Annotated in this window: 53 protein-coding genes; 21 read left to right on the forward strand and 32 right to left on the reverse strand. The window is 64.3% G+C overall.

The window, feature by feature from the left end:
- The first annotated feature begins 306 nt into the window (after nt 1–306).
- The 10 genes from ACO6VM_RS01695 (at nt 307) to ACO6VM_RS01740 (ending at nt 9,724) form a co-directional block, all read left to right on the forward strand.
- Nucleotides 307–786, forward strand: a complete 480-nt coding sequence (locus tag ACO6VM_RS01695; RefSeq protein ID WP_110992203.1) for a glycine zipper domain-containing protein — start codon at nt 307–309, stop codon at nt 784–786.
- Nucleotides 787–1,163: 377 nt separating this feature from the next.
- Nucleotides 1,164–2,189 (forward strand): methyl-accepting chemotaxis protein, encoded by a 1,026-nt coding sequence (locus ACO6VM_RS01700; RefSeq protein ID WP_422402671.1) that lies wholly within the window; start codon nt 1,164–1,166, stop codon nt 2,187–2,189.
- 20 nt (nt 2,190–2,209) lie between these two features.
- A complete protein-coding gene (locus tag ACO6VM_RS01705; RefSeq protein WP_401057525.1) occupies nt 2,210–2,575 on the forward strand; it encodes a response regulator in 366 nt (121 codons plus the stop codon).
- A complete protein-coding gene (locus tag ACO6VM_RS01710) occupies nt 2,575–2,907 on the forward strand; it encodes an STAS domain-containing protein (protein ID WP_401057524.1) in 333 nt (110 codons plus the stop codon). The genes ACO6VM_RS01705 and ACO6VM_RS01710 overlap by 1 nt, the downstream gene beginning before the upstream one ends.
- Before the next feature lie 4 nt (nt 2,908–2,911).
- Entirely contained in the window at nt 2,912–4,900 is a 1,989-nt protein-coding gene (locus ACO6VM_RS01715) for a chemotaxis protein CheA (RefSeq protein ID WP_422402672.1), read from the forward strand.
- Entirely contained in the window at nt 4,891–6,513 is a 1,623-nt protein-coding gene (locus tag ACO6VM_RS01720) for a methyl-accepting chemotaxis protein (protein WP_401057522.1), read from the forward strand. Before ACO6VM_RS01715 ends, ACO6VM_RS01720 begins: the two co-directional genes overlap by 10 nt.
- Before the next feature lie 13 nt (nt 6,514–6,526).
- Nucleotides 6,527–7,039: a chemotaxis protein CheW gene (locus ACO6VM_RS01725; RefSeq protein ID WP_401057521.1), complete on the forward strand. Its 513-nt coding sequence runs from the start codon at nt 6,527–6,529 to the stop codon at nt 7,037–7,039.
- A 5-nt stretch (nt 7,040–7,044) separates the two neighbouring features.
- A complete protein-coding gene (locus ACO6VM_RS01730; protein WP_401057520.1) occupies nt 7,045–7,845 on the forward strand; it encodes a CheR family methyltransferase in 801 nt (266 codons plus the stop codon).
- Nucleotides 7,842–8,915 (forward strand): protein-glutamate methylesterase/protein-glutamine glutaminase, encoded by a 1,074-nt coding sequence (locus tag ACO6VM_RS01735; protein WP_422402673.1) that lies wholly within the window; start codon nt 7,842–7,844, stop codon nt 8,913–8,915. Before ACO6VM_RS01730 ends, ACO6VM_RS01735 begins: the two co-directional genes overlap by 4 nt.
- A 155-nt stretch (nt 8,916–9,070) precedes the next feature.
- Nucleotides 9,071–9,724, forward strand: coding sequence for a response regulator (locus ACO6VM_RS01740; RefSeq protein ID WP_401057518.1), 654 nt, complete (start codon nt 9,071–9,073; stop codon nt 9,722–9,724).
- Here the strand turns inward: ACO6VM_RS01740 and ACO6VM_RS01745 are convergent.
- Nucleotides 9,714–10,148, reverse strand: a complete 435-nt coding sequence (locus ACO6VM_RS01745) for an acyl-CoA thioesterase (protein WP_401057517.1) — start codon at nt 10,146–10,148, stop codon at nt 9,714–9,716. The genes ACO6VM_RS01740 and ACO6VM_RS01745 overlap by 11 nt on opposite strands.
- A 126-nt stretch (nt 10,149–10,274) precedes the next feature.
- On the opposite strand from ACO6VM_RS01745, the gene ACO6VM_RS01750 reads away from it, so the two are divergent.
- Both ACO6VM_RS01750 and ACO6VM_RS01755 read left to right on the forward strand, forming a co-directional pair.
- The gene (locus ACO6VM_RS01750) at nt 10,275–10,718 is read left to right on the forward strand and encodes a hypothetical protein (RefSeq protein WP_401057516.1); all 444 of its coding nucleotides are present in this window, start codon (nt 10,275–10,277) and stop codon (nt 10,716–10,718) included.
- Complete coding sequence (locus tag ACO6VM_RS01755; protein WP_347148977.1) at nt 10,718–10,990, forward strand: type II toxin-antitoxin system RelE/ParE family toxin; 273 nt, start codon at nt 10,718–10,720, stop codon at nt 10,988–10,990. Before ACO6VM_RS01750 ends, ACO6VM_RS01755 begins: the two co-directional genes overlap by 1 nt.
- A 58-nt stretch (nt 10,991–11,048) precedes the next feature.
- Here ACO6VM_RS01755 and ACO6VM_RS01760 read toward each other — a convergent pair whose 3' ends face one another.
- Together ACO6VM_RS01760 and hslO are read right to left on the reverse strand one after the other, a co-directional pair.
- The gene (locus tag ACO6VM_RS01760; RefSeq protein ID WP_422402674.1) at nt 11,049–12,590 is read right to left on the reverse strand and encodes a phosphoenolpyruvate carboxykinase; all 1,542 of its coding nucleotides are present in this window, start codon (nt 12,588–12,590) and stop codon (nt 11,049–11,051) included.
- A 179-nt stretch (nt 12,591–12,769) separates the two neighbouring features.
- Nucleotides 12,770–13,672, reverse strand: a complete 903-nt coding sequence (gene hslO, locus ACO6VM_RS01765; protein WP_401057513.1) for an Hsp33 family molecular chaperone HslO — start codon at nt 13,670–13,672, stop codon at nt 12,770–12,772.
- 107 nt (nt 13,673–13,779) lie between these two features.
- Between hslO and ACO6VM_RS01770 the strand changes: the two genes are divergently transcribed.
- Nucleotides 13,780–14,580 carry a phosphatase PAP2 family protein gene (locus ACO6VM_RS01770; protein WP_401057512.1) on the forward strand — a complete coding sequence of 267 codons (801 nt, stop codon included), beginning with the start codon at nt 13,780–13,782 and terminating at the stop codon, nt 14,578–14,580.
- 147 nt (nt 14,581–14,727) lie between these two features.
- On the opposite strand, the gene ACO6VM_RS01775 is transcribed toward ACO6VM_RS01770, so the two are convergent.
- On the reverse strand, nt 14,728–15,129 hold the full coding sequence (locus ACO6VM_RS01775) for an RNA-binding S4 domain-containing protein (protein WP_401057511.1): 402 nt from the start codon (nt 15,127–15,129) through the stop codon (nt 14,728–14,730).
- 109 nt (nt 15,130–15,238) lie between these two features.
- Between ACO6VM_RS01775 and ACO6VM_RS01780 the strand changes: the two genes are divergently transcribed.
- Nucleotides 15,239–15,721, forward strand: a complete 483-nt coding sequence (locus ACO6VM_RS01780; protein ID WP_110992193.1) for an ATP-dependent zinc protease — start codon at nt 15,239–15,241, stop codon at nt 15,719–15,721.
- Entirely contained in the window at nt 15,718–16,623 is a 906-nt protein-coding gene (gene rimK, locus ACO6VM_RS01785) for a 30S ribosomal protein S6--L-glutamate ligase (RefSeq protein ID WP_110992192.1), read from the forward strand. The genes ACO6VM_RS01780 and rimK overlap by 4 nt, the downstream gene beginning before the upstream one ends.
- Before the next feature lie 132 nt (nt 16,624–16,755).
- Here the strand turns inward: rimK and ACO6VM_RS01790 are convergent, their stop codons facing one another.
- Nucleotides 16,756–18,069, reverse strand: coding sequence for an ATP-binding protein (locus tag ACO6VM_RS01790; protein ID WP_279846170.1), 1,314 nt, complete (start codon nt 18,067–18,069; stop codon nt 16,756–16,758).
- A 106-nt stretch (nt 18,070–18,175) separates the two neighbouring features.
- Entirely contained in the window at nt 18,176–18,916 is a 741-nt protein-coding gene (ompR, locus tag ACO6VM_RS01795) for a two-component system response regulator OmpR (RefSeq protein WP_110992190.1), read from the reverse strand.
- 229 nt (nt 18,917–19,145) lie between these two features.
- On the opposite strand from ompR, the gene ACO6VM_RS01800 reads away from it, so the two are divergent.
- From ACO6VM_RS01800 to ACO6VM_RS01815, 4 genes are all read left to right on the forward strand, one after another.
- Nucleotides 19,146–21,473, forward strand: a complete 2,328-nt coding sequence (locus ACO6VM_RS01800) for a Tex family protein (RefSeq protein ID WP_422402675.1) — start codon at nt 19,146–19,148, stop codon at nt 21,471–21,473.
- On the forward strand, nt 21,473–21,856 hold the full coding sequence (locus tag ACO6VM_RS01805; protein ID WP_125857104.1) for a PaaI family thioesterase: 384 nt from the start codon (nt 21,473–21,475) through the stop codon (nt 21,854–21,856). Before ACO6VM_RS01800 ends, ACO6VM_RS01805 begins: the two co-directional genes overlap by 1 nt.
- Nucleotides 21,857–22,180: 324 nt before the next feature.
- Nucleotides 22,181–23,758: a glutamate--cysteine ligase gene (gene gshA, locus ACO6VM_RS01810; protein WP_401057509.1), complete on the forward strand. Its 1,578-nt coding sequence runs from the start codon at nt 22,181–22,183 to the stop codon at nt 23,756–23,758.
- Nucleotides 23,758–24,390, forward strand: a complete 633-nt coding sequence (locus ACO6VM_RS01815) for a TetR/AcrR family transcriptional regulator (RefSeq protein ID WP_401057508.1) — start codon at nt 23,758–23,760, stop codon at nt 24,388–24,390. The genes gshA and ACO6VM_RS01815 overlap by 1 nt, the downstream gene beginning before the upstream one ends.
- Before the next feature lie 119 nt (nt 24,391–24,509).
- Here ACO6VM_RS01815 and ACO6VM_RS01820 read toward each other — a convergent pair whose 3' ends face one another.
- The 17 genes from ACO6VM_RS01820 to ACO6VM_RS01900 all read right to left on the reverse strand — a co-directional run bounded on the left by ACO6VM_RS01820 (nt 24,510) and on the right by ACO6VM_RS01900 (nt 41,443).
- Nucleotides 24,510–24,725: a TOBE domain-containing protein gene (locus ACO6VM_RS01820; protein ID WP_101322556.1), complete on the reverse strand. Its 216-nt coding sequence runs from the start codon at nt 24,723–24,725 to the stop codon at nt 24,510–24,512.
- Nucleotides 24,726–24,754: 29 nt separating this feature from the next.
- Nucleotides 24,755–25,567 (reverse strand): aliphatic sulfonates ABC transporter ATP-binding protein, encoded by an 813-nt coding sequence (gene ssuB / locus ACO6VM_RS01825; RefSeq protein WP_125857101.1) that lies wholly within the window; start codon nt 25,565–25,567, stop codon nt 24,755–24,757.
- The gene (ssuC, locus tag ACO6VM_RS01830; protein ID WP_401057507.1) at nt 25,567–26,364 is read right to left on the reverse strand and encodes an aliphatic sulfonate ABC transporter permease SsuC; all 798 of its coding nucleotides are present in this window, start codon (nt 26,362–26,364) and stop codon (nt 25,567–25,569) included. Before ssuC ends, ssuB begins: the two co-directional genes overlap by 1 nt.
- Nucleotides 26,365–26,374: 10 nt before the next feature.
- A complete protein-coding gene (ssuD, locus tag ACO6VM_RS01835; RefSeq protein WP_401057506.1) occupies nt 26,375–27,523 on the reverse strand; it encodes an FMNH2-dependent alkanesulfonate monooxygenase in 1,149 nt (382 codons plus the stop codon).
- A gap of 60 nt (nt 27,524–27,583) precedes the next feature.
- Complete coding sequence (locus tag ACO6VM_RS01840; protein ID WP_422402676.1) at nt 27,584–28,549, reverse strand: sulfonate ABC transporter substrate-binding protein; 966 nt, start codon at nt 28,547–28,549, stop codon at nt 27,584–27,586.
- 95 nt (nt 28,550–28,644) lie between these two features.
- Nucleotides 28,645–29,238 (reverse strand): NADPH-dependent FMN reductase, encoded by a 594-nt coding sequence (ssuE, locus tag ACO6VM_RS01845; RefSeq protein ID WP_125462205.1) that lies wholly within the window; start codon nt 29,236–29,238, stop codon nt 28,645–28,647.
- A 293-nt stretch (nt 29,239–29,531) separates the two neighbouring features.
- Complete coding sequence (locus tag ACO6VM_RS01850; protein WP_110992180.1) at nt 29,532–29,933, reverse strand: ExbD/TolR family protein; 402 nt, start codon at nt 29,931–29,933, stop codon at nt 29,532–29,534.
- 1 nt (nt 29,934) lies between these two features.
- Nucleotides 29,935–30,657 (reverse strand): MotA/TolQ/ExbB proton channel family protein, encoded by a 723-nt coding sequence (locus tag ACO6VM_RS01855; protein WP_110992179.1) that lies wholly within the window; start codon nt 30,655–30,657, stop codon nt 29,935–29,937.
- A 30-nt stretch (nt 30,658–30,687) separates the two neighbouring features.
- On the reverse strand, nt 30,688–31,485 hold the full coding sequence (locus tag ACO6VM_RS01860) for an energy transducer TonB (protein WP_110992178.1): 798 nt from the start codon (nt 31,483–31,485) through the stop codon (nt 30,688–30,690).
- A gap of 369 nt (nt 31,486–31,854) precedes the next feature.
- On the reverse strand, nt 31,855–32,844 hold the full coding sequence (locus tag ACO6VM_RS01865) for a sulfate/molybdate ABC transporter ATP-binding protein (RefSeq protein WP_110992176.1): 990 nt from the start codon (nt 32,842–32,844) through the stop codon (nt 31,855–31,857).
- A 3-nt stretch (nt 32,845–32,847) separates the two neighbouring features.
- The gene (cysW, locus tag ACO6VM_RS01870) at nt 32,848–33,720 is read right to left on the reverse strand and encodes a sulfate ABC transporter permease subunit CysW (protein WP_153785618.1); all 873 of its coding nucleotides are present in this window, start codon (nt 33,718–33,720) and stop codon (nt 32,848–32,850) included.
- Nucleotides 33,721–33,733: 13 nt separating this feature from the next.
- Entirely contained in the window at nt 33,734–34,552 is an 819-nt protein-coding gene (cysT, locus tag ACO6VM_RS01875) for a sulfate ABC transporter permease subunit CysT (protein ID WP_110992174.1), read from the reverse strand.
- A gap of 198 nt (nt 34,553–34,750) precedes the next feature.
- Nucleotides 34,751–35,758, reverse strand: coding sequence for a sulfate ABC transporter substrate-binding protein (locus ACO6VM_RS01880; protein ID WP_125462203.1), 1,008 nt, complete (start codon nt 35,756–35,758; stop codon nt 34,751–34,753).
- A 48-nt stretch (nt 35,759–35,806) separates the two neighbouring features.
- The gene (gene oscA, locus ACO6VM_RS01885) at nt 35,807–35,989 is read right to left on the reverse strand and encodes a sulfur starvation response protein OscA (RefSeq protein ID WP_016712582.1); all 183 of its coding nucleotides are present in this window, start codon (nt 35,987–35,989) and stop codon (nt 35,807–35,809) included.
- 242 nt (nt 35,990–36,231) lie between these two features.
- On the reverse strand, nt 36,232–39,294 hold the full coding sequence (locus tag ACO6VM_RS01890) for an efflux RND transporter permease subunit (protein ID WP_422402677.1): 3,063 nt from the start codon (nt 39,292–39,294) through the stop codon (nt 36,232–36,234).
- Complete coding sequence (locus ACO6VM_RS01895; protein WP_422402678.1) at nt 39,291–40,358, reverse strand: efflux RND transporter periplasmic adaptor subunit; 1,068 nt, start codon at nt 40,356–40,358, stop codon at nt 39,291–39,293. Before ACO6VM_RS01895 ends, ACO6VM_RS01890 begins: the two co-directional genes overlap by 4 nt.
- Nucleotides 40,355–41,443 (reverse strand): efflux RND transporter periplasmic adaptor subunit, encoded by a 1,089-nt coding sequence (locus ACO6VM_RS01900; RefSeq protein ID WP_422402679.1) that lies wholly within the window; start codon nt 41,441–41,443, stop codon nt 40,355–40,357. Before ACO6VM_RS01900 ends, ACO6VM_RS01895 begins: the two co-directional genes overlap by 4 nt.
- A 343-nt stretch (nt 41,444–41,786) precedes the next feature.
- Here ACO6VM_RS01900 and ACO6VM_RS01905 point away from each other — a divergent pair, with 343 nt between their 5' ends.
- Nucleotides 41,787–42,242, forward strand: a complete 456-nt coding sequence (locus tag ACO6VM_RS01905; RefSeq protein ID WP_390966371.1) for an REP-associated tyrosine transposase — start codon at nt 41,787–41,789, stop codon at nt 42,240–42,242.
- Between the two features lie 102 nt (nt 42,243–42,344).
- On the opposite strand, the gene ACO6VM_RS01910 is transcribed toward ACO6VM_RS01905, so the two are convergent.
- The 7 genes from ACO6VM_RS01910 to ACO6VM_RS01940 form a co-directional block, all read right to left on the reverse strand.
- Nucleotides 42,345–43,238, reverse strand: coding sequence for an ABC transporter permease subunit (locus ACO6VM_RS01910; protein ID WP_401057498.1), 894 nt, complete (start codon nt 43,236–43,238; stop codon nt 42,345–42,347).
- Nucleotides 43,235–44,155, reverse strand: coding sequence for an ABC transporter permease subunit (locus ACO6VM_RS01915; protein WP_167409790.1), 921 nt, complete (start codon nt 44,153–44,155; stop codon nt 43,235–43,237). The genes ACO6VM_RS01910 and ACO6VM_RS01915 overlap by 4 nt, the downstream gene beginning before the upstream one ends.
- Nucleotides 44,152–45,294 carry an ABC transporter ATP-binding protein gene (locus tag ACO6VM_RS01920; protein ID WP_401057497.1) on the reverse strand — a complete coding sequence of 381 codons (1,143 nt, stop codon included), beginning with the start codon at nt 45,292–45,294 and terminating at the stop codon, nt 44,152–44,154. Before ACO6VM_RS01920 ends, ACO6VM_RS01915 begins: the two co-directional genes overlap by 4 nt.
- Before the next feature lie 75 nt (nt 45,295–45,369).
- Nucleotides 45,370–46,464 (reverse strand): polyamine ABC transporter substrate-binding protein, encoded by a 1,095-nt coding sequence (locus ACO6VM_RS01925; protein ID WP_258644126.1) that lies wholly within the window; start codon nt 46,462–46,464, stop codon nt 45,370–45,372.
- Nucleotides 46,465–46,624: 160 nt separating this feature from the next.
- On the reverse strand, nt 46,625–47,722 hold the full coding sequence (locus tag ACO6VM_RS01930; protein WP_258644125.1) for a polyamine ABC transporter substrate-binding protein: 1,098 nt from the start codon (nt 47,720–47,722) through the stop codon (nt 46,625–46,627).
- 169 nt (nt 47,723–47,891) lie between these two features.
- A complete protein-coding gene (locus ACO6VM_RS01935; RefSeq protein ID WP_390966375.1) occupies nt 47,892–49,253 on the reverse strand; it encodes an aspartate aminotransferase family protein in 1,362 nt (453 codons plus the stop codon).
- Between the two features lie 48 nt (nt 49,254–49,301).
- Entirely contained in the window at nt 49,302–50,660 is a 1,359-nt protein-coding gene (locus ACO6VM_RS01940; protein ID WP_258644123.1) for a glutamine synthetase family protein, read from the reverse strand.
- A gap of 667 nt (nt 50,661–51,327) precedes the next feature.
- On the opposite strand from ACO6VM_RS01940, the gene ACO6VM_RS01945 reads away from it, so the two are divergent.
- On the forward strand, nt 51,328–52,704 hold the full coding sequence (locus tag ACO6VM_RS01945; protein WP_110992163.1) for a glutamine synthetase family protein: 1,377 nt from the start codon (nt 51,328–51,330) through the stop codon (nt 52,702–52,704).
- 196 nt (nt 52,705–52,900) lie between these two features.
- On the opposite strand, the gene argA is transcribed toward ACO6VM_RS01945, so the two are convergent.
- Nucleotides 52,901–54,199: an amino-acid N-acetyltransferase gene (gene argA, locus ACO6VM_RS01950; protein WP_125462190.1), complete on the reverse strand. Its 1,299-nt coding sequence runs from the start codon at nt 54,197–54,199 to the stop codon at nt 52,901–52,903.
- A 125-nt stretch (nt 54,200–54,324) separates the two neighbouring features.
- The gene (argE, locus tag ACO6VM_RS01955) at nt 54,325–55,467 is read right to left on the reverse strand and encodes an acetylornithine deacetylase (protein WP_401057496.1); all 1,143 of its coding nucleotides are present in this window, start codon (nt 55,465–55,467) and stop codon (nt 54,325–54,327) included.
- Nucleotides 55,468–55,667 lie beyond the last annotated feature (200 nt).

Genomic DNA, 55,667 nt, shown 5'->3' on the forward strand with positions numbered 1-55,667 from the left:
GCCCCGCGATAGGGCCTGCCGCCGAAACGGGGATGCCAGGCAGGGCCTATCGCGGGGCAAGCCCGCTCCCACGCAGCACTCTGCGCAGCCTCTCTTCACCCAGGCGTCACCCACAAAAAAAGCCCTGTCCGCAATGGATCAGGGCTTTGTCATAAAGGCCTCAGACCGCCGAAAATCAGGAAAGTTTCATACATAATTCAATAACTTAGAGAATTGTGTACAACTCGTGCTACTCGTCGGATTTCCATTGCCAGCCGCTTCGCCGAGCCTCAAATTCCGCCTCGTCATCCCTCTGAGGCTCTCTTGATGAAGAAGTACTCCTCGATTCTGTTGTTGTCTTTCAGCTTGCTCAGCGGCGTGGCCATGGCAGGCGGCACCACCGAGGCCGGCATTGGCGGCGCATTGGGTGGGGTACTGGGCTCCGTGGTGGGCAACTCCATTGGTGGTAGCACCGGCGGCGCCATCGGTGCCGGCCTGGGCGGCGCTGCCGGCGGTGCCCTGGGTGCCGACAAGCGCCAGCGTGGCGAAGCGGCCATCGGTGGCGCACTGGGCGCAGCGGGCGGCAACGTGGTCGGTCGCTCCATGGGCGGCACCACCGGCAGCTACATCGGTGCGGCAGCCGGCGGCGGCGCCGGTGGCGCGCTGGGTAACTACATGGGCAACAAGGCCGACGAAGACGAGCGCCGCGATTCGCGTCGCTATCGCCGCGACTACGATGATCGCCGTTACTACGATCGCGGCCACCATTACGGCCACCGCAAGCACAAGCGCCACTGGCGCGACTGATCGACCGACTCGCCTGCGGCCCTTGCCGCAGGCGAGTTCGCGGCAACACAAGGCACAGTGCTATTACACCTTTGCCTTAAGCCATACTCCTACCCCTAGACGCAGCCCCATCCCCATTCCGGCACTGATGCATTCGCCCGCACTCGGCAGCCCATGGCGCTCCACGCGGTTGAATTTGACTATTCAATCAAAAAAAGCCGCAGGCAAAGCCCTGATCTGATCCGTGACCCACAAGTCGGATTAAGGGCTGTCCCGATTTTGACGTCAAAACCCAATCCGTACCATTTGCGCTCGTAACCTGAATAAAGGCGCGCAGCGGAATGCGGATGTATCTCGTCATATGGATCGGCACAGCAGCGTGCGCTATTGCACTCCTGATGGGCATTACCTGGCTTGGCCTGCTCGCCGCCGTTGCCATCGTCCTCGCCACCGTGTTGCTGCGCCCACGTACGGCAGCTGTCGACGCCCCCGCCACACCCGCCGCGCCCCCGACCGAAGACCACGATCATGCGCTCGCCCGCCTGCTGCCCCAGGCCGCGCCCGCCTGGTTCGACGGCCTGCAGCAAAGCCGCGCGCTGGTCGCCAGCAACATCGGCGGGCTGTTGGAGCGTTTCGCCGCCATCCATCAGCGCCTCGGGCTGTCGCTCGAAGCAGCCGAACACGCCGTCCAACAGGAAGGCGTGGGCAACAGCCTGCGCCAGAGCACCGAACAACTGCAGCAGGTGACCGACGCCTTCAGCCAGCGTGGCCAACGCCAGAACGCCGTGCTGCAAAGCATCAGCCACCTGGACAGCTACACCGGCCAGTTGCAGGCGATGGCTCGCCACGTCCAGGAGATCGCCAGCCAGACCAACCTGCTGGCCCTCAACGCCGCCATCGAAGCCGCCCGCGCAGGCGAAAACGGCCGAGGCTTCTCGGTAGTGGCCGACGAGGTGCGCAAACTGTCGCAGCTGTCCGCCAGCACCGGGCAGTCGATGGACCTGAAAGTCGGCGAAATCAACCATGCAATCCAGGCCAGCATCGAGTCGGCGCAAGCGCTCAATGACCAGGACCAGGCCGACCTGGCGCGCCTTCAGCATCTGCTCAGCGGCGTGATCGACGGCCTGGGCGGCAACCTCACGGCGCTCGACCATACCTCCAGGGCCCTGCAACAGGACGCCCGCACGACCCAGCAGGACATCCAGGCAATCCTCGTCAACCTGCAGTTCCAGGACCGCGTCGACCAGGTGCTCGACCATGTCGAAATCGACCTGCACGCGCTGCTGGCAGCCATCGCCAACGCCCCGCACACACTCGACGACATCGATGGCTGGCTGCGCCGCCAGCGCGAGCGCTTCACCACCCGCGAAGAACGCAGTGCCCAGAGCCCGCAGGCCGATAGCGCCGAACTCACCTTTTTCTAACAGCCTCAGGACACTCCACCATGGCCAAGACCATTCTGATCGTCGACGACTCGGCATCCATGCGCCAACTGGTGCGTATCAGCCTCGCAGGCACCGGCCATACGATCATCGAGGCGTGTGACGGGAAGGACGCACTGGCCAAGCTGACCGGACAGAAGGTCAACCTGATCATCAGCGACGTGAACATGCCCAACCTGGACGGTATCGGCCTGGTCAAGGCACTCAAGGCGCGTAACGAGTACCGCTTCACGCCCATCATGATGCTCACCACCGAAAGCGAGCAGAGCAAGAAGGCCGAAGGCCAGGCAGCGGGGGCCAAAGCCTGGATGGTCAAGCCGTTTCAGCCACAGCAGTTGCTGGCGGCCGTGGAAAAGCTGGTCGGCTGATGGCCCGCCTGAGCCTGCATCGCGCCGACGCCGAACGCCCTGCACGGTTGTGCATGGAGGGCGACCTGACGATTTTCGAGGCGCGCGACACCCATGCCGCGCTGCTCGAACTGCTGGTCGCCCACCCGGCGCCCTGGGTCCTCGACCTGAGCGCCCTGGGCGAACTCGACAGCGCCGGGCTGCAACTGCTGCTGGCGCTGGCCAAGAGCCTGGGCGGCGACAGCGGCAGCCTGCCGGTCGTAGCGCTGACTCCCGCACTCGCCGCGCTGTTCGATCTGCTGCGCCCGCAAGGGCTGTTGATCACCTCCCCCCACCCCGCCAGCGCAGGATGACCCCATGCTCGATGCCGAACAGTGGCAGCAGTTACTCCAGGGCTTTCTGGAAGAGGCCAATGACCTGCTCAGGGAAGCCGAAGACTGCCTGCTGGTGCTGGAGCGCAGCCCCGCCGACAGCGAGGCGATCAACGCCCTGTTCCGCGCGGTCCATACCCTGAAGGGCTCGGCGGGCATCTTCTCGCTCGAACCGCTGGTGGCACTGGCCCACCACCTGGAAAACCGGCTGATGCAGGTGCGCGACGGCCAGTGCGCGCTCGACGACCGCCTGACCTCGCTGATGCTGCAGTGCATGGACGAGCTCAACGTCATGCTGCGCAACATCGACCCCCACTCAGGCACGCTGCCCGCCCACAGCCCCCGTCAGGTCGAACTGCTGGCGGCGTTGGAGACAATCGACGAATCTGCGAAGCAGCCGGCCGCCGAGCTGCCCGTCTGGCAGCTGTCATTGCGCCTGGACGCCGAACTGCTGCGCAACGGTTTCGACCCCTGCGCCTTCATCCGCTACCTGGCCCGGCTGGGCGAGATCCGCGCCCTGCGCACGCTGACGCAGGCACTGCCCTGCTTGCAGCAGATGGACCCGGAGCAGTGCTATCTCGGCTTCGAGATCACCCTGGTCAGCGAGGCCAGCCGGGAAACCATTGAAGACGTCTTCAGCCTCGCGGACGGCTTCTACAACCTGCAGCTGGACTGCACGACGCCCGCGCAGTCGGCAGCGGAACCCGCCGCTGCACGCCTGCCCGCGCAAACGTTGGCGCCTGCGCCGGTCGCGGAAGAACCGCGCGCCGTGCAAGGCACCAGCACCCTGGTCAAGGTCGCCGCGCACAAGCTGGACGAACTGATCAACCTGGTCGGCGAGCTGGTCATCAGCACTGCCGGGGCCCAGATGCACGCCATGCGCAGCGGCGACGGCGACTGCATCGAGCGGGTCCAGGCCGTGCACCAGCACGTCGAGCAGATTCGCGAACGCGCACTGAAGCTGCGCATGGTCGAGATCGGCGAAACCTTCAATCGCTTTCACCGTGTGGTGCGCGACGTCAGCCTGACGCTGAACAAACAGATCCAGCTGCACCTGCGCGGCGGCGACACCGAGCTGGACAAGACCCTGATCGACCGCATCGCCGACCCGTTGATCCACCTGGTGCGCAACGCCATCGACCACGGCATCGAGGCCGCCGACGAGCGCCTGGCCGCCGGCAAGCCAGCCCAGGGCAACCTGAGCCTGGCCGCCGGGCACGACTCGGGGATGATCGTGCTGGAGATCGAGGACGACGGTCGCGGTCTGGACACTGCGCGCATCCGCGACAAGGCGATCGCCCGCGGCATGCTCGATGCCGACAGCCAGCTGCCGGACAGTGACATCCACATGCTCATCTTCGAGCCCGGCTTTTCCACCGCCGAGCAAGTCTCCAACCTGTCCGGACGCGGGGTCGGCATGGATGTGGTGCGCAGCGCCATCGACGAACTGCGCGGCACCATCGAGATCGACTCCACCCCAGGGCAGGGCTGCATCTTCCGCATCCGCCTGCCGCTGACCCTGGCGATCATCGACGGCTTTCTGGTCGGCGCCGGGGCAGAGAGCTTCGTCATTCCGCTGGACATGGTCACCGAATGCATGGAGGCGCCGGCCGAGGGCAACGGCCCCCTCAACCTGCGCGGCAAGCCGCTGCCGTGCATCGACCTGGCCACGCATTTCGACCTCGGCCAACCGCCGGCCAGCCGCCGCAACATCGTGGTGGTCAGCCAGGGCAGGCAGCAGGTCGGGCTGATCGTCGACCACCTGTTCGGCGAGCTGCAGACCGTGATCAAGCCACTGGGGCAATTGTTTCGCCATCTCAACGGCATCAGTGGCTCGACCATCCTGGGCTCTGGCCAGGTCGCCCTGATTCTCGACGTCGCCAGCCTGTTCCGCGACCTGCAACAACGCAGCGAACCCAAGCATCGCCCCTCTGCGGCGATACCTTCCCTTTCCGGAGAGCAGATATGCAGTTGATCAGCAACATGAAGATCGGAGCCCGCCTGACCCTGGGCTTCATCGTGGTAGTGGCGCTGACAGCCATCATCGGCGTCATCGGCATTCGCAACCTCGATCAGGTCGACCAGCTCTCGGACCGCATGTACGACGTCGACATCCAGGGCCTGAGCACGCTGCAGAACGCCAACATCCAGCTGGTCACGGTGGGCCGCGCGGTGCGCCAGAGCCTGCTGGCCGTCACCCGCGAAGAACGCGACCTGGCCGCCGCCGATGCGCGCAACGCCCTGGGCAAGACGCGCGACCTGCTGGAGCAGGCCAAGACCTTCCACCTCACCACGCAAGGCAAGGCCGACATCGAGCATATCGCCACGCGCCTGCAGGACTACGCCAGCGCCGCCAATCTGTTGCTGGCCACCCACCAGCAGTCAGACCAGCTGCAGACCTCGAGCGCGGCCCTGGAGCTGCTGCCGCGCATCATTGCCGGGGCCAGCGAACTGGACAAGCTGATGGGCGCCGCCAGCCAGAACAAACAGGACCGTGCCGGTGAAGCCAACAGCGACATCACCGCGATCGCCGACCGTTCGCGCCTGCAGATGATCATCCTGGTAGCGGCCGCTACCCTGGCCGGCCTGCTGATCGGCATCCTCGTCACCCGCAGCATCACCCGCCCGCTCAGCGGCGCGGTACAGGCGGCCGACCGCATGGCGGCGGGCGACCTGAGCCAGGACCTGGTGGTGGACCGTCGCGACGAAACCGGGCAACTGCTGGGCTCGATGCAGAACATGACCGTACGCCTGCGCAGCATCCTGGGTGACGTGCGCAGCGCAGCCGATGCGCTGTCGTCGGCCTCCGCCGAAGTCAGCTCGACCTCCCAGTCGCTCAGCCAGGCCGCCAGTGAGCAGGCCGCCAGCGTCGAAGAAACCAGCGCCTCGATCGAACAGATGTCCGCCTCCATCGCGCAGAACACCGAAAGCGCCAAACTGACTGACAGCATCGCCGGCAAGGCCGCCAGCGATGCCGGCCAGGGCGGCAGTGCGGTCGGCGACACCGTGCTGGCGATGAAACAGATCGCCGACAAGATCGGCATCATCGACGACATTGCCTACCAGACCAACCTGCTGGCGCTCAACGCAGCCATCGAGGCGGCGCGCGCGGGCGAGCACGGCAAGGGCTTCGCGGTAGTCGCCGCCGAGGTGCGCAAGCTGGCCGAACGCAGCCAGGTCGCGGCCCAGGAAATTGGCCAGGTGGCGTCGAGCAGCGTGCAACTGGCGGAAAAAGCCGGGGTACTGCTGGGCGAGATCGTCCCTGACATCCAGCGCACGTCGGACCTGGTGCAGGAAATCACCGCGGCCTCGCAGGAGCAGAGCAGCGCCGCCGGCCAGATCAACATCGCCATGGGCCAGATGAACCAGATCACCCAGCAGAACGCGTCGGCCTCCGAAGAGCTGGCAGCCACTGCCGAGGAAATGAACGCCCAGGCTGGTCAACTGCAGGAACTGATCGCCTTCTTCCGCTTCGAACAAGGTGGCCTGACCCGCATCCCGCGGCCAGTGGACAGCCTGCCGAGCGAACACCTGCAAGCGGTGCGCAAGGTTTCCCTGGACGACAGCCAGTTCGTCAATTTCAGCTGATCGAGGCGCGCCCATGACCGCTATGCAAGCCTCCCTTGGCAGCCTGCCCGAAACGCAGAGCATCCAGCACCTGAGCTTTCGCGTTCGCCAGGCAGGCTATGCCCTGCCGATCGATCTGGTGCGCGAGATCATCGAGTACGCAGAGGTCACCCGGGTGCCGATGATGCCGGACTACATTCACGGCGTGATCAACCTGCGCGGCAACGTCGTACCGGTCCTCGACCTGGCCGCACGCTTCGGCCTGAGCCGCACCGAGCCGGGCAAACGCACCTGCATCGTGATCACCGAGCTGGCCCTGGAAGAAGCCAGCCAGCGGCTGGGCCTGGTGGTCGATGCCGTGGATGCCGTGCACGACATCGACCCGCGCCAGGTGCTGCCGCCACCGCCGTTCGGTACGCAGATCCGCGCCGACTTCATTGCCGGCATGGCCCAGCAGGATCACGGTTTCCTGATCATCCTGAACCTGCTCCAGGTGCTGTCGACCCAGGACCTGCTCAGCCTGGCCCAGGCCAGGGCGGCCGACTGACGACCATGCTCAACCTTCCCAAGCTCGGCGAGGCCCAGTTCCGGCAATTGCAGCGCCTGATGCAGGACGCCTCGGGCATCCACCTGGCCAACAACAAACGCACGCTGGTGGCAGGGCGCCTGATGCGCCGCCTGCGGCACTTCCAGTTCGCCGACTACGACCAGTACCTGGCCCTGATCGCCGACCCTGCGCATCAGCGTGAACGGCGCCTGGTGGTCGACCTGCTCACCACCAACGAGACCTACTTTTTCCGCGAACATCCGCACTTCGACTTTCTCGGGCAATGGCTGGAGCGCCAGCGCGCTCCGCTGCGGATGTGGAGCGCGGCCTGCTCTTCGGGCGAGGAGCCGTACAGCATGGCCATGGTCGCGGCAGAGCACGCCAGCGGCGAATGGGCCGTGGTGGCAAGCGACCTCAGCCAGAGCATGCTGGCGCTGGCCGAGCGCGGCATCTACAACATGGACCAGAGCCGCTACTTCCCCCAGGGCTGGCTGCGGCGCCACTGCCAGTGCGGTGTCGGCGAGATGCAGGGGCGCCTGCGCATCCAGGCCAACCTGCGTGCGCGCGTGCTGTTTCGCGAGATCAACGTGAACAGGCCGCTGCCTGAAGACCTGGGCACCTTCGACGTGATTTTCCTGCGCAACCTGCTGATCTACTTCGAGCCGGCGCAAAAGCAGGAAATCGTCCGGCGCCTGGTCGCCCAGCTGCGGGTGGGCGGTCTGTTGTTCATCGGTCATGCCGAGAGCATTCACGGCTTCGAACTGCCCCTGCGTCTGACACAACCTTCGGTGTTCGAACGGGTATGAGCGCGCACGCCAAGGAGCCGATCCGGGTGTTCATCGTCGATGACTCGGCGCTGGTGCGTCAGGTGCTGACGCAACTGCTGGAGAAGCACACCCACATCCGCGTCATCGGCATGGCCGCCGACCCGCTCTACGCCATCGAGAAGCTGCGCAAGGCGTGGCCCGACGTGCTGATTCTCGACCTGGAGATGCCCCGCATGGACGGACTGACCTTCCTGCGTCAGGTCATGGCCGAACGCGCAACCCCGACGATCATCTGCTCGAGCCTGACCGAACCCGGCACGGCATGTGTGGAACAGGCGCTCAAGGCCGGCGCAGCGGGTGTTTTCACCAAGGCCAAGCTGGGGCTGCGCAAGGGCCTGGAGGCCCTTGAGGACGAGCTGGTGCGCAGCGTAGAGCATGCCGCGCGACAAGCGCCGGTGCGTCTGCCTGCCGGCAAGCCGGTGGAGGAGAAAAAAACTGTCGCCGTCGCGACGTGCGGCCTCAAAAGTCCGGAGCGAATCGTTACACTTGGCTGCTCGACGGGCGGTACCCTGGCGCTGGAGTACATCCTCAGGCGCCTGCCGGAAAACTGCCCCGGCATCGTGATCGTCCAGCACATGCCCGAGAAATTCACCGCCGATTTCGCTCGCAGGCTCAACAGTCTATGCCAGATCGAAGTACGCGAGGCCAGGCACCTGGACCGCGTACACAGCGGGTTGGCACTGCTCGCGCCAGGCGGCCTGCACATGCAGCTCAAGCGCAGTGGCGCACATTTTCTGGTCGAAGTGCTCGACGGCCCGGCGGTCAACCGCCACAAGCCGTCGGTCGACGTTCTGTTTCGTTCCGCCGCACGTCACGCAGGTAACCAAGCGCTGGGCGTCATCATGACCGGCATGGGTGATGACGGCGCGCGCGGCCTGCTCGCCATGCGTGAACAAGGCGCCTGCACGGTCGCACAGGACGAAGCCAGCTGCGTCGTGTTCGGCATGCCCAAAGAAGCCATCAGGATCGGCGCTGCACAGCACATTGAGCTGTTGCAGCGCTTGCCTGCGTTGATCTGCCATTTTGCTGACCCCGCCAATCAGCAATGAAGGAAGTCGCGCCGTACTGCTCAAACAAACGATTCGTGCCGCACGCACTCGTCGACATCGCAAGCAAGCATGCGGACAACAGGTGGATGTCCGCAGCGTATGCGGCAAGCCGTTGCCACTACGCTTCCACAATTTTGCAAGACAGGTTACAGCCTATGCGTTGCCGTGTACTCCTTGCTGACGACTCGCCACTGTTCAGAGCCGGCTTGCGAGCGTTGCTGGAGCAAAAAAAAGAATATGTCGTCGTTGGCGAAGCAGGTGACAGCCTGGGCACGGTGGCCCTGGCCGAACAGTTCAAGCCGGAGCTCATACTGCTGGATGTCGAGCTGGCCTCGAACAACGAACAGACGCTGCACGAGCTTGCCCTGCGCGCCCCGGAAAGCGCGGTACTGATGCTGTCTGCACGCTCGGAGCTGGACTTCGTCATGAAGTGCCTGCGCCAGGGCGCCCAGGGCTTTCTGCTCAAGAGCGCCACCGTTCTCGAGCTGGAGCTGGCGCTGCAGTCGTTGCAGGCCGGCGGGCAATACCTGTGTTCGGCGGTACTGCCGCTGGTCATCGGGCAGGCGGTCAAGCAAAGCAAGCATCGCAAGCTCAGCAACCCGACCATGCAACTGACCGCCCGTCAGCTGGAAATCCTGCGCCTGATCGCCCGTGGTGAAACCACCCGGTCGATTGCCGACGGCCTCGGGCTGAGCATCAAGACAGTGGAAGCGCACCGTTCGCAGATCATGCATCGCCTGCAGATCCGCGACGTTCCGGGGCTGGTGCTGTTCGCCGTGCGCGAAGGGATCATCTGCCTCAACGATTGAGCGACAGCCCGGCGAGGATCAATTGCAGCGTCTCTGGCAATGCGGCCGGGCGCCCCGAAGCACGCTCGATGAACACCTGCACCAAGCTACCTGCCGCGCAGGCTTCGGCCTCGCCGGGGCGGAACAGCGCCAGGCGATATTCCACCGTGCTGCCCGCAAGACGCGTGATGCCCAGGCCCACTTCGAGCACGTCGGGGAAGCCGGGCAGCGCGAAGAAGTCTGCCGCCGAACTGACCACGAAACCGGCCAGTTCGCCGTCACGCAGGTCCAGTTCGGCCTGTTCGACGAGGAAGGCCTGAATGGCCGTCTCGAAGAAGCCGTGCACGGTGGAACCGGCGAGGTGGCCGTTGAGGTCGTTGTCCTGGGGGCGAGTGAGGATCGGGTGGAAATGGGAGAAGGCGGTGCGTTGAGGGGATTCGGTCATGGGTTGTCCTGTGTTGTCTTTTGCACATCAGGGAAGCTTCCCACACGGACTTGGGAACGCCTATAGTCGCAATCAACAATAGATTGCATAGCATGGTCCATCTTCATGAAACCGAGACACTCGCCCGTGCCTACCCAACAGCTGGATCACACCAACCTCAGCCGCATGGCCGTCAATGGGCGCATCAACGCCACCCATATCGTCGGGCAGCCTGGCGGGTGGGCCATTCAGGTCGACATCAACGACCAGGAGCACGTGCTTACTGCGCAGCGTAGCGGCAATGTAAGGCTGTTCAAGAAGTTCGAAACACTTGTCAGCTACCTGCATGAGTTGGGCATCGACCATTTTCAGGTCGATACCTCAACCTACGATCCACAACAAACCAGTACCTATCAACGACCGGATCGCGCGCAAGCACTCAAACGCGCCCATGAGGCCGCCGCTTACGATGCCTGGTTCGTCGAGCAGGTCGAAGCAAGCCTGCGCGATCCCTCGCCCGCTATGGATGATGCCGAGGTAGAAAGATTCTTTGCCGCCCGCCGCGCTGAGTTGCGGGCCAAAAAAGGCTGATGCGCCTTACCTGGTCGTCCATGGCTTACAAGGATCGCTTGCGGATCCTTGAGCTTATCGCCGAGGACAATCCGATTGCAGCCGAAGTGCTGGATGAAACATTCAGGGATAAGGCCAGACGCGCCGCACAGTACCCAGCGCTATACAAGCCCGGGCGCCTTCCCGGAACACGAGAAATCGTCGTGCACCCGAACTATGTAATGGTCTACCGAACCCTGGTGGATCAGATCGAGATCATCCGGATTCTGCACGCTCGACAACAATGGCCCTGAGGGCAGAAACAAAAAAGCCGCCCCGAAGGGCGGCTTTCTCATTCGAACCGGCATCTGCTTACAGCTGCGGGCCAGCGCCTTTGATGGCGTCGGAAACTTCGAACTTCTTGAAGTTTTCGATGAACAGCTTGGCCAGGCCCTTGGCGGCTTCGTCGTAGGCAGCCTTGTCAGCCCAGGTGTTGCGCGGGTTGAGCAGCTCGGTCTCGACGCCCGGAACGACCTTCGGTACGTCCAGGTTGATGATGTCCAGGTGCTCGGTTTCGGCACCGACCAGAGCACCGCTCTGGATGGCAGCGATCACGCCACGGGTGGTCGGGATGCTGAAGCGCTTGCCAACGCCGTAGCCACCGCCGGTCCAGCCGGTGTTGACCAGGTAGACCTTGGAGCCGAACGCCTTGATGCGCTTGATCAGCAGCTCGGCGTAAACGCCAGCCGGGCGTGGGAAGAACGGCGCGCCGAAGCAGGTGGAGAAAGTCGACTTGATGCCGCCGCCCGAACCCATTTCGGTGGAACCGACCAGCGCGGTGTAGCCGGACAGGAAGTGGTAGGCCGCCTGCTCGTTGTTCAGGATCGACACTGGCGGCAGTACGCCGGTCAGGTCGCAGGTCAGGAAGATGACCGCGTTCGGCTCGCCGCCCAGGTTCTCTGCCGAGACCTTCTCGACGTGCGCCAGCGGGTAGGCGGCACGGCTGTTCTGGGTCAGGCTCACGTCGGCGTAGTCGGCGTGCTTGTTGGCGTCGATCACGACGTTTTCCAGCACCGCGCCGTGCTTGATGGCTTTCCAGATGACCGGCTCGTTCTTCTCGGAGAGGTCGATGCACTTGGCATAGCAACCGCCTTCGATGTTGAAGACCACGCCCTCACCCCAACCGTGCTCGTCGTCACCGATCAGGTAACGGCTTTCGTCGGCCGACAGGGTGGTCTTGCCGGTGCCGGACAGGCCGAAGAACAGGGTGACGTCACCCTCTTCGCCGATGTTGGCGGCGCAGTGCATCGGCAGCACGTCGGCGGCCGGCAGCAGGAAGTTCTGCACCGAGAACATGGCTTTCTTCATTTCACCGGCGTAACGCATGCCGGCGATCAGCACCTTCTTCTGGGCGAAGTTGATGATCACGCAACCGTCGGAGTTGGTGCCGTCACGCTCAGGCACGCACTCGAAGTTGGCGACGTTGAGGATCTGCCACTCACCGCGACTAGCCGGGTTGTACTGCTCAGGGTTGATGAACAGGCAACGGCCGAACAGGTTCTGCCAGGCGGTCTGGGTGGTCATCTTGACCGGCAGGTAGTGCTCGGCTGCGGCACCTACGTGAACGTAGGAAACGAAGTGATCCTGGGCGTTGTTGAACGCCTCCACGCGGTCCCACAGGGCATCGAACTTGTCGGCCGGGAACTTGCGGTTGATCGGGCCCCAGCCAATCTGGTCCTGGGTGGAAGGTTCTTCGACGATGAAACGGTCAGCCGGCGAACGGCCGGTGCGATGACCGGTTTCCACCACCAGCGCGCCAGTATCGGCCAGCACGCCTTCACCGCGGGACAGCGCTTCTTTTACCAGCTCATCGACGCTCAGGTCGGTGTACACGGTGTTGTTGGCTTGCGTCATGAGATACCCCATCCGGCCCGAGGCCGAGTGCTCCAAACGTTTTGTAGTTGTCTCGAAAAAACTACTACAGCGAAAAAAGTGGCCGGATTATGCCAGAAACGCCCAAAAAAAGTAGGCCCCTCCTGTCAGAACTGCGCTTTTGCGCAATTCGACAGGAGAAAGTCCTGTAGTTAACCGTTTCAGTGGTGAGTTTCTGATGGTGCGTCGGTGCCACCACCGGCAAACAATTGCTCCACATCGCTTGCATCGAAGAAATAGCGCTCATTGCAGAACTGGCAATCGATCTCGACCTGGCCGCCGGATTCGGCCACCAGCGCCTTGGCATCGGGCTCGCCGAGGCTGATCAGGGCGTTGCCGGAACGCTCGCGCGAGCAGCTGCAGCGGAAGCGTAGCGGCTGGATATCGAACAGGCGAACCGCGTCCTCGTGGTAGAGGCGGTGCAGCACGGTTTCGTTGTCCAGGCCGATCAGCTCTTCGGTCTTCACGGTGCTGGCCAGCGCCTTCACGTGGGCCCAGCTTTCGGCGCGCTCCTCGCTGTCCTTGTGGATCTCGGCCGGCAGTTGCTGCACCAGCAGGCCACGGGCGCGCACGCCATCGGCGGCCAGGGAGATGCTGGTATTCACCTGCTGCGACATGACGAAGTAGTTGGTGAAGCACTCCGACAGGTCCTTGCCATCCAGCTCGACGGTGCCCTGGTAGCGCTGGCCGTTGACCGGAATGATGGTCAGCACCAGGTGGCCGCCGGGCATCAGGTCGGCAAGGCTCGCATCCTCCTTGATCTGCTCGGCTTCATAGCGCGCCAGCCCGCGGATTTCGTGCTCGCTGGTGTATTCGATGGCCAGCAGCGGCACCGGCCCCTGGGACTGAGCCTGGAGCACCAGCAGCCCATCGAACTTGAATGTGCCCACCAGCAGTGCAGCGGCGCCCATCAGCTCGCCCAGCAAATGCCGGACCGGGCGCGGGTAATCGTGCTTGGCCAGCACCTCGGCGTAGCTGCGTTCCAGCGCGACCATCTCGCCGCGCACGTCGCGGTCGTCGAACAGGAAGCGTTGGGTGAAATCTGTATCTGGCAAGTCGCTCATGGTTGTCTGGCTATCTGAAAATGATGACAAAATAATTGCAGGAGACTGAAAGGTCCGTCATAGAGCGCTCACAAGGCGCTAATTCCCGCTGGAGATCGAGGTATTTTATGGATAATCGACCACTGTTCCAAGCAAGGTGGTCCTGGGGACCCTTGGCAGCCTGCACGCTGGTGCCCATCGCACTACTGTGTTTCTGGTTATGGCCCGTTGGCCAGAACCTGTGCCTGACTTTCGACGAGTGGCTGTTCCACAGCCTCAACGCCCCACTGGCCGACCATGTGCTCTGGCGCTCCATCTGGGCCGTCGGCAGCCTTCGCCCGTTCGACCTCCTGGTCGGGGTGATCATGCTGTCGCTGCTGATCCGCGGCGACTGGGTATTCAAGGCAGTTCAGGTGCGCCAGGCGTTTTTCGGCTTCCTGGTGACCCTTTTACTCTTAGTGGTGATTCGTGCGCTGTTTTCCAAGTGGGTCGGTGCAATGGGTTGGCAACACAAGAGCCCGTCGATGGTCATCGACAACGCCGTTCACCTGAGCGACCTCTACCCGAACCTGGAAGCCAAGTGGGAGCTCAAGGACCGTTCCGGCCAGAGCTTCCCGGGTGACCATGCCTCGGTGCTGCTGGTCTGGGCGCTGTTCATGAGCCTGTTCAGCCGCCGGCTGGTACAGCACCTGGTGATCTGGGCGCTGGCCTGCCTGTTCATGCTGCCGCGCCTGGTGGCCGGCGCGCACTGGGGCCAGGACGACTACATCGGCGGCCTGCTGATGGCGGTGCTGGCCCTGGGCTGGAGCTGCCACACGCCGCTGGCGGCCAACGCCAGCCGGGCGCTGGTGCGCTGGACAGCGCCGCTGTTCGACCTGCTGGGCAGGTTGCCGTTGGTCGGGCGAATGAGCGTGATGCGCGCCGCCTGACCACCCGCATCGGGGGGGGGGGGGGGGGGGGGGGGGAGGGGGGGGGGGGGGGGTGGGGCGGGGGGGAGGGGGGGGGGGGAGACCGCCGCTCCCACGTACCCAGCGTGGGAGCGGCGGTGCGCCGATGCGACTTGCCCCGCGATTGCATCACTCGAAACTGCCATGCAGCTGGTGAATCTGCCGACGCTGCTTCTTGTTCGGCCGCCCGTCGGTGGTCACGCCCATCGCCCCTGCCTTGCGCAGCTCGGCTGCCTGCTCGCGGCGCTTCACGCTCTCCGGAGTTTCTTCATACAGCGCCTGCGCCTCCGGCGCGCCACGGCGCACCGCCGACAACGCCTTGACCACCACGGTGCGCTCGTCGAAGCCGGTGCGCAGCAGGAATTCGTCGCCCACCCGTGGCTCCTTGCCCGGCTTGCAACGCTCGCCCCGGCAGTGCACCTTGCCGCTTTCGATGGCCGCCTTGGCCAGCGCACGGGTCTTGTAGAAGCGCGCCGCCCACAGCCATTTGTCCAGGCGGACCTTGTCATCGTCTTCGGGCTTTTGTGCCATGGTTTTTCCTCGAATTCTGTCTTTCACGGAACTGTACTACCGTGACTGACGGATGCAAAAAGTCCGTGCCGTCATTACAGTTCACCACCTTATCCGCAGGGCACGCTCCGTGAAGACATTTGACCACCTGACTGTGATCGGCCTGCGCGAGTGGGTCGCCCTGCCCGACCTCGGCCTGGCCGGCCTGCGCGCCAAGATCGACACCGGCGCCAGCACCTCGAGCCTGCACGCCACCGACGTCGAACCCTTCGAGCGCGATGGCCAGCCCTGGGTGCGTTTCACCGCGCACCTGGGCTCGGTGGTGCAACTGCGCCACCGGCGCTGCGAGGCGCCGCTGGTGACCATGAAAAGCATCAAGAGCTCCAACGGCCAGGCCCAGGCCCGCTACGTGATCCGCACCACCCTGGCGCTTGGCGACCGGGTCTGGGAAGTGGAGTTCACCCTGGCCTGCCGCAAGAACATGCGTTATCGGCTGCTGCTGGGCTCCAAAGCGCTCATCCACGGCCAGTTGGTCGTCAACCCCGGCCTCAAGTACGTCCAGGACAAACCGGCCTTCCCGGCCACCCTTTCCCCTGTCACAGGTGCTGCATGAAGATCGCTGTGCTGTCGCGCAATCCGCGTCTGTATTCCACCCGCCGCCTGGTCGAGGCCGGTACCCAGCGGGGCCATGAAGTGGTGGTGGTCGACACGCTCCGGGCCTACATGAACATTGCCAGCCACAAGCCGCAGATCCATTACCGCGGCAAGCCGCTGGAAGGCTTCGATGCGGTAATCCCGCGCATCGGTGCCTCGGTCACTTTCTACGGCTGCGCGGTGCTGCGCCAGTTCGAGATGATGGGCGTCTACCCGCTCAACGAATCGGTGGCCATCGCCCGCTCGCGGGACAAGCTGCGCTCGCTGCAGCTGCTGTCACGCCGCGGCATCGGCCTGCCGATCACCGGCTTCGCCCACTCGCCGGACGACATTCCTGACCTGATCCAGATGGTCAACGGCGCACCGCTGGTGATCAAGGTGCTCGAAGGCACCCAGGGCATCGGCGTGGTGCTGTGCGAAACCACCAAGGCCGCCGAGTCGGTGATCGAGGCGTTCATGGGCCTGAAGCAGAACATCATGGTCCAGGAATACATCAAGGAGGCCGGCGGCGCCGACATCCGCTGCTTCGTGGTCGGCGACAAGGTGATCGCCTCGATGAAGCGCCAGGCCAAGCCCGGTGAATTCCGTTCCAACCTGCACCGCGGTGGCGTGGCCAGCCTGATCAAGATCACCCCCGAGGAGCGCATGACGGCGATCCGCGCGGCCAAGGTGATGGGGCTGAGCGTGGCGGGTGTGGATATCCTGCGCTCCAACCACGGGCCGCTGGTGATGGAGGTGAATTCCTCACCGGGCCTGGAGGGGATCGAGGTGACCACCGGCAAGGATGTGGCCGGGATGATCATCGAGCACCTGGAGAAGAATGGCGGGCCGAATCAGACCCGGACCAAAGGCAAAGGCTGAAATCAATCGCGGGGCAAGCCCGCTCCCACGTCCACAACACAGGGGAGGGGGTTTCCCCCCGTGCACTCCGACAGGGAAAACACCCCCCCCCCACCCAACCAGGTGGGGAGCTCCTCCCCCCCCGCGATGCATTCAGACCGCGTTACGCGGTAACAGCAACCCCAGCGGCAGTCTCACCCGCGCCTCGATCCCGCCACCGGACCGGTTGCGCAACTCGACATTGCCACCGTGCTGCGCGGCGATCCGCTTGACGATCGCCAGCCCCAGCCCGGTGCCCTTGCCACCCCGCGCCCGGTCGCCACGGATGAACGGGTTGAAGATGGTCTCCAGCTCCGATTCATCGATGCCCGTGCCACGGTCCAGCACACTGAGCACCACGTACGGCGCGCTCTGGTCACCCGACACATAGGCCGCCACCTCCACGCCCTTGCCGGCGTGGTGCAAGGCGTTGCCAATCAGGTTGCCGAGCATGCGCTTGAGCGACACTCGGCGCAGCGCGAACGGCGGGATCGGCTCCAGGCACAGGCGCACGCGCTCCTTGGGCTGGTTGTACGGCGCCACCACTTCACGGATCAGCTCGTTGAAGTCGACCTCCTCCACCGGCTCGTCGCGCCCGTCACGGATGAACGCCAGGAACTGGTCGAGGATCGCATCCATGTCTTCGATGTCGCGGACCATGTCGTCGCTGAGGTCGCTGTCGTTGTCCATCAGCGACAACGACAGGCGCAGCCGGGTCAAGGGCGTGCGCAAGTCATGGGATACACCGGCCAGCATCAACTCGCGCTCACGCCCAGCCTGTTCGACGTCCTCGGCCATCTGGTTGAACGCCTTGTACACCTCGGTCATCTCGCTGGGGGTGTCGCTGACCGGCAGGCGCACGCTGCGCCCCTGGCCCAGTTGGCGGGCGGCGAACACCAGGCGCTTGAGCGGCTGGTTGAGCTGGCGCACGAAGATCCACGCCGAAGCGGTGGACAACAGGCCAATGGCCAGGAACCAGCCCAGCACGTTCCAGATCTTCTGCCCGCGCAACGGGTGCGGGTACAGCGGCACCTTGAGCCAGCCCGGGCCCAGGCTCGGCGCATTCACCCACAGCGCCGGTGGCGCGTGGATACGCAGGCGCACCTCGGTGTCATCACCCAGTTCGGCCTGCATCTGGCGCTGGTAGATCTCGCTGTACGGCCAGTGCTGCTCGCCTTCCGGCACGCCGGAACCGGTCACCCGGATCAGCCCGGCAGCCTCGGCGATCTTGTCACGGTTCTCTTCATCCGCCGCCCAGTAGGCGCGCAGGGTCAGGGCCACGCCATGGCTGTACTGGCGATCGACCAGCACGTCCTCGTTCATCAGCAGGTACACCAAGGTCAGCGCCTTGGAGAACAGCACGACGATCAGCACCAGCCACAGGGTGCGGGCGAAGAAACTTTGCGGGAACCAGAGAGGGGTTTTCATCGATCACTACTAATCAGCAAAGGCAACGTGGAAAAGCCGCGCGCCACAGACGAAAACAGGGCGGCTCCTGCGAGCCGCCCTGCACCGTCGCAACGAGCCGGCTGGCTCATTTGCCGGCGTTTCCGTCCGGCACGAAGACGTAGCCCACGCCCCACACGGTCTGGATGTAACGCGGCTTGGACGGGTCGGGTTCGATCATCCGGCGCAGGCGCGAGATCTGCACGTCGATGGAGCGCTCCAGCGCATCCCACTCGCGGCCACGGGCCAGGTTCATCAGTTTGTCGCGGGTCAGCGGCTCGCGGGCATGCATCACCAGGGCCTTGAGCACGGCGAATTCGCCGGTGGTAAGCATGTGCGTTTCGTCGCCACGCTTGAGTTCGCGGGTGGCCAGCGACAGTTCGTAGTCACCGAAGGTGACGGTCTCTTCCTCGCTGCCCGGCGCGCCCGGCACCGTCGGCGACTGGCGACGCAGCACGGCCTTGACCCGGGCCACCAGCTCGTCGGGGTTGAAGGGCTTGGCCAGGTAGTCGTCGGCGCCCAGCTCCAGCCCTTTGATGCGGCTGAGCTCGTCGCCCTTGGCGGTGAGCATGATGATCGGGATCTGGTTGTTCGACGCGCGCAGGCGCTTGCACGCGGACAGGCCGTCTTCGCCCGGCAGCATCAGGTCGAGCACCACCAGGTTGAACACCTCACGGGCCAGCAGGCGGTCCATCTGTTCGACGTTGGGCACGGTGCGCACACGGAAGCCCTTGCTGGTGAAAAAACGGTCCAGCAGGCTGCTCAGGCCTGGGTCGTCGTCGACGATGAGAATCTTGTCGCCATCTGCGGCGTTTGCGGTGCTGGTCATGAATTGCTCCTCTGAGATCGCCGCGCATTATGGCGTAGCCATTGCAGCGCGTGCCGTGTGCATTGTTAGCAGATTTTTCCCATGGTGCCACTTCCATGCCGCAGCCCCATGGCCCGGCGCCATCACCGCAAGCCCGGCACGATGGGTATAATGCGCGCCTTTCACCCAGCGCCGCCGGGCCTGAACAGCCACCCGCGGCCTTGCATTCACTATTTGTCAGGTGGTTCTCATGGACAGCATCAACAGCCGTATCGCCGAGGAACTGGGCGTGCGCCCACAACAGGTCGAAGCGGCCGTGGGCCTGTTGGACGAAGGCTCGACCGTGCCCTTCATCGCCCGTTACCGCAAGGAAGTGACCGGCAGCCTGGACGACACCCAGCTGCGCCACCTGGAAGAGCGCCTGCGCTACCTGCGCGAACTCGACGACCGGCGCGCCAGCATCCTCGCCAGCATCGAGGAGCAGGGCAAACTGACCCCGGAACTGGCCCGCGAAATCAAGCTCGCCGACACCAAGACCCGCCTCGAAGACCTCTACCTCCCCTACAAGCAGAAGCGTCGCACCAAGGGCCAGATCGCCCTGGAAGCCGGCCTCGGCGAGCTGGCCGACGGCCTGTTCAACGACCCGCAACTGAATCCGGAAAGCGAAGCGGCGCGCTTCGTCGACGCCGAAAAAGGCGTGGCCGACGTCAAGGCAGCGCTCGAAGGCGCCAAGTACATCCTCATGGAGCGCTTCGCCGAAGACGCCGCCCTGCTGGAAAAACTGCGCAACTTCCTCAAGCAGGAAGCCGTGCTCAGCGCCCGCCTGGTGGCCGGCAAGGAAGAGGAAGGCGCCAAGTTCCGCGATTACTTCGCCCATGACGAACTGCTGCGCACCGCCCCGTCGCACCGCGCCCTGGCGATCTTCCGCGGGCGCAACGAGGGCGTGCTGAGCGCCTCGCTGAAAGTCGGCGAAGAGCTGCCCGGCACCCTGCACCCGTGCGAAGTGATGATCAGCAGCCACGTCGGTATCGAAAACCGCAACCGCCCGGCCGACAAGTGGCTGGGCGAAGTGGTGCGCTGGACCTGGAAGGTCAAGCTGTACACCCACCTGGAAACCGACCTGTTCGGCGAGCTGCGCGACAACGCCGAAGGCGAGGCGATCAACGTGTTCGCCCACAACCTGCACGACCTGCTGCTGGCCGCCCCGGCCGGCCCGCGCGCCACCCTGGGCTTCGACCCGGGCCTGCGCACCGGCTGCAAGATTGCCGTGGTCGACGCCACCGGCAAGCTGCTGGACTACACCACGGTGTACCCACACGCGCCGAAGAACGACTGGGACCGCACCATCTCGATCATGGCCGCCCTGTGCGCCAAGCACTCGGTAGAGCTGGTCGCCATCGGCAACGGCACCGCCAGCCGCGAAAGTGACAAGCTGGTAGCCGAGCTGGTCAAAAAATACCCAGCATTGAAGATCACCAAGATCATGGTCTCCGAAGCCGGCGCATCGGTGTATTCGGCTTCGGAGCTGGCCGCCCGCGAGTTCCCGGACCTGGACGTATCGATCCGTGGCGCTGTGTCTATCGCCCGCCGCCTGCAGGACCCACTGGCGGAACTGGTGAAGATCGACCCGAAATCCATCGGTGTCGGCCAGTACCAGCACGACGTATCGCAGCTGAAACTGGCCCGTGGCCTGGACGCCGTGGTCGAGGACTGCGTGAACGCTGTGGGCGTGGACGTCAACACCGCTTCGGTGGCCTTGCTGACGCGCATCTCCGGCCTCAACGCAACGCTTGCGCAGAATATCGTTTCCCACCGCGACGCCAACGGCCCGTTCGCCACCCGCGCCGCGCTGAAAAAGGTCAGCCGCCTCGGTGAAAAGACCTTCGAACAGGCCGCCGGCTTCCTGCGTGTGATGAACGGCGACAACCCGCTGGACGCCTCCGCCGTGCACCCCGAGGCCTACCCGCTGGTGCAGCGCATCGCCGCCGGCACCGAGCGCGACATCCGCTCGCTGATCGGCGACAGCGGCTTCCTCAAGCGCCTGGACCCGAAGAAGTTCACCGACGAAACCTTCGGCCTGCCGACCGTTACCGACATCCTGCAGGAGTTGGACAAGCCCGGCCGCGACCCACGCCCCGAGTTCAAGACCGCCACCTTCCAGGACGGCGTCGAGGACCTCAAGGACCTGGAGCCGGGCATGATCCTCGAAGGCGTGGTGACCAACGTCACCAACTTCGGTGCCTTCGTCGACATCGGCGTGCACCAGGACGGCCTGGTGCACATCTCGGCGCTGTCCGAGAAGTTCATCAAGGACCCGCGTGAAGCAGTCAAGGCCGGCGACGTGGTCAAGGTCAAGGTCATGGAAGTGGACATTCCGCGCAAGCGGGTCGGCCTGTCCATGCGCATGAGCGACACCCCGGGCGAGAAGGTCGAAGGCAACCGTGGCGGTAACCGTGGCGGCAATGGCGGCAACCGCCAGCAGCAGGCACCGCGCCCGCGTGAAACCACTGCCGCCGCACCGGCCAACAACGCCATGGCCTCGCTGTTCGCCAACGCCAAGCAGTTGAAGAAGAAGTGATGGACGTCCCGAAAGAGTACGTCGAAAGCGCCTTCAGCCAGCTGCTGGGCTGCCGCCTGCAACGCCTGGACAGCGGCGTTGCCGAGGTAGCCCTGGCGCTCGAGCCGCAGTTGCGCAACCGTGGCCAGAAGCTGCACGGCGGGGCGATCTTCAGCCTGGTCGATATCGCCATGGGCCTGGCCTGTTCGGCCAGCCATGGTTTCGACCAGCAGAGCGTGACCATCGAGTGCAAGATCAACTACATGCGCGCCGTCAGCGAGGGTGAGGTGCTGTGCACCGCCCGCGTGCTGCATGCCGGGCGACGCACGCTGGTGGTCGACGCCGACGTGCTCCAGGGCGACAAGTTGGTGGCCAAGGCGCAGGGAACCTTCGCGGTTCTCTAGCTGATGTAGCATCATCTGCGGTATTTTCGGCGTAATGCTGTAAGCCATCGCGGGGGGGAGGCAACCCCCCCCCAAAAAGAGAAAAGGAGAGGGGGGGGGTGTAACACTATCATCTGCGGTATTTTCGGCGTAATGCTGTAAGCCATCGCGGGACAAGCCCGCTCCCACGCCAGATATTGAAGGCGTGGGAGCGGGCTTGCCCCGCGATCAGGCTGTGCCGGAACCGCGCAACCAGGCGACAACGCCAGTTCCTTTCCCAACTACCCTTGTAGACCGTCATACCTACCCCCATATTGGGGCGACTGACGCGTGAAGGAATCCATCTTGAGCGACCTCCTCAACCGCCGCCTGAGCCTGCTCGGCGACAACCTCGACCTGCTCAAGCAGTGCCTGCACGGCATTGAGCGCGAATGCCTGCGCGTGACCGAAGACGGTCGCCTGGCCCAGACCCCGCACCCCGAAGCCTTGGGTTCGGCGCTGACCAACGAGCAGATCACCACCGACTATTCCGAGTCGCTGCTGGAGTTCATCACCCCAGCCCTGGCCGACCCGGCCAAGGTGCTCGAAAGCCTCGAACAGACCCACCGCTTCGTCTACAGCAAGCTGGGCCACGAGTTGCTGTGGAGCCCGTCGATGCCCTGCGCGCTGCCGGCCGAGGAGGACATCCCGATCGCCGAGTACGGCACCTCGAACATCGGCAAGCTCAAGCACGTGTACCGCAAGGGCCTGGCCCTGCGTTACGGCCGCACCATGCAGTGCATCGCCGGCATCCACTACAACTTCTCGCTGCCTGAAGCACTGTGGCCATTGCTGCGCGCCGAAGAAGGCAGCGCAGAGGACGACCGCGACTACCAGTCCGCGGCCTACATCGCGCTGATCCGCAATTTCCGCCGCTACAGCTGGCTGCTGATGTACCTGTTCGGCGCCTCGCCGACGCTGGACAAAGGCTTCCTGCGCGGCCGCCCGCACCAGCTCGAAGAGCTCGACGCCAACACCCTCTACCTGCCCTACGCCACCAGCCTGCGCATGAGCGACCTGGGTTACCAGAGCAACGCCCAGGCGGGCCTGACGCCCTGCTACAACAACCTCGACAGCTACACCGACAGCCTGCGCAAGGCGGTCGGCACGCCCTACCCGCCCTACGTCGAGGTCGGCACGCACAAGGATGGCGAGTGGGTGCAGCTCAACACCAACATCCTGCAGATCGAGAACGAGTATTACTCGAACATCCGCCCCAAGCGCGTGACCTACACCGGCGAGCGGCCGATCCAGGCCCTGATCTCCCGTGGCGTGCAGTACGTCGAAGTGCGTTGCCTGGACATCAACCCGTTCCTGCCGGTGGGCATCGACCTCACCGAAGCGCGCTTCCTCGACGCCTTCCTGCTGCTCTGTGCGCTGGACGACAGCCCGCAGCTGGACAACGGCGAATGCGGCCAGTGCACCAGCAACTTCCTGACCGTGGTCAAGGAAGGCCGTCGCCCGGGCCTTGCGCTGCAGCGTAACGGCCAGCCGATCGCGCTCAAGGACTGGGCCAGCGAGCTCATCAGCCGTATCGGCCAGATGGCCGAGCTGCTCGACCGTGCCCAAGGCGGCAACGAGCACGCCAAGGCCCTGCAAGCCCAACAGGCCAAGGTCGATGACCCTGAACTGACCCCGTCGGCCCAGGTACTGGCGCGCATGACCGAACACGATGAAAGCTTCATCGAGTTCTCCCTGCGCCAGAGCCGCGTGCACGCCGAGACGTTCCGCGAGCAGCCACTGACCACCGAACAGCAACAGGCCTTCGAAACCCTCGCCCGCAACTCCCTGGCCGAACAATCGCGCCTGGAGCAGCAGGAAGTCGGCGACTTCGACCTGTTCGTCGGCGCCTACCAGGCCAGCATCCTGGCCATCAGCAACTGATGAACCGCACCGCCACCCCGCGCAAACCGCGCGCCAGCAGCCAGGCCAGGATCGAAGCGATCCTGGCAGCTGCGCGCGAGCTGCTGGCCGGGCAAGGGGTGGCGGGGTTGTCGATCTACAACGTCGCCGAGCGGGCGCAGATCCCGCCGTCGTCGGTGTACCACTTCTTCGCCAGCGTACCGGCCTTGCTCGAAGCGCTGACCGCCGATGTGCACCGGGCCTTTCGCGAAGCCTTGAGCGCACCGATCGACAGCGCGGCGTTCAGCACCTGGCACGGCCTGTCACGGTTGATCGAGCAGCGCATGCTCGACATCTACAACGAGGACGCCGCAGCGCGGCAACTGATCCTGGCCCAGCATGGCCTGAGCGAAGTGGTCCAGGCTGACCGCCAGCACGACCTGGAACTGGGCGAGTTGATGCACCAGCTGTTCGACCGGCATTTCCAGTTGCCGGCGATGCCGCAGGATGTGCATGTGTTCGCCTTGGCGATGGAGCTGAGCGATCGGGTGTATGCCCGCTCAATGCAGCTGCACGAGCAGATCACCCCGCGCATGGCGGAAGAAGGGATGCGGGTGTTCGAGGCGTATCTGGGGCTGTACCTGCCGCCGTTTCTGGCCAAGCGCCCCCTCTGACACAACGCGATCGTGGGAGCGGGCTTGCCCCGCGATGGCGTCAAGTCAGGCCACGTAGATGTGTCGACTGACGCCATCGCGGGGCAAGCCCGCTCCCACGCTTCGCAGGACACCGGAAATCAGAGTTTGGCGATGGACACCTCGGTCGATTTCACAAACGCGATCACTTCACTGCCCACCTGCAGCTCCAGCTCCTTCACGGAACGGGTGGTGATCACCGAAGTCACCACGCCAGAGGCGGTCTGCACGTCGATTTCCGACAGTACCGGGCCTTCGAGGATTTCCTTCACGGTGCCTTTGAACTGGTTGCGAACGTTGATGGCTTTGATGGTCATGGCTGATTTCCTTTGATTGGCTTCGGGGTTCAATGCGCCCAACGCAGTTGCGTGGGCAAAGGGGCTACAGGTTCCGGCTCGGGCGGGGTGCCCGGGGCGGACAGAACACGGTCCAGCACTTCACTTTCCAGGCTTGCCAGGCGGTGCGAACCACGCGCCCGGGGGCGCGGCAGGTCGACCAGCAGGTCGAGGCCGACGGCGCCGTCCTCGATCAGGATCACCCGGTCAGCCACGGCGACGGCTTCGCTGACGTCGTGGGTGACCAGCAGCACGGTGAAACCGTGCTGACGCCACAGGCGTTCGATCAGTTGCTGCATCTCGATACGGGTCAATGCGTCCAGCGCGCCCAGCGGCTCGTCCAGCAGCAGCAGGCGCGGCTGATGGATCAACGCCCGGGCCAGGGCCACCCGTTGCTTCTGGCCGCCGGACAAGGCCGCCGGCCACTCATTGGCGCGGTCAGCCAGGCCGACCGCCTCCAGGGCATCCAGCGCCCGTTGGCGCCAGTCGCCGGACAGGCCCAGGCCGACGTTGTCGATCACCTTCTTCCACGGCAGCAGGCGGGCGTCCTGGAACATCAGCCGGGTGTCCTCCCGGGCCTCGGCCAGCGGCGCGGCACCGGCCAGCAATTCGCCGGCGCTGGGGTTGTCGAGCCCGGCCAGCAGGCGCAGCAAGGTGCTCTTGCCGCAGCCGCTGCGGCCGACGATGGCGACGAACTGGCCGGCCGGAATGTGCAGGTCGATGCCCTTCAACACTTCGCGCTGGCCAAAGGTCTTGCGCAGGCCGTTGGCGGCCAGCGGGATGCCACGCAGCAGGCGTGGCGGCTGCTCTTTGAGCACGGTCATCACGCACCCTCCTTCTTGGCGACCTGATAGGCCGGGTGCCAGCGCAACCACACGCGCTCCAGGCCACGGGCCGCCAGGTCGGCGAGCTTGCCGAGCACGGCGTACAGCACGATCGCCAGCACCACCACGTCGGTCTGCAGGAACTCACGGGCGTTCATCGCCAGGTAACCGATGCCGGCGTTGGCCGAAATGGTCTCGGCGACGATCAGGGTCAGCCACATGAAGCCCAGGGCGAAGCGCACACCGACCAGGATCGACGGCAGCGCCCCCGGCAGGATCACCTGACGGAACAGGCCGAAGCCTGACAGCCCGTAGCTGCGCGCCATTTCCACCAGCGCCGGGTCGACGTTGCGGATGCCGTGGTAGGTGTTCAGGTAGATCGGGAACAAGGTCCCCAGCGCCACCAGGAAAATCTTTGCCGACTCATCGATACCGAACCACAGGATCACCAGCGGGATCAGCGCCAGGTGCGGCACGTTGCGGATCATCTGCACCGAGCTGTCGAGCAGGCGCTCGCCCCACTTCGACAGGCCGGTGATGAAACCCAGTACCAGGCCGATGCTGCCGCCGATGGCGAAGCCCAGCCCGGCACGCCAGCCACTGATGGCCAGGTGGGTCCAGATATCGCCGCTGCGCACCAGCTCGACCCCGGCGCTGACCACTGCGCTGGGTGCCGGCAGGATGCGCGTCGACAGCCAGCCAGCGCTGACCGCCAGTTGCCAGACTGCCAACAGCAGCACCGGCAGCGCCCACGGCGCCAGGCGCTGGGTCAGGTTGGAGGAAGTTGCACGACTCATGGCCCGGCCCTCAGCTCTGCGACACGGCTTTGGGCAGGATGTCGTTGGCGACCATCTCGCCGAACGGGCTCACGTAGCCACCGGTTTTCGGTTGCTCCGGGCGCTGCACATCCAGGTGCGGGAACAGCAGTTCAGCCACACGGTACGACTCTTCCAGGTGTGGATAACCCGAGAAGATGAAGGTATCGATGCCCAGATCCGCGTATTCCTTGACCCGCGCCGCCACGGTCGGGCCATCGCCTACCAGCGCGGTGCCGGCACCGCCGCGCACCAGGCCGACGCCGGCCCACAGGTTGGGGGCGACTTCCAGCTTGTCGCGGTTGCCGTTGTGCAGCGCGGCCATGCGTTGCTGGCCGACCGAGTCGAAGCGTGCCAGCGAAGCCTGGGCGCGGGCGATGGTGTCGTCGTCCAGGTGCGAGATCAGCTTGTCGGCGGCAGCCCAGGCTTCTTCGTTGGTTTCCCGCACGATCACATGCAGGCGAATACCGAAGCGCACTTCACGGCCCTGGGCGGCGGCTTTTTCGCGCACCTGGGCGATCTTCTCGGCGACGGCGGCCGGTGGCTCGCCCCAGGTCAGGTACAGCTCGACCTGTTCGGCAGCCAGGTCCTGGGCTGCCTCGGACGAGCCGCCGAAATACAGCGGCGGACGTGGTTGCTGAATCGGCGGGTAGAGCAGCTTGGCGCCCTTTACCTGGATGTGTTTACCGTCGTAATCGACGTTTTCACCTTCCAGCACCTTGCGCCAGATGCGGGTGAACTCCACCGAGGCCTCGTAGCGCTCCTGATGGTTCAGGTGCAGGCCGTCACCGGCCAGTTCGTCGGGGTCGCCGCCGGTCACCAGGTTGAACAGCGCACGGCCGTTGGACAGGCGATCGAGGGTAGCGGCCTGGCGCGCGGCCACGGTCGGCGAAATGATCCCCGGGCGCAGCGCGACCAGGAACTTCAGGCGCTCGGTCACCGGGATCAGCGACGCGGCGACCAGCCAGGAATCCTCGCAGGACCGCCCGGTGGGGATCAGCACGCCGCCGAAGCCGAGGCGGTCGGCGGCCTGGGCGATCTGCGCCAGGTAGCCATGGTCGACGGCGCGGGCGCCTTCGCTGGTGCCCAGGTACTTGCCGTCACCGTGGGTAGGCAGGAACCAGAAGATGTTCAGGCTCATTGGAGTTGTCTCCTCAAGGGTGGCTCGAGCCGGGGCCTGGCCCCGGCGCTGGCGAATCGGTCAAGGCGCGCTGGCGACCTTGGCGGGGGGTGTCCAGATCACGTCCTTGATGCTCAAGGGCTTGGGGATCAACTTCAGGGCCTGGAAGGTGTCGGCGATCTTCTGCTGCGCGCCGATCACTTCCGGGGTCAGCGGCGCGGCACCGTAGCCCTGGCGTTTCACCGAGGTCAGGGTGATGTCGGCGGGCAGGCCGAGCAGCGGCGCGACCTGGTCGGTCACCTCCTGGGGGTTGGCCTGGGACCACTGGCCCACGGTGCGCACTTCCTCGACCAGGGTGTTGATCACCGCCGGGTGTTGCGTGGCGTAGTTGCGGGTGGCCAGGTAGAACTGGTGGTTGTCGACCAGGCCCTTGCCGTCACGCAGGGTACGGGCCTGCAGCTGTTGCTCGGCGGCGGCCTGGTACGGGTCCCAGATCACCCAGGCATCGACGCTGCCACGCTCAAAGGCGGCGCGGGCGTCGGCCGGCGGCAGGTAGACCGGCTGGATGTCGGTGTATTTGAGGCCGGCGTCTTCGAGGGCACGCACCAGCAGGTAATGAACGTTCGAGCCTTTGTTCAGCGCGACTTTCTTGCCCTTGAGCTCTTTCACCGACTGGATCGACGAGCCCTTGGGCACGAGGATCGCCTCGCTGTGCGGGGCTGGCGGCTCGTAGGCGACGTAGAGCAGGTCGGCGCCGGCGGCCTGGGCGAACACGGGCGGGGTTTCGCCGGTGACACCGAAGTCGATCGAGCCGACGTTGAGCCCTTCAAGCAGCTGCGGGCCGCCGGGGAACTCGGTCCATTGCACGTCGATGCCCTGTTCCTTCAGGCGCTTCTCCAGCGAGCCCTTGGCCTTGAGCAGCACCAGGGTGCCGTATTTCTGGTAACCGATACGCAGGCTCTCGGCCTGGGCTTGGGTAATGGCGCCGAAGGACACAGCCGCCGCAAACAGGGCGACCAGACCACGACGCAAGAAGACTGTGCGCATGGCGCTCTCCTGTGCGAGTTGGGTTCGGGTTGCACCTGCTTGCCTCGTTGACGGGCGAGTAAGGTGGGACAGCAGTGAAGCGGTGTATCAGTGGCTCAGATGCTCCAGCGGGCACTGAGCAGGCGTTCGTTGAGCACACCCGGTGCGACCGGCCGAGGCCGCCGCGCCAGGGCGCCATGGAAGGTTTCCAGCGAATCCTGCAGGCGCTGCTCCAGGGCCGGGGCCAGCTGTGCAGGGCGGTTGCCTTCGCCGTAGGCGATCTGGCTGTCGTCGGCGAAGATCCCTTGCAGGGTCTCCTGCGCCTTCAAGGCAGACAGCACCGGCTTGAGCGCGTAGTCCACGGCAAGCATGTGGGCGATGCTGCCGCCGGTTGCCACCGGCAATACCACCTTGTGTTCCAGGGCACGCTCGGGCAGCAGGTCGAGCAGGGTCTTCAGCGCGCCGGCAAACGAGGCTTTGTACACCGGGGTGGCCACCACCAGGCCGTCGGCCTGGGCCACCAGCTCGATGAAGTGGCGCACCTGCGGGCTGTCGAAGCGCGCGTGCAGCAGGTCTTCGGCGTTGAACTCACGCACCTGGAAGGTCACCACTTCGACTCCGCGCTCCTGCAGCCAGTCGCGGGTGCGTTCTAGCAGCACGCCGGAGCGTGAACGAAGACTGGGGCTACCACCGACAGAAACAACCAGCATTGAAAGCGCTTCCTTCGATTCGATTGCAGGGCCGCGAGGGGTTGGCCCCGCTGGATGGAAGTGACCTTAACAGCTGGTCACATATATCCATAAATCATATTTTTTCATTTGTTTATTCGTTATTTGACTATGCGGTGTGGGAGCGGGCTTGCCCCGCGAACACCGGCACAGCCGGTGCCATCCACCGCGGTGCCCGCAATCGCGGGGCAAGCCCGCTCCCACGAATAAAAAAAGGGCCATCCCCTGCCAAGGAAAATGGCCCATAAGCACTTGCCTGAAGGGGGTATGGCCGGTCAGCGCGCGGTGATCACCGCCAGCTTGGTGATGCCGGCGCGTTCGATGGCCGCCATGGCCCGGGCGACTTCGCCGTAGTTCACGCCATCGTCGGCCTGCAGCTGCACGCGCAGCTCGGCGTCCTTGCCTTTGGCGGCCTTGAGGTTGGTTTCCAGCAGGTCGGGCTGGATCTCGTCCTTGTTGATGAACAGCTTGCCGCTGCCATCGATGCTCACCACCAGCGGGTCCTTCTGCTCCACCGGGGCCACGGCCTCGGTCTTGGGCAGGTTGATGGGGATGGCGTTGGTCAGCAGCGGCGCGGTGACGATGAACACCACCAGCAGCACCAGCATGACGTCCACCAGTGGCGTGACGTTGATTTCACTCAATACTTCATCGCTGTCCTGGGTCGAGAAGGCCATGTCAGGAGGCCTCCTTCACAGGTTGGTTGAAGCCGGCCTGCTGGCGCTGCACCGCCGGGTGCAGCAGCACGCGGAAGGCACTCTTCTGCGCCAGGCTGTAGAAGTCGTGGGCGAAGTCGTCGAGGTCGGCAGCGGTCAGCTTGAGGCGGCGCAGGAAGTAGTTGTAGACCAGCACTGCCGGCACCGCGACGGCGATACCCACGCCGGTGGCGACCAGCGCCGCGCCGATCGGGCCGGCCACGGTTTCCAGGCTGGCGGAACCGGCCGCGCTGATGCCCTTGAGCGCTTCCATGATGCCCCACACGGTGCCGAACAGGCCGATGAAGGGCGAGGTGCTGCCGATACTGGCGACCACCGCCAGGCCGGTTTCCAGCGAGCGGCGCTCGCGCACGATCTGCTGGCGCAGGGCGCGCTCCAGGCGGTCCTGATGGTTGATGGCCTGGCTCAGGTCATTAGCCTGGCCGGGTTCACCGACGGCGATGGCGGCGTAACCGGCCTGGGCGACACGGGCGGCGGGGCCGGGTTGCTGGTGGCTGATTTCGGCGGCGGAATCGAGGCTGGATGCGGCCCAGAACTGCTGGTGGAAGCGCTTGTCCTGGCGCTTGAGGCGCACGAACTGCACGACCTTGACCAGGGCCAGCGCCCAAGTGGCCACGGAGAAACCGACCAACAGCCAGATGACGGCGCTTTCAACGGATTCGAGGGGGGATGCCAACAGGCTCATGGTGATGTCCTTCCTTTGTGCGGTGGCGAATTAACGAAGCTTGAAATCGATGGGTACGCTGACCCAGCCGGCCAGGGCCACGTCGCCCTGCTTGGCGGGGACGAAACTCCAGCGCTTGACTGCGGCCAGCGCGGCAGCATCCAGGGCGTCACGGCCACTGCTTTTCTGCAGCTGGATCTGCCCGGGCTTGCCGCTGGGCAGCACCTCGACGCGCAGCAGCACGGTGCCTTCCCAGCCACGGCGCAGGGCCATCTGCGGGTACTCGGGAGCCGGGTTCTTCAGGTATGCGGCGTTGGCCGATGCCGGGGTCACCGGGGCCGGCGCGGGTGGTGCGGCTGGCGCGGGCGGTGCCGGGGCAGCCACCGGCGTTGGCGGCGGTGCTTCGACCGGTTTCGGCTGCGGCTTGGGTTGCGGCTTGGCCACCGGCTTGGGCACCGGTTTCGGCTTGGGCTTTGGCTTGGCGGCCAGCTCGTCGACCACCGGCGGTGGCGGCTCGACCACAGGCGGTGCCGGAGCAGGTGGCGGCGGCTCGACGACTGGCGGTGCGGGCGCGGCGAACTCGATGGTCATGGGCGGGATCTGCGGCGGCACGACCGGCAGCGCCGGGGTCGGCGCCTGGCTGATCCAGTAGGCGGCGGCGCCATGCAGGGCCAGCACCAGCAGGCCCAGCGCCAGCTTGTCGCGGCGCTTGAGGCCGCTCACCGGCGTGCGCTGCAGGCGCAACTGGCCAAGCGGCAGGCGCAGCGTGCGTCCGAGCTCGACCAGGTCGCCCGATGCCGGGTGCCATGGCTGCTCAAAGGCCCTGACGGCCGACTGGACATTACCCATTGATCAAACTCCTGGGGTCTCGATTCAGGTGTGTGGCTGAATCATCGACGGCAGGGGCTTAGGCCATAAAGTAATGTTTTAAGTTGAAGTTATAGCTTTTTTATCTATTGATTTTGTCAGGTTCGCCGCAAGCCACAGCACCAGCGGCCTCTAGCCAGATCGGGTGTTTGCGATGCCTGAAAGGCATGCAAAAAATGCCCGAATGGCATGTGGGCACCTATCGCAATCGCGGGGCAAGCCCGCTCCCACGCCATGTCGCCTGACAATGTTTCTGCACACGCGTGGGAGCGGGCTTGCCCAGCGATTACGTCCGTCCAGGCAATAAAAAACCCGGGACCAGGCCCGGGTTCTTCGTTCAGCAAAGGCGAATCAGATATCCGCCACCTTCTGCCACACCTTCGGCCGGAAGAACAGCGTCTCCCCGCGCGCCAGCCCGGTCAGGCTGTCGTGGTCCTTGACCACCTCGGCCTCGATCAGCTCGCTCTGCCCTTCCACCTTCAAGGTCACCCGGGTCGTCGCGCCCAGCGGGCGAATGTCACGCACCTCGGCGGCATGGTGGCCTTCGGTTTCATGGCGCGACAGCGACACTTCGTGCGGGCGGAACAGCACATGGTGCCCTTCGCTGAGCGCCAGGCGGTTGGAATCGCCGAGGAAGTGGTAGACGAAATCGTTGGCCGGCTTCTCGTACACCTCGCCCGGCGAGCCGATCTGCTCGATCACGCCCTTGTTCATCACCACGATGCGGTCGGCCACTTCCATGGCCTCTTCCTGGTCGTGGGTGACGAACACCGAGGTCAGGTTGATGTCCTCGTGCAGGCGCGCCAGCCAGCGGCGCAGCTCCTTGCGCACCTTGGCGTCGAGGGCGCCGAACGGCTCGTCGAGCAGCAGCACCTTGGGCTCCACCGCCAGGGCGCGGGCCAGGGCGATACGCTGGCGCTGGCCACCGGACAGTTGCTCGGGGTAACGGTCGGACAGCCAGTCGAGCTGGACCATGTTCAGCAACTCATGGACCTTCTCGGCGATCTTGCTCTCGCTCGGGCGCTCGCCCTTGGGCTTCATGCGCAGGCCAAACGCGACGTTGTCGAACACACTCATGTGGCGGAACAGCGCGTAGTGCTGGAACACGAAGCCGACGTTACGGTCACGCACGTCGTGGCCCGAAACATCCTCGCCGTGGAACACGATGCTGCCGTCGTCTGGCGTTTCCAGGCCGGCGATGATGCGCAGCAGGGTGGTCTTGCCGCAGCCGGACGGGCCGAGCAGGGCCACCAGCTCGCCGCTGTGGATATCCAGGTTGATGGCGTTCAGGGCCTGGAAGCTGTTGAAGCGCTTGCTGACATTACGAACTTCGATCGACATGAATCATTCCTCCGCGGCGCTGTGGCGCAGGCGGTTAATACGGTTCTCGCTCCACTGCTTGAGCAGCAGGATGAAGAGCGCCAGGATCAGCAACAGGCTGGCCACGCTGAAGGCCGCGACATGGTTGTACTCGTTGTAGAGGATCTCCACGTGCAGCGGCAAGGTGTTGGTGACGCCACGGATATGCCCGGACACCACCGACACCGCGCCGAACTCGCCCATCGCCCGCGCGGTGCACAGCACCACGCCGTAGATCAGGCCCCATTTGATGTTCGGCAGAGTGACGTGCCAGAACATCTGCCAGCCGTTGGCGCCGAGCAGGCGCGCGGCCTCCTCTTCCTGGGTGCCCTGCTCCTGCATCAGCGGGATCAGTTCACGGGCCACGAACGGCACGGTGACGAAGATGGTCGCCAGGACAATGCCCGGCAGGGCGAACACGATCTGGATATCGTGGTCCTGCAGCCACGGGCCGAACAGGCCCTGGGCGCCGAACATCAGCACGTAGACCAGGCCGGCGATCACCGGCGACACCGAGAACGGCAGGTCGATCAGGGTCACCAGGATACTTTTGCCACGGAAGCTGTACTTGCTCACGCACCAGGCGGCACTGACCCCGAACAGCAGGTTCAGCGGCACCGAGATGGCCACCGCCAGCAGGGTGAGCTTGAGCGCCGACAGCGCATCGGCCTCGAAGATTGCCTCGAAGAACGTGCCGAAGCCGTTCTTGAGCGCCTGGGACACCACGATCACCAGCGGCAGGGCCAGGAACAGGGCGAAGACGATCCAGGCCAGGGTGATCAGCACGCGGCGCGAAGTGGCGCTGCCACGCCGGGCGGCGTTGGCGGCGGCGCTCGCGCCAAGGGTCGATGAAGACATTAGCGGGCCTCCTTCAAGGGGTTTCGATGCGCCGCTGCAGCAAGTTGATCAGCAGCAGCAGGATGAAGGAAACCACCAGCATCAGCACGCCGATGGCGGTGGCGCCGGTGTAGTCGTACTGGTCGAGCTTGACCATGATCAGCAGCGGCAGGATCTCGGTCTTCATCGGCATGTTGCCGGCGATGAAGATCACCGAACCGTACTCGCCCACGCCGCGGGCGAAGGCCAGGGCGAAGCCGGTCAGCCAGGCCGGCAGCAGCGCCGGCGCCAGGATGTGGCGGAACACCTGCAAGGGTTTCGCGCCCAGGCAGGCGGCGGCCTCTTCCACTTCACGCGGGATGTCGGCCAGCACCGGCTGCACCGTGCGCACCACGAACGGCAGGGTGACGAAGGTCAGTGCCAGGGTGATGCCCAGTGGGGTGTAGGCGATCTTGAAGCCCAGGTCGGTGGCGAACTGGCCGACCCAGCCTGCCGGCGCGTACAGCGCAGTCAAGGCGATACCGGCCACGGCCGTGGGCAGGGCGAACGGCAGGTCGATCATCGCGTCGATGATCTTGCGCCCGGGGAAGGTGTAGCGCACCAGCACCCAGGCCAGCAGGGTGCCGATCACGCCGTTGATGATGGCGGCGAACAGGGCGGTGCCGAAACTCAGCTTCAGCGCGGCGATGACCCGCGGCGCGCTGACGATGTTCCAGAACTGCTCCCAGGTCAGCTGCGAGGCATGGATGAACATGGCCGCCAGCGGTATCAGCACGATCAGGCTGAGGTACACCAAGGTGTAGCCCAGCGTCAGCCCGAAGCCGGGTATGACGGGGGATATACGACGTGACATAAAGGTCCCTGGTTGAACGCACGAAGCCCGGGAGGGATCCCGGGCCCATGCAGGCTACTGAAGCGTGAAGCGGTGGTAAGCGTGGGAGCGGCGGTGCGCCGGTGCGACTTGCCCCGCGATTACGATGGTGGACTTACCGCCGCCATCGCGGGGCAAGCCCGCTCCCACGCCAAATCCAGACACTGCCGGAACTACCGATCACTGTGCCTGATAGATCTGGTCGAACACACCGCCGTCATTGAAGAACTTCGGCTGCGCAGTCTTCCAGCCACCGAAGTCCTTGTCGATGGTCACCAGGTCCAGTTTCGGGAACTGCTTGGCAAACTCGGCGGCGACTTTCGCATCACGCGGGCGGTAGAAGTTCTCGGCGGCGATCTTCTGGCCAGCCGGGCTGTACAGGTGCTTGAGGTATTCCTCGGCGATCTGTTCGTTGCCCTTCTTCTCGGCGTTCTTGTCGACCACGGCCACCGGCGGCTCGGCGAGGATCGACAGCGACGGCACGACGATCTCGAACTTGTCGGCGCCACCGTCTTCTTTCAGCGCCAGGAAGGCCTCGTTCTCCCAGGCCAGCAGCACGTCGCCCTGGCCGTTGTTGACGAAGGTGATGGTCGAACCACGGGCGCCGGTATCCAGCACCGGTACGTGCTTGAACAGCTCCTGCACGTAGGCCTTGGCCTTGTCTTCGCTACCGCCGGATTTCAGGCCGTAGGCCCAGGCGGCGAGGAAGTTCCAGCGGGCGCCGCCGGAGGTTTTCGGGTTGGGGGTGATCACCGAGACGTCCTTCTTGATCAGGTCGCCCCAGTCCTTGATGCCTTTCGGGTTGCCCTTGCGCACCAGGAACACGATGGTCGAAGTGTACGGGGTGCTGGCGTCCGGCAGGCGCTTCTGCCAGTCCTCCGGCAGGGTCTTGCCGAGCTTGGCGACTTCATCGATGTCGCCGGCCAGGGCCAGGGTGACCACGTCGGCACGCAGGCCATCGATCACCGCGCGGGCCTGCTTGCCCGAACCGCCGTGGGATTGCTGGATCTTCACCTTGTCGCCCGGGTGAGCGGCTTGCCAGTGCTTGATGAACTCGGCGTTGTACTGCTGGTACAGCTCGCGAGTCGGGTCATAGGACACGTTCAACAGTTCGAAGTCCTTGGCGATCGCGGAACCGGCAAAAACGGCGCTGGCCAGGGCGGCAAGCGCATAACGGCGGATGGACATGGTGAAGCTCCCGATTGGCATTTTTTCTAATTAGGGGTTGTTGCGTGATCAGCCGGCCTTGTTGCCGGGCTGTTGCAGGCGGAACTTCTCCTTGCGTTCGATCTGCACCACCTGGGCGTTGTGCACGGTGATCTCCACGGCGCCGAAGCGCAGGTCGCGCAGGGCACTCTGGATTTCACGCAAGATGGTGGCTTCGTCCTGACCGTCGATGCTGCGCAGTGATGCACTCATGCTCGTTCTCCTTGGAGTAAGGGTGCCGGGCAGAGGTTTGAAGGGGATATGCGCCTGGCGTGAGAGCCATAGTAGTGAGGCGGGGTTATTCTTAAAAATACTGTTTAAGAATGTTTATATAACTGAAATTCAAGTCACTGACGCGGCACCTGTGGGAGCGGGCTTGCCCCGCGATGAGGCCGGTGAATCTACCATCGCCCTCGCGGGGCAAGTCGCATCGGCGCACCGCCGCTCCCACGCAATCAATGACTGTCGGAATGCTTGTTCTCCGGCTCGCGGATCTTGTACCAGGCCACGTACAGCGCCGGCAGGAACAGCAGCGTCAGCAGCGTTGCACTGATGATGCCGCCGATCATGGCGTAGGCCATCGGCCCCCAGAACACTTCGCGGGCAATCGGGATCATGCCCAGGCTGGCGGCCGCCGCCGTCAGCAGGATCGGCCGCCGGCGATGGTTGGTGGCCTCAAGCACCGCCTCCCAGGGCGACAGGCCCTGTTCCTCGAACTCGTCGATCTGGGTCACCAGGATCACCGAGTTGCGGATGATGATGCCGGCCAGGGCAAGGATCCCGAGGATCGCCACGAAGCCCATGGGCGTGCCCGTGGGCACCAACGCCACGACCACGCCGATCAGCCCCAGGGGCGCCACGCTGACCACCAGGAACAGCTTCTGCACGCTGTGCAACTGGATCATCAGGAAGGTCGCCATGAGGAACAGCATCAGCGGCACAACCTTGCGGATCGGCCCCTGGGCCTTGGCGCTCTCCTCCACCGTGCCCCCGGTGGCCACCTCGTAGCCGACCGGCAGCTTGCTGGCGAACTCGTCGATGCCCGGCTTGAGCTGGGCCACCAGGTCGGTGGGCTGGATGTCGCCGACCACCGAGGCCTTGATGGTGATGGTCGGCTTGCGGTCGCGCCGCCACACCAGCGGCTGCTCCAGCTCATAGCGCACGGTGGCGAATGCCAGCAGCGGGATCGACGCGCCGCTGGGCGTGACGATCTGCAGGTTCTGCAAGGTATCGGGCGAACCACGCTCGCTGTCTTCGGCGCGCGCGACCACGTTGACCAGGTAGATGTTGTCGTTGACCTGGGTGACCTGCACACCGCTGACGATGCTGTTCATCACGTTGGCCACGTCCTCGGACGACAGCCCCAGCTGACGGGCCTTGTCCTGGGCGATCTCGATGCGCAGCACTTTCCCGGGCTCGTTCCAGTCGTAGATCATCTCGCCGATGTGCTCGTTGCTGTCGAGGAAGGTTGCCAGCTCGATGGCATGCCGGCGCACCTGGTCGATGTCCTTGCCGCTGACCCGGTACTGGATCGGCCGCCCCACCGGCGGGCCCATCTCCAGCGACTGCACGTTGGTGCCCACGCCGACGAACTCCTCATGCAGCAGCTTCTGCAGGCGATCCATCATGCCCTGGCGCTCTTCGAAGCCCTTGCTGACGATCACCAACTGGGCGTAGTAGGGGTTCTGCAACTGCTGGTCGAGGGGCAGGTAGAAACGAATCGCGCCCTGGCCGATGTAGGTGCTCCAGCGCACCAGGTCCGGGTCGTCCTTGATCCTGGCCTCCAGGCGGTCGACCACCTTGCGCGTTTCCTCGATCGAGGCATTCTGCGGCAGGTTGAGGTCGACGAGGATTTCCGGGCGGTCCGAGGACGGGAAGAACTGGTTCTGCACGAAGCGCATGCAGAAAATCGACAAGGCGAACAGGACGATGGTGCCGATGATGGTCAGCCAGCGATTGCGCATGCACCACAGCAGCCCGCCCTCGAACGCCCGGTCGAGACGCCCGGGCTTGGCCTCGTGGGCCTTTACCTTGCTATTGAGGATGTGCACGCCGAGCACCGGGGCGAAGAATACCGCCACCACCCAGGACACGATCAGGGCCACGGCGATCACCGCGAACAGGGTATAGGTGTATTCGCCCGCAGAGCTGGCGTTGAGGCCGATCGGCACGAAGCCGGCCACCGTCACCAAGGTGCCGGTAAGCATCGGGAAGGCCGTCGAGGTGTAGGCGAACGTGGCCGCCTGCTCCTTGGTATCGCCCATCTCCAGCCGCGTGACCATCACCTCGACGGTGATCATCGCATCGTCCACCAGCAGGCCCAGGGCGATGATCAGCGCGCCGAGCGAGATCCGCTGCATGGTGATGTCGCTGTACTCCATGAACACGAAGACCATGGCCAGCACCAGCGGAATCGAGCAGGCCACCACCAGCCCCGCGCGTATGCCGAGGCTGACGAAGCTCACCGCGAGCACAATCACCACGGCCTCGAACAGCGCGCTGGTGAAGCCGCCGACTGCCTGCTTGACCACCACGGCCTGGTCGGACACGTTGTGCACGCCCACGCCGACCGGCAGGTCGCGCACCACCTTGTCCATCTTCTCCTTCAGCGCCGCGCCGAACACCTCGATGTTGCTGCCGGCCTTCATGCCGATCGCCAGGCCAATGGCGGTCTGGCCGTTGTAGCGGAACATCGGCGAAGGCGGGTCGACGTAGCCGCGCTCGATGTCGGCGATGTCGGCCAGACGGAAGAACCGGTCGTTGATGCGCAGGTTCACCGTTTCCAGGTCTTTCTCCGAGGCGAACTGCCCGGTGGTGCGCACCGAGATACGCTCCGGCCCCGCCTCGATCACCCCGGCCGGGGTCACCGCGTTCTGTTGTTGCAGTGCCTGCATGGCCTGGCGCTGGTCGATGCCCAGGGCCGCCAGCTTGCGGGTCGAGAAGTTCAGGTAGAGCACCTCGTCCTGGGTGCCGACCAGCTCGATCTTGCCGATGTTGGGCACCTCGCGGACTTCGGCGCGGGCCACCTCCACATAGTCGCGCAACTGGCGCAGGGTCAGGCCGTCGGCGGTGAAGGCGTAGATCGAGCCGAACACGTCGCCGAACTCGTCGTTGAAGGCCGGGCCCTGGATGCCCTGGGGGAACTGCCCGCGAATATCCTGGATCTTCTTGCGCACCTGGTACCAGATCTCGGGAATGTCCTTGGCCTTGGTGGTGTCGCGCAGGTAGACATAGACCGTGGACTCGCCAGGGCGGGTGTAGCTCTTCACGTAGTCGAGCGAATCGAGTTCTTCGAGCTTCTTCTCGATGCGGTCGGTGATCTGGTAGAGCGTTTCGTCCTGGGTCGCACCCGGCCAACGGCTCTGGATCACCATGGTCTTGATGGTGAAGGACGGGTCTTCCTCACGGCCTAGGTTGAAATACGAAAAAATGCCCATCAGCACGCCGACGAACATCAGGTACCAGACGAAGGACTGGTGCTTGAGGGCCCACTCCGAGAGGTTGAAGCTTCCTTTCATTGCGGGTCCTCGTCGAAGGTCACTTTCTGGCCAGGCTTGAGGCTGTTCACACCGGCAGTCACCACCCGCTCCCCAGGCTGCACGCCGGACGCCAGGACGATGCGGTCGGCAGTGCGTTCGAGCAGCGCGACGTCACGGGTGGTCACGGTTTTCTGTTGCGGGTCGACGACCCACACCTGGGTCTTGCCATCGCGTTCGAGCAGCGCGGTCAGTGGCAGCTCGCTGCGCGGGCTCACCGCCGAACTCAGGGTGACGCTGATCGCGGTGCCCAGGTGGAACGCATCCGGGGTGCTGGCCAGGGTCAGCCGGGCACGCCGGGTGCGGGTGGTGGCGTCGGCCTGGGGCTCGAGCTCGCGCAAGGTGGCGGTGGTGTTGATGCTCGGGTCGAGCTGCGAGGCCACGGTGAAGGTCAGGCTCTTGGTCAACTGCTCGGCCAGGGGGATCGGCAGGTCGATCACCGCTTCCTTGACGTCCGGGCGTGCCAGGGTGACCACGGCCTGGCCCGCGCTGACGGTCTGCCCGGCTTCGGCCTGCCAGGCGGTGACCACGGCGGCATGGTCGGTGCGCAGGGTGCTGTAGTCCAACTGGTCGCGGGCCTGGCTGACCGCCGAGCGGGCCTGCTCCAGCGCCGCGCTGGTGGTCTTCAGGTCGGTCTGGGCGATGTCCAGCTGGGCCTGGGCGCCCACGCCACGGTCGTACAGCTGCTGCTGGCGGCGCGCGTTGGCCTGGGCGTTGATCCACTGCGCCTGGACCTTGGCCAGGTCACCTTCGGCGGCGCGCAGCTGGTTCTGTTGATCGGTAGGGTCGAGGGTGGCCAGGGTATCGCCGGGCTGCACCCGGGCACCGACATCCAGCCAGCGCCGGGCGATACGGCCAGACACGCGAAAACCGAGGGTGCTTTCGAAGCGCGCCTGGATGGTGCCGGCGAAACGCCCCAGTTGCGATTGCACTTGCGGCTCGACCAGCGTCGACAGCACGGGGCGGATCATCTCCGGCGCCATCTCTTCGCCGCCGCAGGCACCGAGCATCAGGCTGGCGCAGAGGATCGACAACTGGCGTTTCATGGTGCGGCCCCTCCGTCCTTGGCGGTGACTTTCACCACCTGCATGCCGGGGTGCAGCAACTGCCCGCCGCCCACCACGACGGTCTCGCCGCCCTTGATACCGTCGGCGATCACCACCTTGCCGGTGAGGTAGCGCGACACCTGAACCTTGCGCAGCTCGACCTTGTCGCCCTCGCCCACCACCCACACTGCGGGCTCATGCAGCGCCTTGGTCAGCGCGGCCCAGGGCAACTCGATGCTTGGTCGGCCCTGGGCGTTGCCGGTGGCGGTCACCGGCGAACCGAGTTGCATGCCGGCCGGCACGTTGCGCAGGGCCACCTTGACCTGCACCGTGCCGCTTTCGGCGGACACTGTCGGGGTGATCTCGCGAACCCGGCCTTCGGCCTTCACCGCCGGGTTGTCCAGCAGGCTGACCACCACGCCTTCGTCACTGGGCGGCTTGACCAGCAGGGATTCGTACACGTTGAACACCGCGTCGCGGTCGCCGTCCACCGCCAGGCTGAAGATCGGCATGGTCGCCTGCACCACCTGCCCCACTTCGGCCTGGCGCGCGGTGATCACGCCATCGGCCTCGGACACCAGGGCGGTATAGCCCAGCTGCTCGTTGGCATTGGCCAACTGCGCCTGGGCCGCCTTGAGCGCGCTCTGGCTGCTGCGCAGGGCGGCTTCGGCGGAATCGTATTCGCTCTGGCTGGTGTAGCCCTTGGGCAGCAGCTTCTGCTGGCGGATGAACGCGGCGCTGCTCTGGGTCACCCGCGCCTGTTCGGCGAACACCTCGGCCTTGGCCGAATCGACGGTGTTCTGCAGGTCTTTCGGGTCCAGGCGCGCGAGCACCTGGTTGGCCTTGACGTGGTCGCCCACATCGACGCTGCGGGAAATGATCTTGCCGCCCACGCGAAACGACAGGTCGGTCTGCACCCGCGCCTGTACGTCGCCGGTGAGGGTGACCCGGGCGGCGAAATCGGTAGATTGGACTTGTTGCACCGCAACCCTGGGCAATACCGGGGCGGCTTCTTCCTTGTCACAGCCCGAAAGCATCAACAACAGCCCCAGGCCACCGACCATGATCGGATGCGATACCGTCATGCAGGCTCCTCGCTTGTACGAATGGTTTGTACGACGCGTGGGAGAAGCGTAGATCAGGGATCGACAAACGGCATGGGACGGTGGGCAATTCCCCTGTGCTAGCAACTGTCTTGTATCAAATCTGTAATCTGGCGCGGTAACTGTGGGAGCGGGTTTACCCGCGAACACCGGCTTAGCCGGTGCCAAGCACCGCGTTGCCCGCTTCGCGGCTAAAGCCGCTCCCACAGGGCCGAGCTGGATCAATGGTCTGCGACCGCTGCCACATTCTGAAAACATCAGCCACGCGTGGATTCAAGACACGCCACTAGTGTTCATGGCGAGCCCATATTCAAGGACGACGTGCATGACCCTGGCCCAGTCGTATCTGCTTCGCCGAGGACGGTTCTCTGAACCGGGCAGGATCTATCTACTGACCACCATCACCCACCAACGAAAACCATTGTTCATGGATTTCCACAATGCCCGGCTCGTGATCAACGAACTGCGCAAGTCCGACCAGGAACAATCTTGCCAATCGCTGGCGTGGGTCGTCATGCCAGACCATCTGCATTGGCTTATCGAACTGCATTCGGTGACGCTTGCCACACTGATGCGCAGATTCAAATCGCGATCGAGCCTGGCCTTGCACAAGTCGGGAGTTGAGCAGGACCCGGTATGGCAGCCCGGCTATCAGGACAGAGCACTACGTCGAGACCAGGATGTGAAATGGGTTGCCAGGTATATCGTTGCCAATCCATTGCGGGCTGGGCTGGTGGGGAGTGTCAGGGAGTATCCGCATTGGGATGCCATCTGGCTTTGAAACCGGGGTGAAGCATTCGCGGGTAAACCCGCTCCCACAGGGATAGCGCCATGTCCGAGGACACCGCTGTTCCTGTGGGAGCGAGTTTACTCGCGAATGGCGTCAGGCCTGTGCGGTAGCCTGGGACGGGCGACGCACCTGCGGCTGCGAAACGTTGGCCGCGGCGCCTTCCTCGATGGCCTGCTGGATCGCCTTGCGGCGACGTTCTTCGGCCTGGCGGCTGAAGTACCAGACCAGGAAGGTCACCAGCGACACCGACAGCAGGATCAGGCTGGCCACGGCGTTGATCTCCGGCTTAACACCGAGGCGCACGGCCGAGAACACTTCCATCGGCAGCGTGGTCGAGCCGGGGCCGGACACGAAGCTGGCCAGCACCAGGTCGTCCAGCGACAGGGCGAACGACATCATGCCGCCTGCCGCCAACGATGGCGCGATCATCGGGATGGTGATCAGGAAGAACACCTTCCACGGCTTGGCACCCAGGTCCATGGCCGCTTCTTCGATCGACAGGTCCAGCTCACGCAGGCGTGCCGACACCACCACCGCCACGTAGGCGGCGCAGAACGTGGTGTGGGCGATCCAGATGGTGACGATGCCACGCTCCTGGGGCCAGCCGATCATCTGCGCCATGGCCACGAACAGCAGCAACAGCGACAGACCGGTGATCACCTCGGGCATTACCAGCGGCGCGGTGACCAGGCCACCGAACAGCGTGCGGCCCTTGAAGCGGGTGACCCGGGTCAGCACGAAGGCCGCCAGGGTGCCCAGTGCCACGGCGGCGACCGCCGTGTAGCAGGCGATCTCCAGCGAGCGCATCACCGAGCCCATCAGCTGGCTGTTGTCGAGCAGGCCGACGTACCACTTCACCGACCAGCCGCCCCACACCGTCACCAGTTTGGAGGCGTTGAACGAGTAGATCACCAGGATCAGCATCGGCAGGTAGATGAACAGCAAGCCGAGCACCAGCATCAGCTTGGAGAAACTGAAGCGTTTCATGCCCGACCCTCCATCTCTTTGGCCTGGCTGCGGTTGAACAGCAGGATGGGCACGATCAGGATCGCCAGCATCACCACTGCCAGCGCGGACGCTACCGGCCAGTCACGGTTGTTGAAGAACTCCTGCCACAGCACCTTGCCGATCATCAGGGTTTCCGGGCCGCCGAGCAGTTCAGGAATCACGAACTCGCCCACCACCGGGATGAACACCAGCATGCAACCGGCGATGATGCCGTTCTTGGACAGCGGCACGGTGATCTTCCAGAAGCTGTTGAAGGTGCTCGACCCCAGGTCCGATGCTGCCTCGAGCAGGCTTTCGTCGTGCTTCACCAGGTTGGCGTACAGCGGCAGGATCATGAACGGCAGGTACGAATAGACCACGCCGATATACACCGCCAGGTTGGTGTTGAGGATCTGCAGCGGCTGATCGATCAGCCCCAGCCACATCAGGAAGCTGTTGAGCAGCCCGTTGTTGCTGAGGATGCCCATCCAGGCGTAGACGCGGATCAGGATCGCGGTCCAGGTCGGCATCATGATCAGCAGCAGCAGGACGGTCTGCGACTCCTTCTTGGCCTTGGAGATGGCATAGGCCATCGGGTAGCCGATCAGCAGGCACAGCAGGGTGCTGAACAGGGCGACCTTCAACGAACCGAGGTAGGCCGAGATGTACAGCTCGTCTTCGGTGAGCAGGCCATAGTTGGCCAGGTTCAGCACCAGCTGCACCTTGCCTTCGAGATAGGTGTAGATCTCGGTGTAGGGCGGGATCGCCACATCGGCTTCGGCGAAGCTGATCTTCAACACGATGAAGAACGGCAGCATGAAGAACAGGAACAGCCAGATGAACGGCACGCCGATCACCAGGTGCCGCCCCTCCGGGGTCAGGCGCTGGAAGGCTCGCTTGAGCTTGCGCAGTTTCATGACCGCAGTACCACGCCGCTGTCGTCTTCCCACCACACGTACACTTCGTCACCCCAGGTAGGGCGGGTGCCCTGACGCTCGGCGTTGGCGACGAACGACTGGACTACCTTGCCACTGGGCAGCTCGACGTAGAACACCGAGTGGCCACCGAGGTAGGCGATGTCGTGAACCTTGCCACGCGACCAGTTGTGCTCGCAGGTTGGCTGCGTGGTGGTGACCAGCAGTTTCTCCGGGCGCAGGGCGTAGGTGATGTGCTTGTCTTCCACCGAGGTGGTGATGCCGTGGCCGACGTAGATCTTGCGCTCCAGCTCCGGGCTGGCAATGACGGCGTGGCCTTCGGCGTCGTCGACCACTTCACCTTCGAACAGGTTGACGTTGCCGATGAACTCGCAGACCAGGCGGCTGGTCGGGGTTTCATAGATGTCGATCGGGCTGCCGATCTGGGCAATCCAGCCCAGGTGCATGATGGCGATGCGCTGGGCCATGGTCATGGCCTCTTCCTGGTCGTGGGTCACCATCACGCAGGTCACGCCCACGCGCTCGATGATCTCCACCAGCTCCAGTTGCATCTGCGAGCGCAGCTTCTTGTCCAGCGCGCCCATCGGTTCGTCGAGCAGGAGCAGCTTGGGGCGCTTGGCCAGCGAACGGGCCAGGGCCACACGCTGGCGCTGGCCACCGGACAGCTGGTGCGGCTTGCGCTTGGCGTACTGAGTCATGTGCACCAGCTTGAGCATCTCGGCCACGCGGGCGTCGATCTCGGCCTTGGGCATCTTGTCCTGCTGCAGGCCGAAGGCGATGTTCTGCGCCACGGTCATGTGCGGGAACAGCGCGTAGGACTGGAACATCATGTTGATCGGCCGCTCGTAGGGCGGCATGTCGGTGATGTCGACACCGTCGAGGAAGATCCGCCCCTCGGTCGGGCGCTCGAAGCCGGCGAGCATGCGCAGCAGGGTCGATTTACCGGAACCGGAGCCACCCAGCAGGGCGAAGATCTCGCCTTTGCGGATTTCCAGGGACACATCGTCCACGGCTATGGTTTCGTCGAACTTCTTCGTGACCCGGTCGATTTTGACCAGCACCTGCTTGGGTTGCTGGCCACCCTCGAGGGCTTTCTTATAGGCACCGGAGGCAACTGCCATGAGTGAAACTCCCAACAAGATTTATATGCCCACACGGCCTGTAGCTACAGGGGCCGTGGCGGGCCTGGATTGTTGTTACTTGCCCGACTTGACCTTGGTCCAGCTACGGGTCATCAGGCGCTGCACCTTGGGTGGCAACTCTGCGTTGACGAACATCTTGTCCAGCACTTCCTGCGGTGGATAAACCGCGGCGTCAGTCCTCACGGCCTGGTCCATCAGGTCGCCAGCCTTGGGGTTCGGGTTGGCGTAACCGACGTAATCACTGACCTGGGCGATAACCTCAGGCTTCAGCAAATAGTTGATGAAGGCGTGGGCCTCTTTGAGGTTCTTGGCATCCTTGGGGATCGCCAGCACATCGAACCAGAGGTTGCCGCCTTCTTTCGGGATTGCGTAGGCCAGGTTCACGCCCTTCTTCGCTTCAGCAGCGCGGGCCTTGGCCTGGAACACGTCACCGGAGAAGCCTGCCGCGACGCAGATGTCGCCGTTGGCCAGGTCGGTGATGTATTTCGAAGAGTGGAAGTAGGTCACGTAGGGGCGCACGGCCAACAGCTTGGCTTCGGCCTTCTTGTAGTCTTCAGGGTCGGTGCTGTTGGGGCTCAGGCCCATGTAGTTGAGCACCGCCGGGAGCATCTCGTCGGCCGAGTCGAGGAAGGCCACGCCGCATTTGCTGAGCTTCTTCATGTTCTCGGGTTCGAACAGCACGGCCCAGGAGTCGATCTTGTCGGTGCCCAGCACCGCCTTGACCTTCTCGACGTTGTAGCCGATGCCGTTGGTACCCCACAGGTAGGGCACGGCGTACTGGTTGCCCGGGTCGTTCTTCTCGAGGCGCTTCATCAGCGCCGGGTCGAGGTTGGCATAGTTGGGCAGCAGACCCTTGTCGAGCTTCTGGAACGCGCCCGCCTTGATCTGCTTGCCGAGGAAATGGTTGGACGGCACGACTACGTCATAGCCGGTCTTGCCGGCCAGTAGCTTGCCTTCCAGGGTTTCGTTGGAATCGAACACGTCCTGCACCGGCTTGATACCGGTTTCTTTCTCGAAATCCGCGAGGGTGGTCGGCCCGATGTAGTCGGACCAGTTGTAGATATGCACCGTGGGCGCCGCTTGGACGCTGCAAGCCAGCGTCAGGCCCGCTCCAGCCATCAAGGCCTTGCGCAATACAGAAATAGACAAGTGGGGGCTCCTTACAATCAGTGCCTTTGCGGGCGGAAAACCTGGCCGCTCACGCAAAACCGGCGCGCAACTTACCTTCACGGCTTCGATGCCGCAAACTTATTTGCCTAAAGCTGCCTCTGGGCCGCAAAGGCCCGGCCCAGAGGGTCCCGCATCGGGCTTACTTACCCGACTTGATCTTGGTCCAGCTACGGGTGATGTCGCGCTGGGCAGCCTTCTCCGGCGCCTTGATGGCGTACAGCTGTGCCTTCACTTCATCGGAAGGGTAGATAGCCGGGTCGCTGGTAATGTCCTTGTCCACGAACTGGGTGGCCGCCTTGTTGCCGTTCGGGAAGCGCACGGCATTGGTAATGCCGGCCATCACTTCCGGTTGCAGCAGGTAGTCCATGAACTTGTAGGCCGCTTCGACGTTCTCGGCGTCCTTCGGAATGGCAACCATGTCGTAGAAGGTGCCGGCACCTTCCTTGGGAATGGTGTAGCTCAGCTTGACCTTGTCGCCGGCCTCGTGGGCACGGGCCTTGGACTGCTCCAGGTCACCCGAGTAACCCACGGCCACGCAGATGTTGCCGTTGGCCAGGTCGGAGATGTACTTGGAGGAGTGGAAGTAGGTGATCGAAGGACGGATCTTGAGGAACAGGTCTTCGGCGGCCTTCAGGTCTTCTTTCTTGGTGCTGTCGCTTGGCTTGCCCAGGTAGTGCAGCGCGGCCGGGATCATCTCGGTCGGTGCATCGAGGAAGCTCACGCCGCAGCTCTTGAGCTTGGCGATGTTCTCAGGCTTGAACACGGCGTCCCACGAATCGATCTTGTCCACGCCCAGCGCGGCCTTGACCTTCTCCGGGTTGTAGCCGATGCCGATGGAGCCCCACATGTACGGGAAGGCAAACTTGTTGCCTGGGTCGCTGGCGTCGCCGACGGCCTTGAGCAGGGCCGGGTCGAGGTTTTTCCAGTTGGGCAGCTTGGAACGGTCCAGCTCCTGGTAGACGCCAGCCTTGATCTGCTTGGCCAGGAAGTTGTTGGACGGCACGACGATGTCGTAGCCCGACTTGCCCGCCAGCAGCTTGGCTTCGAGGGTTTCGTTGCTGTCGAAGACGTCGTAGACGACCTTGATGCCCGTCTGCTTCTCGAAGTTGGCCACGGTGTCCGGGGCGATGTAGTCCGACCAGTTGTAAACGTGCAGCACTTTGTCATCAGCCTGAACAGCGGTCGCCACGGCACCCATCAGGGCGGCGGCCAGCAGCGTCTTGCCCAATTTCTTCATGCGTAATGCTCCAGAATTTATTATCAAGCCATCTGTTCAGCAGCCAGGGCCCACGGTGCACGCGCTGGGCGACTGAAACAGCCGTTAGTCTGGCAAGTTACAAGGCGCTGTTTCAACACAACCAGAGCCTTGTAATGACTTAATGTCACCTCGCCAGCCTAGCAGACCGTCATTTGATCGCTTCGTACGTCAAATCCAGGCACTTGCGCGCCTTCTCCACCAGTTCGTCCACCTCGGCATGGGTAATCACCAGCGGCGGGGCGATGATCATGGTGTCGCCCACGGCGCGCATGATCAGGCCGTTTTCGAAGCAGAAGTTGCGGCAGACCATGCCCACGCCCTTGCCCTCGTAACGGCTGCGGGTGGCCTTGTCCTTGACCAGCTCGATCGCGCCGAGCAGGCCCAGGCCGCGCACTTCGCCCACCAGTGGGTGGTCCTGCAGCTCACGCAGTCGTTTTTGCAAGTAGGGTGCCACTTCCGTGCGCGCCTTCTCGACGATGTGCTCGTCGCGCAGGATGCGCAGGTTTTCCAGGCCCACAGCGGCCGCCACCGGGTGGCCGGAATAGGTGAAGCCGTGGTTGAAGTCGCCACCTTCGCTGATCACCTTGGCCACCTTGTCACGCACGATCACACCGCCCATGGGGATGTAACCGGAGGTCAGGCCCTTGGCGATGGTCATCAGGTCTGGTTTGAGGTCATAGTAGTCGGAGCCGAACCACTCGCCGGTGCGGCCGAAACCACAGATCACTTCGTCGGCGACGAACAGGATGTCGTACTTCGCCAGGATCTCCTTGACCTTCGGCCAGTAGGTCTCTGGCGGGATGATCACGCCACCGGCGCCCTGGATCGGCTCGGCGATGAAGGCGGCGACGTTGTCTTCGCCCACTTCCAGAATCTTTTTCTCAAGCTGCTCGGCAGCCCACACGCCGAAGTCGTCGGGGCTCATGTCGCCGCCCTCACCGAACCAGTACGGCTGAGGAATGTGCACGATGCCTGGGATCGGCAGGCCGCCCTGCTCGTGCATGCCGCTCATGCCGCCCAGGCAGGCGCCGGCGAAGGTGGAGCCGTGGTAGCCGTTGATGCGGCCGATGATGGTCTGCTTGTGCGGCTTGCCCTTGAGCGCCCAGTAGTGGCGGACCATGCGCAGCACGGTGTCGTTGCCTTCGGAGCCGGAGCCGGTGAAGAACACATGGGTCATGCCCTCGGGCGCCACGTCGGTGATCGCCTTGGCCAGCTCCAGCGCGGGCGGATGGGCGGTCTGGAAGAACAGGTTGTAGTACGGCAGCTCGCGCATCTGCTTTTCTGCCGCCTGCACCAGTTCTTCACGGCCATAGCCGACCGCCACGCACCACAGGCCGGCCATGCCGTCGAGGATCTTGTGGCCCTCGCTGTCCCACAAATGCACGCCCTGCGCCTTGGTGATGATGCGCGGCCCCTTCTCCTTCAGCTGCTTGTAGTCGCTGAAAGGTGCAAGGTGGTGCTCGCCGCTCAGGGTCTGCCATTCACGGGTTTGCGGGTTGTTGACGCTCATGTGCTTCTCCATGGTCCGGTGGCCGCGCCCAGGCGGCCTCAGGGTTGATCACACAGCAAACAGCAGGAACTCTCGCTCCCAGGAGCTGATGACGCGCTTGAAGTTTTCATGCTCGGCGCGCTTGGTGGCGACGTAGCCGGCAATGAATTTCTTGCCCAGGTACTGCTCCAGTGCCCGGCTGATTTCCATGCGTTCGAGGGCATCCTCGATGGTCAGCGGCAGGCGCAGGTTACGGCGCTCGTAGCCGCGGCCCTGTACCGGCGCGCTGGCCTGGATGCCTTCGACCATGCCGATGTAGCCGCACAGCAGGCTGGCGGCGATGGCCAGGTAGGGGTTGGCGTCGGCGCCCGGCAGGCGGTTCTCGACCCGGCGGTTCTGCGGGCCGGCATCCGGCACGCGCAGACCGACGGTTCGGTTCTCTTCACCCCACTCGACGTTCACCGGCGCCGAGGTGTCCGGCAGGAAGCGGCGGAACGAGTTGACGTTGGGGGCGAACAGCGGCAGCGCCTCGGGGATGAACTTCTGCAGGCCGCCGATGTGGTTGAGGAACAGCTCGCTCATGCTGCCATCGGCATTGGAGAAGATGTTCTTGCCGGTGGTGGCATCGACCACGCTCTGGTGCAGGTGCATGGCACTGCCCGGCTCGCCGGTCATCGGCTTGGCCATGAAGGTGGCGGCCACGTTGTGCTTGAGCGCCGCCTCACGCATGGTGCGCTTGAACACCAGGATCTGGTCGGCCAGGTGCAGGGCGTCGCCGTGACGGAAGTTGATTTCCATCTGCGCGGTGCCGTCTTCGTGGATCAGGGTGTCGAGGTCCAGCTGCTGCAGTTCGCACCAGTCATAGACGTCCTCGAACAGCGGGTCGAATTCGTTGGCGGCCTCGATCGAGAACGACTGGCGGCCGGTTTCCGGGCGGCCGGAGCGGCCTACCGGCGGTTGCAGCGGGAAGTCCGGGTCTTCGCTGCGCTTGGTCAGGTAGAACTCCATCTCTGGCGCGACGATCGGCTGCCAGCCCTTGTCGGCGTAGAGCTTGAGGACTTTCTTGAGCACGTTGCGCGGCGACAATTCGACCGGGTTGCCCTTCTTGTCGTAGGTGTCGTGGATCACCTGGGCGGTCGGCTCGATGGCCCATGGCACGAGAAACACCGCGTTCTCGTCGGGGCGGCAGATCATGTCGATGTCGGCCGGGTCGAGCAGTTCGTAATAGATGTCGTCGTCGACGTAATCGCCGGTCACGGTCTGCAGCAGCACGCTCTCGGGCAGGCGCATGCCTTTTTCGGCGATGAACTTGTTGGTGGGCGAGATCTTGCCGCGGGTGATGCCGGTCAGGTCGCTGATCAGGCATTCCACTTCGGTGATCTTGTGCTCTTTCAACCAATCGGTGAGCTGGTCGAGGTTGTTACTCATAAATACCTCAGGAGGTAATGTGGCCCGGTTGCAGGGAACCGGCTGCCATTGACGCCTGGCGTCGGTCAAAGTCGGCGCACACAGCGCCGAGGGGCCTGGACAGGCCCGCGCCTTGATTCTGGATGGAGTGCATTGCTAAAGCAAAAACCTGCGCGCAGGACGCCAGTGGATACACTCCATAAGAGTGGCTCCGCAGTGAAAGCAAAGGGCAGATAGAAAGGAAGACGTGCAGTAACGCATTACGAGGCATGGTTTTTTTGTGCGAACCGTCAATTATTGCGGCCACTGCAGCCACCCACTGTTGCAGGCGTGCAATGATCGGACGGTAACCGGGAGATGTACCTGAGCGCACCGTGCATGCGGTGCTGGCAGGTCTCGACAGGCGGACCATGTGACCCTCGTATTATTGTGTTTTGGGTTGTGACCGAGCTTAGCCTTGTTCATTTTTTTACACAACCACTCCGTAAAAAATAAAACACGGCCCGCTCTGGATAACCCTTCAGCACGAAAATAGCGGATAATGGCACGCCCCGATATGCAGCAAATCTGCCGTAGACGTGCCATTTCAGGGCATCATGGGGCTGGCTTGACTTAACCCGGTCTTTCCGATTGACTGGGGTTGCAAGCCCCCCTTGATTGATATTTTTAACAACAAAGGTGTTGCATCATGTCGGTACCCCCGCGTGCCGTTCAGCTTAACGAAGCGAACGCGTTCCTTAAGGAACATCCTGAGGTTCTCTACGTTGACCTTCTGATTGCAGATATGAATGGTGTGGTTCGTGGCAAGCGCATCGAGCGCACGAGCCTGCACAAGGTTTACGAGAAAGGCATCAACCTGCCGGCCTCCCTCTTCGCCCTCGACATCAACGGTTCGACCGTCGAAAGCACGGGCCTCGGTCTGGACATCGGCGATGCCGACCGCATCTGCTACCCGATCCCCGACACCCTGTGCAACGAGCCTTGGCAGAAGCGCCCTACCGCGCAATTGCTGATGACCATGCACGAACTCGAAGGCGAGCCGTTCTTCGCCGACCCGCGTGAAGTGTTGCGCCAGGTGGTGAGCAAGTTCACCGACATGGGCCTGACCATCTGCGCCGCGTTCGAGCTGGAGTTCTACCTGATCGACCAGGAGAACGTGAACGGCCGCCCGCAGCCGCCACGCTCGCCGATTTCGGGCAAGCGCCCGCAGTCGACCCAGGTGTACCTGATCGACGACCTCGACGAATACGCCGACTGCCTGCAGGACATCCTCGAAGGCGCGAAAGAGCAGGGCATCCCGGCCGACGCGATCGTCAAGGAAAGCGCCCCGGCACAGTTCGAAGTCAACCTGCATCACGTTGCCGACCCGCTCAAGGCCTGTGACTACGCGGTGCTGCTCAAGCGGCTGATCAAGAACATCGCCTACGACCATGAAATGGACACCACTTTCATGGCCAAGCCCTACCCGGGCCAGGCAGGCAACGGCCTGCATGTACACATCTCCGTGCTGGACAAAGATGGCAACAACATCTTCACCAGCGAGGATCCCGAGCAGAACGCCGCGCTACGTCACGCTGTCGGCGGTGTGCTCGAGACCCTGCCCGCCTCGATGGCGTTCCTCTGCCCCAACGTCAACTCGTACCGCCGCTTCGGCGCGCAGTTCTACGTGCCCAACGCGCCGAGCTGGGGCCTGGACAACCGCACCGTGGCCCTGCGTGTACCTACAGGTTCCCCGGACTCGGTGCGCATCGAACACCGCGTCGCCGGTGCCGATGCCAACCCGTACCTGATGATGGCGGCCGTGCTGGCCGGCGTGCACCACGGCCTGACCAACAAGGTCGAACCGGGTGAGCCGATCGAAGGCAACTCGTACGAGCAGCTGGAGCAGAGCCTGCCGAACAACCTGCGCGATGCCCTGCGCGAGCTGGACGACAGCGAGATCCTCAACAAGTACATCGATCCGAAGTACATCGACATCTTCGTCGCGTGCAAGGAGAGCGAGCTGGAGGAGTTCGAGCATTCGATCTCCGACCTCGAGTACAACTGGTATCTGCATACCGTGTAAACGAAAACGCCGCCCTCAGGGGCGGCGTTTTTTATTGGCTGCAGCGACGCTTTCTTCGCGGGGGAAAACAACCCCACAAGCCCTGCAAACCAACCCCGGGAGGGGTTGCAACCTTTTTTCCCCCCACGCCTCTCTTCGGCCCGCCATGACCTGTGGGAGCGGGTTTACCCGCGAAAAGGCCCCAACAAGCATGCGCCTACAACGGCTTCTCGAAAATCTTCGAATTACGCTGGAAGTTATACAGCGACGCTCGCGCCGCCGGCAGCTGTTCCACGCCGCAGGGCGCAAAGCCACGCTCGCGGAACCAGTGCGCGGTCCGGGTCGTCAGCACGAACAAGGTCTTCAACCCCAACTGCCGAGCCCGCGCCTCGATGCGTTCGAGCAACTCGTCGCCGCGCCCGCCATGCCGGTACTCCGGGTTCACCGCCAGGCACGCCAGCTCCCCCGCCTCGGAATCGGCAATCGGGTACAGCGCCGCACAGGCGATGATCATGCCCTCGCGCTCGACCACGCTGAACTGCTCGATCTCCCGCTCCAGCACCTCACGCGAACGGCGCACCAGAATGCCCTGCTCTTCCAGCGGGCTGATCAGGTCCAGCAGGCCGCCGACATCGTCGATGGTCGCCTCGCGCACCACTTCGAACTGCTCCTGGGACACCAGCGTGCCGCCGCCACCGCGAGTGAACAGCTCGGTAAGCAGCGCGCCATCTTCGGCGTAACTGACGATATGGCTGCGCGCCACCCCGCCCTTGCAGGCCTCGGCGGCTGCGTCCAGCAATTCCGCCTGGTAATCGCTGCCCAGGCGCTGCAGGTGCGGCGCAATGTGTTGCGGGCGCAGTTCGCGTACCAGTTGCCCCTTCTCATCCAGCAGGCCGGGTTCGGCGCCGAACAGCAGCAGCTTGTCGGCACCCAGCTCGATCGCGGCGCGGGTGGCCACGTCTTCGCAGGCCAGGTTGAAGATCTCTCCGGTCGGCGAGTAGCCCAGCGGCGACAGCAGCACGATGGAGCGCTCGTCGAGCAGGCGGTTGATGCCCTTGCGGTCGACCCGGCGCACTTCGCCGGTGTGGTGGTAATCGACCCCCTCCAGCACGCCGATCGGCCGCGCGGTGACCAGGTTGCCGGAAGCCACGCGCAGGCGCGAGCCCTGCATCGGCGACGCCGCCATGTCCATCGACAGGCGCGCCTCGATGGCCAGGCGCAGAGCGCCGACCGCATCGATCACGCAGTCGAGGGTAGCCGCGTCGGTAATGCGCAGGCCATGGTGGTAGTGCGGGGTCAGGCCGCGGGCGGCCAGGCGGCTTTCGATCTGCGGGCGCGAGCCGTGCACCAGCACCAGCCGCACGCCGAGGCTGTGCAACAGCACCAGGTCGTGGACGATATTGCCAAAGTTCGGGTGTTCCACACCATCGCCCGGGAGCATGACCACGAAGGTGCAGTCGCGGTGGGCGTTGATGTAGGGAGAAGCATGGCGCAGCCAGTTGACGTAATCGGGCATGACAAGGCCTGTGGATAAGTGAACGGAGAACGAAAAGGCGCACAACGTTCGAAAGTCATCGTCGGAACAGGCTTGCGGTCACGCGCGGTCTCCTCTAGGCAGGAACGAATAAGCTCAATGGACGTTTAGCTCAGGCAATAGTGCCGGATCAGGTCACGCAATAGACGCACGGTAGGCTCGATACGTGACATTTCCAGGTACTCGCCAGGCTGGTGGGCGCAGGCGATGTCGCCCGGGCCGAGGACGATGGTCTGGCAGCCGAGCTGCTGAAGATAAGGCGCTTCGGTGCCAAAGGCCACCGCTTCGGCGCGATGGCCGGTCAGGCGTTCGGCCAGTTGCACCAGTTCGCAGTCGGCGGCCTGCTCGAAGGGCGGCACCTCGGGGAACAGCGGCGCGTAGTCGATGCGCACCTCGTGGCGCTCGGCCAGCGGCGCCAGTTTGCCGCGAATGGCCGCACGCAGCTGCTCGACATCCATGCCCGGCAGCGGGCGCAGGTCGAACTCCAGCGCGCACTGGCCACAGATCCGGTTGGGGTTGTCGCCGCCGTGGATGCAGCCGAAATTCAGGGTTGGCGTGGGCACCGTGAACTGGGGATTGCGGTACTGTTCCTGCCAGCCGCGGCGCAGGCTCATCAGTTCGCCCATCACCGCATGCATGGCCTCCAGGGCGCTGTGGCCGAGGGACGGGTCCGACGAATGGCCGCTGCGCCCAAGGATGTCGATGCGGTCCATGAGGATGCCCTTGTGCATGCGGATCGGCTTGAGCCCGGTGGGCTCACCGATCACCGCCGCACGGCCGAGCGGCTGGCCGGCTTCGGCCAGGGCGCGGGCGCCGGACATCGAACTCTCCTCGTCGCAGGTGGCGAGGATCAGCAGCGGTTGCTTGAAGTCGTGTTCCAGCAGCGGGATCACCGCGTCGATGACCAGGGCGAAGAAGCCCTTCATGTCGCAGCTTCCCAGCCCGACCCAGCGGCCATCGACCTCGGTCAGCTTCAGCGGGTCGCTTTTCCACAGCTGCGGATCGTAGGGCACGGTATCGCTGTGCCCCGCCAGCACCAGCCCGCCCGGGCCGGTGCCGCGGCTGGCCAGCAGGTTGAACTTGCCGGGGGTGACCTGCTGGATCTCGCATTTGAAGCCCAGGTCGCCCAGCCAACCGGCCAGCAGGTCGATGACCGGGCGGTTGGACTGGTCCAGCGCAGGCTGGGTGCAACTGACCGACGGGGCGGCGATCAGGGCGGCGAACTGGTCTTTCAGCGACGGCAACGGCATGCGCGGACTCCTCAAAAGCATGGGGGCATCATAGCAATGCAGATGCCTGACAAAGCAAATCGATCATCCTTCGTGGGGGGGGGGGGGGGGGGGGGGGGGGAGGGGGGGGGGGGGGGGGGGGAGTGGGTGCGCGGTGGGCCGTCATCGGTGGGCTTGCCCCGCGATACCGGCGCAGCCGGTGCCATCTATCGCGGGGCAAG

The sequence above is a fragment of the Pseudomonas sp. GZD-209 genome (assembly GCF_049310485.1).
Lineage (GTDB): Bacteria > Pseudomonadota > Gammaproteobacteria > Pseudomonadales > Pseudomonadaceae > Aquipseudomonas > Aquipseudomonas sichuanensis.

Excerpts from the sequence above, each read along its gene's own strand:
- ACO6VM_RS01695 (WP_110992203.1), top strand. The coding sequence starts at position 307 with ATGAAGAAGTACTCCTCGATTCTGTTGTTGTCTTTCAGCTTGCTCAGC.
- ACO6VM_RS01700 (WP_422402671.1), top strand. The coding sequence starts at position 1,164 with ATGGGCATTACCTGGCTTGGCCTGCTCGCCGCCGTTGCCATCGTCCTC.
- ACO6VM_RS01705 (WP_401057525.1), top strand. The coding sequence starts at position 2,210 with ATGGCCAAGACCATTCTGATCGTCGACGACTCGGCATCCATGCGCCAA.
- ACO6VM_RS01710 (WP_401057524.1), top strand. The coding sequence starts at position 2,575 with ATGGCCCGCCTGAGCCTGCATCGCGCCGACGCCGAACGCCCTGCACGG.
- ACO6VM_RS01715 (WP_422402672.1), top strand. The coding sequence starts at position 2,912 with ATGCTCGATGCCGAACAGTGGCAGCAGTTACTCCAGGGCTTTCTGGAA.
- ACO6VM_RS01720 (WP_401057522.1), top strand. The coding sequence starts at position 4,891 with ATGCAGTTGATCAGCAACATGAAGATCGGAGCCCGCCTGACCCTGGGC.
- ACO6VM_RS01725 (WP_401057521.1), top strand. The coding sequence starts at position 6,527 with ATGACCGCTATGCAAGCCTCCCTTGGCAGCCTGCCCGAAACGCAGAGC.
- ACO6VM_RS01730 (WP_401057520.1), top strand. The coding sequence starts at position 7,045 with ATGCTCAACCTTCCCAAGCTCGGCGAGGCCCAGTTCCGGCAATTGCAG.
- ACO6VM_RS01735 (WP_422402673.1), top strand. The coding sequence starts at position 7,842 with ATGAGCGCGCACGCCAAGGAGCCGATCCGGGTGTTCATCGTCGATGAC.
- ACO6VM_RS01740 (WP_401057518.1), top strand. The coding sequence starts at position 9,071 with ATGCGTTGCCGTGTACTCCTTGCTGACGACTCGCCACTGTTCAGAGCC.
- ACO6VM_RS01745 (WP_401057517.1), bottom strand. The coding sequence starts at position 10,148 with ATGACCGAATCCCCTCAACGCACCGCCTTCTCCCATTTCCACCCGATC.
- ACO6VM_RS01755 (WP_347148977.1), top strand. The coding sequence starts at position 10,718 with ATGCGCCTTACCTGGTCGTCCATGGCTTACAAGGATCGCTTGCGGATC.
- ACO6VM_RS01760 (WP_422402674.1), bottom strand. The coding sequence starts at position 12,590 with ATGACGCAAGCCAACAACACCGTGTACACCGACCTGAGCGTCGATGAG.
- hslO (WP_401057513.1), bottom strand. The coding sequence starts at position 13,672 with ATGAGCGACTTGCCAGATACAGATTTCACCCAACGCTTCCTGTTCGAC.
- ACO6VM_RS01770 (WP_401057512.1), top strand. The coding sequence starts at position 13,780 with ATGGATAATCGACCACTGTTCCAAGCAAGGTGGTCCTGGGGACCCTTG.
- ACO6VM_RS01775 (WP_401057511.1), bottom strand. The coding sequence starts at position 15,129 with ATGGCACAAAAGCCCGAAGACGATGACAAGGTCCGCCTGGACAAATGG.
- rimK (WP_110992192.1), top strand. The coding sequence starts at position 15,718 with ATGAAGATCGCTGTGCTGTCGCGCAATCCGCGTCTGTATTCCACCCGC.
- ACO6VM_RS01790 (WP_279846170.1), bottom strand. The coding sequence starts at position 18,069 with ATGAAAACCCCTCTCTGGTTCCCGCAAAGTTTCTTCGCCCGCACCCTG.
- ompR (WP_110992190.1), bottom strand. The coding sequence starts at position 18,916 with ATGACCAGCACCGCAAACGCCGCAGATGGCGACAAGATTCTCATCGTC.
- ACO6VM_RS01800 (WP_422402675.1), top strand. The coding sequence starts at position 19,146 with ATGGACAGCATCAACAGCCGTATCGCCGAGGAACTGGGCGTGCGCCCA.
- ACO6VM_RS01805 (WP_125857104.1), top strand. The coding sequence starts at position 21,473 with ATGGACGTCCCGAAAGAGTACGTCGAAAGCGCCTTCAGCCAGCTGCTG.
- ACO6VM_RS01815 (WP_401057508.1), top strand. The coding sequence starts at position 23,758 with ATGAACCGCACCGCCACCCCGCGCAAACCGCGCGCCAGCAGCCAGGCC.
- ACO6VM_RS01820 (WP_101322556.1), bottom strand. The coding sequence starts at position 24,725 with ATGACCATCAAAGCCATCAACGTTCGCAACCAGTTCAAAGGCACCGTG.
- ssuB (WP_125857101.1), bottom strand. The coding sequence starts at position 25,567 with ATGACCGTGCTCAAAGAGCAGCCGCCACGCCTGCTGCGTGGCATCCCG.
- ssuC (WP_401057507.1), bottom strand. The coding sequence starts at position 26,364 with ATGAGTCGTGCAACTTCCTCCAACCTGACCCAGCGCCTGGCGCCGTGG.
- ssuD (WP_401057506.1), bottom strand. The coding sequence starts at position 27,523 with ATGAGCCTGAACATCTTCTGGTTCCTGCCTACCCACGGTGACGGCAAG.
- ACO6VM_RS01840 (WP_422402676.1), bottom strand. The coding sequence starts at position 28,549 with ATGCGCACAGTCTTCTTGCGTCGTGGTCTGGTCGCCCTGTTTGCGGCG.
- ssuE (WP_125462205.1), bottom strand. The coding sequence starts at position 29,238 with ATGCTGGTTGTTTCTGTCGGTGGTAGCCCCAGTCTTCGTTCACGCTCC.
- ACO6VM_RS01850 (WP_110992180.1), bottom strand. The coding sequence starts at position 29,933 with ATGGCCTTCTCGACCCAGGACAGCGATGAAGTATTGAGTGAAATCAAC.
- ACO6VM_RS01855 (WP_110992179.1), bottom strand. The coding sequence starts at position 30,657 with ATGAGCCTGTTGGCATCCCCCCTCGAATCCGTTGAAAGCGCCGTCATC.
- ACO6VM_RS01860 (WP_110992178.1), bottom strand. The coding sequence starts at position 31,485 with ATGGGTAATGTCCAGTCGGCCGTCAGGGCCTTTGAGCAGCCATGGCAC.
- ACO6VM_RS01865 (WP_110992176.1), bottom strand. The coding sequence starts at position 32,844 with ATGTCGATCGAAGTTCGTAATGTCAGCAAGCGCTTCAACAGCTTCCAG.
- cysW (WP_153785618.1), bottom strand. The coding sequence starts at position 33,720 with ATGTCTTCATCGACCCTTGGCGCGAGCGCCGCCGCCAACGCCGCCCGG.
- cysT (WP_110992174.1), bottom strand. The coding sequence starts at position 34,552 with ATGTCACGTCGTATATCCCCCGTCATACCCGGCTTCGGGCTGACGCTG.
- ACO6VM_RS01880 (WP_125462203.1), bottom strand. The coding sequence starts at position 35,758 with ATGTCCATCCGCCGTTATGCGCTTGCCGCCCTGGCCAGCGCCGTTTTT.
- oscA (WP_016712582.1), bottom strand. The coding sequence starts at position 35,989 with ATGAGTGCATCACTGCGCAGCATCGACGGTCAGGACGAAGCCACCATC.
- ACO6VM_RS01890 (WP_422402677.1), bottom strand. The coding sequence starts at position 39,294 with ATGAAAGGAAGCTTCAACCTCTCGGAGTGGGCCCTCAAGCACCAGTCC.
- ACO6VM_RS01895 (WP_422402678.1), bottom strand. The coding sequence starts at position 40,358 with ATGAAACGCCAGTTGTCGATCCTCTGCGCCAGCCTGATGCTCGGTGCC.
- ACO6VM_RS01900 (WP_422402679.1), bottom strand. The coding sequence starts at position 41,443 with ATGACGGTATCGCATCCGATCATGGTCGGTGGCCTGGGGCTGTTGTTG.
- ACO6VM_RS01905 (WP_390966371.1), top strand. The coding sequence starts at position 41,787 with ATGACCCTGGCCCAGTCGTATCTGCTTCGCCGAGGACGGTTCTCTGAA.
- ACO6VM_RS01910 (WP_401057498.1), bottom strand. The coding sequence starts at position 43,238 with ATGAAACGCTTCAGTTTCTCCAAGCTGATGCTGGTGCTCGGCTTGCTG.
- ACO6VM_RS01915 (WP_167409790.1), bottom strand. The coding sequence starts at position 44,155 with ATGAAACTGCGCAAGCTCAAGCGAGCCTTCCAGCGCCTGACCCCGGAG.
- ACO6VM_RS01920 (WP_401057497.1), bottom strand. The coding sequence starts at position 45,294 with ATGGCAGTTGCCTCCGGTGCCTATAAGAAAGCCCTCGAGGGTGGCCAG.
- ACO6VM_RS01930 (WP_258644125.1), bottom strand. The coding sequence starts at position 47,722 with ATGAAGAAATTGGGCAAGACGCTGCTGGCCGCCGCCCTGATGGGTGCC.
- ACO6VM_RS01935 (WP_390966375.1), bottom strand. The coding sequence starts at position 49,253 with ATGAGCGTCAACAACCCGCAAACCCGTGAATGGCAGACCCTGAGCGGC.
- ACO6VM_RS01940 (WP_258644123.1), bottom strand. The coding sequence starts at position 50,660 with ATGAGTAACAACCTCGACCAGCTCACCGATTGGTTGAAAGAGCACAAG.
- ACO6VM_RS01945 (WP_110992163.1), top strand. The coding sequence starts at position 51,328 with ATGTCGGTACCCCCGCGTGCCGTTCAGCTTAACGAAGCGAACGCGTTC.
- argA (WP_125462190.1), bottom strand. The coding sequence starts at position 54,199 with ATGCCCGATTACGTCAACTGGCTGCGCCATGCTTCTCCCTACATCAAC.
- argE (WP_401057496.1), bottom strand. The coding sequence starts at position 55,467 with ATGCCGTTGCCGTCGCTGAAAGACCAGTTCGCCGCCCTGATCGCCGCC.